This window comes from Curtobacterium sp. MCPF17_051 (assembly GCF_003234595.1).
Taxonomy (GTDB): domain Bacteria; phylum Actinomycetota; class Actinomycetes; order Actinomycetales; family Microbacteriaceae; genus Curtobacterium; species Curtobacterium flaccumfaciens.
This window is the reverse complement of record NZ_QKSE01000001.1, coordinates 1-55,095: the sequence shown is the minus strand read 5'-3', so window position 1 is coordinate 55,095 and position 55,095 is coordinate 1. Positions and strand designations below refer to the sequence as shown.

Genomic DNA, 55,095 nt, shown 5'->3' with positions numbered 1-55,095 from the left:
CCATGTTCTTCAGGTAGTCGGTCGGCAGCATCACCTGGTCGGCGTCGGTCTCGTCGTCGAGCTGCTCGCCGCTCGCCAGGTCGGCGTCGAGCTCGCCGGCGTTGGCCGTGAGCGAGACGACGTACTTGCCCTGGTCGCCGTACTCGGCGTACTTCGGCGCGAGGGCGACCGCGGGGCGGAGGCTCTCGATGCCGTCGGTCTTCTCGATGTCGTCGACGTCGGACTGTGACAGGTACGAGAACGACGCCGGGCCGCGGTCGACGCTCTGGCCGGACGCCTCGGGGTCGTACTTCGCCGGGCCACTGTCGGTCGAGGTGGAGTCCACGGCCTTCGTGACGACCAGGGTGCCGTCGTCTCCGATCGAGGAGACCTGGCTGTCGATGTAGTTGCTGACGCCCGTGCCGATGGCCGAGGTGAGGGTGATCGTGAAGGCGCCGATGAAGATCGCGATGACGGTCAGGGTCGTGCGCAGCTTCGAGCGGAAGGTGTTCGAGACCGCGGTGCGCAGGAGGTCGAGGAAGTTCATGCGGCGTGCCTTCCGTGCGTGCCGGACGCGTCGACCGCGTCGTCGGATCCGCCGACGATCAGGCCGTCGCGGACGTTGACACTGCGGTCGCAGCGTGCGGCGAGCTCTTCGTCGTGCGTGACCACGACGAGCGTGATCCCCCGCTCGCGCTGCAGCCCGAACAGCATGTCCTCGACCACCTGTCCGGTGTTCGTGTCGAGGTTGCCGGTCGGCTCGTCGGCGAAGATCACGCTCGGCTCGCCGACCAGCGCCCGGGCGATGACCACGCGTTGCTTCTGGCCGCCGGACAGGTCGTTGGCGTCGTTCTTCGCCTTGTCGGCCAGCCCGAGTGCATCGAGCGCCGCCATGCCCCGGCGCTTCCGCTCGGCTCCGGAGACACCGGCGATCTTGAGCGGGAGCACGACGTTGTCGAGCACCGAGGTCTTCGGTGTCAGGAAGAACTGCTGGAACACGAACCCGAAGGTGCTGTTCCGGGTGCGGTTGACCTGCCGCGCACCGAGCGTCGCCGCGTCGGTGCCGTCGAGCAGCACCTGACCGGCCGACGGCTTGTCGAGCAGCGCGAGCAGGTGCATCAGCGTCGACTTGCCGGAGCCGGACTTGCCGACGATCGCCAGGCTCTCGCCCTGGTGCACCGCCAACGACACCCCCTTGAGCGCGTCGAACCGCGTCGCGCCGCGGCCGTAGGTCCTGGCGAGGTCACGGGCCTCGAGCACGGGAGTGGTCATGGGTTCACCGTAGTGTCCGGTGCACGACTGCAAGTTTGCGTTTGCTGTAGATCATGTGACCTTCCGGTTACAGTCGGGCCATGCCCGACTCCCCGACGCCGTCAGAACTCGGTCTCCGTGACCGCAAGCGCATCGAGACCCGCAACCGCATCGCCGAGGCGGCTCGGTCCCTGGCCCTCGAGCAGGGCGTCGACGGCACCACGATCGAGCAGATCGCCGCGCGGGCCGACGTCTCCCCGCGGACGTTCTTCAACTACTTCGAGAGCAAGGAGGACGCGGTCCTCGGGCACACCGAGCTCGACCTCGAACCCGCCACCCTCGAGGCGCACCTGGCGGCCGTCGCGGGAGAGCCGGCGGCGCAGGCCGTCGTGGACCTGGCGTTCCTGGTGTTCGGGTCGTCGTTCGGCGACGAGCACGAACGGCTCGAACGCAAGGCCGTCATCGTGCGGTTCCCGCAGCTGATGCGTCGGCAGGTCACGCGGATGACCACGGTCGCCGAGGCGATGACCGGCGCGGTGCGCACGATCCTCGAACGCGACCCGGCCTGGGGGCCGGAGGCCGCGACCCCGCAGGCAGCCGAGATGCTGCTCGGCATGTGCATGACGGGCTTGCGGAGCTCGGCCCGGCACGAGGGGTCCGACCCGGAGCAGGTCCGGGCGGCGGTGGTCGCGTCGATCCGCGACACGGCGGCGCGCATCGCCGCGGCCTGAGACGCGACCACAGACGGACGGGAGGCCCGTGGCGGGGTCACCACGGGCCTCCCGTCCGTCAGATGGGTGCGTCCAGAACGGTCAGGGCTTCGTGATGAAGCCCTCCTTCACCATCCAGTCGAAGGCGACGTCGGCTGGCTCGCGCCCCTCGACGTCGACCTGACGGTTCAGCTCCTGCAGCACGGCGTCGGTGAGCTTCGGCGAGATCTGGTCGTAGATCCCCTCGAGCTGCGGGTACTCCTTCAGCGTCTCCGAGTCGATGACGGGGGCGACGTTGTACGCCGGGAAGAACCCCTCGTCGTCGTCGAGCACCGTCAGACCGAGCGACTTGATGCGGCCGTCGGTGGTGAAGACCTCACCGAAGTTGCACTTGCCGCGGTCGGTGGCGGTGTAGACCGTGCCGGTGTCGAGGATGCTCACGTTGCGGCTCGGCACGCCGTTCGATCCCGAACCACCGAGCTCCAGACCGTACTTCTTGAGCATCGGCTTGAAGCCGTCGGCACGGGAGTTGAACTCCGACTCCACGCAGAACGTGCGCTGGTCGACCGGCAGCTTGACGACGTCGGAGAGCGTCTTGACGTCCCCCAGTTCCTTGACTGCCTCGTTGCGGACGGCGAACGCGTAGGTGTTGTTCATCGGCGCCGGCTCGAGCCAGGTCAGCCCGTTGCCGGCGTCCTCCTTCTTCACCGCCGTCCACTGGTCGGTCTTGTCCGGGATCCCCTCCGCGTGGCCCATGAAGGTCAGCCAGGCGGTTCCGGTGTACTCGTACGTGAAGTCGGCCGCGTGCGAGGTCATCAGCTCACGGACCGCGACGCTGCCGGGCACGTTCGTCTCGTCGGTGACGTCGAACCCTGCGGCCTTGGCGGCGAGCACGGCGATCTTGCCGAGCACGAGTTGCTCGGTGAAGTTCTTCGACGTCACGGTGATGTGGGCGCCGGCCGGCAGGTCGTCGATGCGCTGGATGGAGCCGGCGCCGGCCTCGGGCACGAACGACGTGGCGGGCTGCAGGCCGCACCCGGTCAGGACGAGGGCGGTGGCACCGGCGACGAACGCGGCGGCTCCGACCCGGGTGCGGCGGGTGCTGCGGGTGCTGCGGGTCATCGGAGTCCCTTCGGTCGTGCGACCGTCTCGACCACGCGGCCGAGCCAGTCGATGGAGAGGGCGAGCAGGGCGACGAGCAGGGCCCCGGCGACGAGCACCTTGGGCAGGAACAGCGTCACACCCGTGGTGATGAGCAGACCGAGTCCGCCAGCACCGACGAAGGTGGCCAGGCTCGCCGTGCCGACGAGCAGCACGAGGGCGGTCCGGATGCCCGAGAGCATCACCGGCACCGCGAGCGGCAGTTCGACGCGCATCAGCACGCTGAAGGCGCTCATGCCCATGCCGCGACCGGCCTCGACCAGGCGGTCGTCGACGCTCTGCACGCCGATCATGGTGTTCCGGAGCACCGGCAGGATCGCGTAGAGCACGAGCGCGATGACGGCGGACGAACTGTTCAGGCCGAGCCAGGCGGCGAGCAGCACGATCAGGCCCACAGCCGGGGCCGCCTGCCCGAAGTTCGCGACGGCGAGCACGTACGGGCTCGCCCGGCGCAGAGGCCCGCGGGTGAGCACGACACCCAACGGGATGCCGATGACGAGCACCAGGACCGTCGACTGCAGGGTCAGCACGAGGTGCTGGCCGGTCAGGGCCAGGATGTCCGCCGGGTTGAGCGTCGTGCGCTCCGTCGGGGTCAGGTCCGCCGTCGCGAGCCACACCGCGAAGCCGGCCAGGACGACCAGGATCGCGATCGGCTGGAACAGCAGGCCCTTCCACGAGGTGCGTGCACCGGTGGCGGGGCCGGCGACGGCGACTGCGCTCACAGGTCTTCTCCGGTGGGCATGGCCGACACCGGTGACGACGGCATGGTCTCGATCGGGTTCGTGTTGGTGCCGACCGGCGTGTATGCCTGGTCTCCGGCGGCGGTCGCGCGGGAGCGGGTGATCGCCTCCATCACGGTCTCGACGGTGATGACCCCGCGGAACGCGTCACGACGACCGGTGACGAGCGCGGCGCCGGCACTCGAGACGAGCATGGTGTCGAGCGCGTCGTTGAGGGTCGCTGCCTCGCCCACGACGGGCAGGCCGGGCTCGACGCCGTCGGGGATGCGCGTCAGACGCTCGAGCTGGCGGCGCGACGGCCATCCGATCGGACGCTGGCGGTGGTCGACGACGACGGCGTGCTGGTGCCCGCCGGCCTCGTTCATCCGCTGCAGCACGGCCTTGACCTCTTCGCCGGGGGAGCACGTCACGGCTGACTCGACCTCGACGTCGCGCACGCGGTTCAGCGTGAGCTGCTTCAGGCCGGCACCGGAACCGATGAAGTTCTCGACGAACTCGTTCGCCGGCTCGGCCAGGATCCGCTCCGGGGTGTCGTACTGCACGATGTGCGCGCCCTCGGTGAAGATGACGATCCAGTCGCCGAGCTTCACGGCCTCGTCGAAGTCGTGCGTGACGATGACGATCGTCTTGTGCAGTTCCTCCTGGATGCGCAGGAGCTCGTCCTGCAGGCGCTGGCGGGTGATCGGGTCGACGGCGCCGAACGGCTCGTCCATGAGCAGGACGGGCGGGTCCGCCGCGAGCGCACGGGCCACGCCGACGCGCTGCTGCTGCCCACCGGAGAGTTCGCGGGGGAACCGGTCGCGGTAGGTGTCGGGGTCGAGCGAGACCAGGTCGAGCAGCTCGTCGACGCGCGCCGCGATCTTCTCCTTCGACCAGCCGAGCATCTTCGGCACGATCGCGATGTTCGCCGCGACGGTCATGTGCGGGAAGAGACCGCCGGCCTGGATCACGTAGCCCATGCGGCGGCGGAGCTCGTCGCCGTCGATGCCGGTGACGTCGTCGTCGCCGACGACGATCCGGCCCTGGGTGGGCTCGATCAGGCGGTTGATCATCTTGAGGGTCGTCGTCTTGCCGCAGCCGGACGGGCCGACGAGCATGACGATCTTGCCGGCCGGGATCTCGAGCGTGATGCCGTCGACGGCGGGCTTCGACTGCCCGGGGTACCGCTTGGTGACCTCGTCGAGCAGGATGCTGCGCCCGGTGACGTCCCCGTCGGGCGCGGTGGTGGTGGCGGAGTCAGTGCTGGACACGGATACCTCTCGAGATGGTCAGGCGGCCGAGGCCGATGAGGAGCAGGTCGAGGACCAGGGCGAGCAGGACGACCCCGACCACCCCGACCACGACGGAGAACAGGGCGTTGGCGCCGCCGAGGCGGGACAACCCGGAGAAGATGAAGCCGCCGAGCCCGGGGCCGAGCGCGTACGCGGCGATGGCGGCGATGCCCATCACCATCTGCGCGGACACCCGGACGCCGCTCAGGATGATCGGCCACGCCATCGGCAGCTCGACCTGCAGCAGGGTGCGGAACCGGCTCATGCCGATGCCGCGCGCCGACTCGACGACGGTGGGCGGGATCTCGGCGAGGCCGACGACCGCGTTGCGCAGGATCGGCAGCGCGGCGAAGAAGACGACCGTCACGACCGACGGCAGGACGCCGAAGCCGAGCGGGACGATGAGCAGGCCGATGACGGCGAACGAGGGCAGGGTGAGGCCGATGGCGGACACCCCGTTCGCGACGGAGGTCAAGCGCGGGCTGCGGTAGACGAGTGTGGCGAGCACCACGGCGATGACCGTGGCGAGGACGACGCACTGGACGACCAGTGAGAAGTGCTGCCACGATGCGAACCAGATCTGGCTCCATCGCTCCACGACGTACTGGAACACGGGTGGGCGCTCCCCTTCCGGTCGGCTGAACTGCCCACAGATCGGGGCACGAGCTCGGCCAAAGCTACGCAGCAGCTGCACCTGTTGTACAACGGACACTGCGGTGGACGACCATTTCCCTCACATTTGCTTGGGGAATAACCCCAGGTCAGAGCCGGGTCACCGGGTGAACCCTGGGAGAACGGTAACGATCGGTCTGCGTGCTCGGCTATGCGTCGAGGTCGCGCAACCCGGCTCGCTCCGCGATGTCGACGAGCTGCTCACGCCACCGGACCCATTCCTCCGGCGACTTGTCGGCCAGGTTGCCGTCGCCGTCGCCAGCCAGGCCGTCGAGCATCTCGCGCACGATGTCGGCGTGGCCCGCGTGCCGAGCGGTCTCGTACGCCATGTGCACCAGGATCCGGTGCAGCGTGACGTCCCGGTGCCCCTCCGGCCACCACGACACGGTGCCGGTCGCGGTGAGGTCGAGGGCATCGATCGTGGCGTCGGCGTGGGCGGCACTGCGGTGGTGGAAGGCCACGATGTCGGCCATGGTCTCGTCGAGCGTGGCGTACATGTCCTCGCCGTCCTCCGACTCGAGCCAGGCGGGCTGGTCCGGCAGCGGCCGCCCGAACACCTCGCCGAAGTAGCCGGCCTGCACCCCGGCGACGTGCTTCACGAGCCCGAGGACGTTCGTGCCCGTCGGCGTCACCGGCCAGCGGGCCTGCCGCTCCGCCAGCCCGTCCAGCTTGGCCAGCAGTGCCGCACGGTGCTTCTGCAGGTACCGGTGCAGCGTCTGCTTCACCGCGGCGTCGGCAGCCGCGCGGTCGGGGTTCCGCGCAGACCCCTCGTCCGACAGCAGGGCGTTGCCACTCGCGGCCAGCGTGCTGGTGCTCGCGGGGTGCACCTCGGGGACCGCTTCGACGTCGCTCATGCCCCCGATCGTGCCACCCGGAGCTCCTGCAGGCGCGTCGACTCCTGCACGGCGACCCGTTCGGCCGTCAGCAACAGGCCGGCGACCTCGGCACCGGTGCGTGCCGGGGCGTCGTTCCAGCTCGTCAGGTCACGCACGCGCCCCATCCGGATGTCCGGCGCGGGGCACCACAGCACGGGCTCGCCCTCGTCGCGGGCCAGGGCGTGCCACACGACGTCGAGCGCGTGCTGCACCCGGGGCGCGTGGACCGCGTGCGGCCCGCCGGCGGCGGACACGACCGCGCCGACCAGGCAGGCGCCGACGAGCGGCCGGCCCTGCACGTCCATCGCGGCGGCACTGGAGGCCTTGCGCTCGCGGCCGTGCTCGTCGAGGTAGGCGAACCAGGCGTGCTGGACCCACCCGCGTTCGACGACGGCGCGGGCGTCCGAGAGCAGGTGGACGAGTTCGCCGAGTTCGCGAACACGGTCGTCGACCCGCCGCGCGCGGGCGGCGGCGCGGCGGTCGGACAGACGGTCGAGCAGGCCGCGGAGACCGCGTCGCTCGGGTCGGACGGGGGCGGGGGAGGCGTCGGTGGCGACGTCGTGCTGGACGCGGAGCTCGAGGGTCATGGCGGCCCCTCCGATCGGCTGTGCACGGATGGTGCGGTCACGATAGCCCCGCGGGGACTCAGTCGTCCAGCACCGCGTCGATGCTCCGTCGCGCGACGCTCCGGAAGGCGCGCTCGTCAGCGGTCGCCAGGGCGGACGCGAGCGCGACCGCCCACCCGCGTGCGCGCTGCCAGGTGGCCTCCGGGGCCGTGACGCGCGCGCGGAACGCCAGACGCCCCGGCCGGTCGAGCGTCAGCCAGGCGGTCGCGAGGTCGACGGCGGGGTCCCCCGCGGTGACGTCCCCGAAGTCGATCACGGCCGACAGGCGGTCGGCACCGTCCGACGGGTCGACGAGCAGGTTGAAGGGGTGCAGGTCGCCGTGCACCCAGACAGGAGGCCCGGCGTGCGCGGGCACGGCCGCTGCGGTCCGCCACAACGCGGCGAGCTCTCCGGCCCGGTGCACGCCGTGACCGTCGAGTCGCGTCAGCACGGCGTCGCTCCGCGACGCGAGCGGCACCCCGCGGAACGGGTTCGCCGGGGCGTCGTCCGGGGCGGGGACGTGCAGGAGCCCGACGAACGCGGCGAGCGCCTCGGCGACGAGGACCCCGGCCGCCCGTTCACCGATCGCAGTACCGGGCAGCCACGGCACGACGCTCCACGACCACGGGTAGCCGAGGGCGGGGCGGCCCGTGCGCACCGGGACCGGCACCGGGACGACCGATCCGACCCGGGCGGCGATGGCCGGCAACCAGCGCTGTTCGTGTTCGACGAGGCGTGCGGCCAGCTCCCGACGGGGGACCCGGACGGCCAGGTCGTCGCCCAGACGCAGCACCACGTTGTCCCAGCCGTTCGCGACGACCTCGAGCGGCAGCACGGCCAGGTCGGGGTGCTGGTCGCGCAGCAGGGCCCGGACGAGCGGGACGTCGACGTCGACCTCGGCAGCGGGTGTGGGCACGGCGTCAGGCTAGTGGGCCGCCGGACACACGCCCGCGAACTGGGGCCGGTGGCGCGAGATCCTCCTCGGTAGTCTCAGGGACGAGGTGACGTGGGTGTTTCCCTGGGGGGACCCGCGTCACTCCGGAGCGATGAGCGCGACGAGCCGCGGGATCTCCGGACGCAGCCGTTCGGTGACGAACGCGTCCAGCAGGACCGTCCAGAGTTCCCGCAGGCCCGCGAACAGGTCGGCCCGGCGGGTCATCACGTCCGAAACGGTCTGCACGCCGGTGTAGGCACGGACGACGACCCGGCCGACCAGCTCCGGGTCCCACCGTGGGTCGATCTCGCCCGCGTCGACGGCCTGCCGTGCGAACCCGGCGACCACCGTCGTCCAGTCCGTGTACGGGTCCTGCCGGTCGACGTCGCTCGCGGCCACGTCGGTCGACAGCCGGACACCGGCGCTGACCACCACCTCGGTCGTCATCTGCACGGCCAGCCCCTGCGCCAACCACACGATCCACTCGAGCGGCGTCGTCCCCTTCGCCACCGCGGCCTCGCCGTACCGTCGGGAGATCGCGTGCTGCTCGGCGATCACGGCACCCGCCATGTCGGCCTTCGACCTGAAGTGGAAGTACAGCGCGCCCTTGGTCATCCCGATGCGTTCGGCGATGCCGTCCATCGAGGCGCCGACGTACCCGCGTTCGTCGAACTCCGCGGCCGCGCCCTCGATGATCGCCGTGCGGGTCGCGAGCGACCGCTGCTGCCGGGTCGGTCGGTCCTGCGCCATGGGGTCCGATCGTAGCCAGGGCGGACTGCCGCCGGGGTCCACTGGCCGCATTCGGCAGGCGTTCGGCCGGGTGCCCTACGGTCGGTCGCCATGGACGGATGGCGGAACCCTGCGCGCTGGGCACGGACGGGGCGGTGGCTGCTGCTGCCGATCGCGGTGCTGGACTGGGTCGCGCTCGCGCCGCAGACCATCGTGGTGCTCGCGTTCCTGCTCGCCGTCGTCGGCCTCGCCGGCATGGCAGCGGCCCTCGTGGTGCACATGCTCGGTCGGTCCCGCGGGGCGATGGCCGCCCTCGGGGTCGTGCTGCTGCTCGGCGGCCTCGTGGTGTTCGGCCTCGACCCGTTCCCGGGCTCGTTCCCGCTCATCGAGTCGTGGTGGCCGGAGTCGATCACGCAGCCGCAGCACGTCGGCAGCGCGTACTGGCAGCTCGCCGGCCTGGGCATCGAGCTCGCCGGGTTCGCCCTGCTCGCGACGCTGCTCGTGGTCGCGCTGACCGGCACCCCGCGCCCTCGGCAGGACCGCTTCCGCTCCTGACCCACCCGGGGCAGCACGCGACGCCCAGGCGGCCCATCCCGCTCAGTGCCGTGTGAGCACCACCAGCGTGACGTCGACCGCGGCGTCCGCGGGGACCGCCGCGCGCACCCGTTCGACCGCCGTGGCCCCGTCCGGAGCGGAGCGCACCAGCGCAGCGAGGTCGTCCAGGTGCCGGAGTCCGTCCAGGGTCAGGACGCCCTGGGTGCAGATCGCCAGCCGGTCGCCGGGTTCCAGGTCGAGCGCGCCGGGCGACCGGGGGATCGACTCCGGCTGCAGCCCGAGCGGCAGGTCGAGCGGGTGCAGGACGCGAGCCGGGCCGTCGGCGGGGACGAACACCGCGAGACCGTGGCCGGCGTCGCCGAAGTCGACGTGACCCGACGTCGGGTCGAGCCGCAGGTGGAAGAGCGAGCCGACGGCGTCCGCAGCCGACAGGTCGGCGGTGACCTGCGCCTCCAGGCCGACGATCGCGTCCGACATGGCCGAACCGGTCCGTGCCGCCACGGCACCGCGGACCGCCGCGGCGAGCAGGCCCGACGCCGGGCCGGCCGCGCTCACCCGGCCGACGGTGACGTGCAGGGCACCGTCCGGTGCGACGCGCCAGTCGGCGACGTCACCCCCGCCGTCGTCGTGCTGGGCCACCAGGACGTCGAGGTCGTACCCCGGCACCGCGACCGGGTCCGGCACCAGGCCGTCGAGCACCCGACGGACCCGTCCGCGGTCGATGGCGACGCCGAGTTCACGCTCCGCCCACCGGGCCAGGTCACCCAACAGGGCGACGTCGTCCGGCGAGAACGTGCGCGGAACAGCGTCCATCAGGCACAGCGTGCCCACCCGGGTGCCGTCGACCATGGTCAACGGTGCGCCCGCGTAGAACCGGATGCCGTGCTCCGCCACCGCCGCCGTGTGCGCGAACCGGGCGTCGAGCGACGCGTCCGGGATCACCATCGGTTCGCGGGTGAGCACCGTCGACGCGCAGAACTGCTCGCTGGCGGGGACGCTCGATCCCTGGTGCCAGCCGAAGGTCGACTGCGTGGTGACGAGGTCGTGGTGGACGAGGTTGAGGAAGGTCAACGGGACGTCGAACGCCTCGTGGGCCATGCGGGTGATGCGATCGAAGCGCTCCTCGGGTCCTGATCCCAAGATGGCGAGCGCCTCGATCACCGCGGTGCGCCTGTGCGCACCGTCAAGATGGTTGGTCACCCGACCTGTCTACCCCCATCGTCCGACAGGAACCAGTCCCGCGGGTGGGGGTCGGCCGTCAGCTCGCGGCGCTCGGACACCGGGGCGGCCCAGGCGGCGGCGTTCGACAGCACGCGCTGGATGTCCGGGTGGTGGTAGACGGGGTACTCCTGGTCGCCCGGCGAGAAGTAGAAGACCTTGCCGAGCCCCCGGCGGTACGCGACGCCGGAGCGGAAGACCTCGCCGCCCGCGAAGGTCGACAGGAACACCTCTTCGTCGGGGCGCGGGATGTCGAAGTACTCGCCGTACATCTCCTGCCGGTCAATGACGATCGGGTGCGGGACCCCCGCGGCGATCGGGTGCTCGGGCGCGACGGTCCAGACGAGTTCACGCTCGCCGTCGTTCCGCCACTTCAGCGAGCAGGTCGTGCCCATCAGGCGCTTGAACGGCTTGGAGTAGTGGCCGGAGTGCAGCACCACCAGGCCCATGCCGGCGTGGACGGCGTCGACGACCAGGTCGACGACGGCGTCGCTCACCTCGTCGTGGGCGGCGTGCCCCCACCAGAACAGCACGTCCGTGGTGGCCAGCCGTTCGGCGGTGATGCCGTGGTCGGGTTCCTGCAGGGTGGCGGTGGAGACGTCGGCCCCGGGCTGCAGCTGCCGGAGCGCCTCGGCGATCACGGTGTGCATGCCGTCGGGGTAGTGCCCGATGACCGTCGCGTCACCGCGGGTCTCGTGCACGTTCTCGTTCCAGACGACGATGTTCAGGGGACGGTTCTCGGTCGACGGCGACATGCAGGCAACGCTACCCGTGCTCGGTTCGCGCATCCACTGGCGTTTTCTGATCGTTCGGCCTACCTTCAGATCACAATCGCGCAGGACGGCAGCGCCAGGGGGCGCCGATCACCGTCCGCGCCGAGGACAGGGGCTCGTCCGATGCAGCACCGCACCATCACCACCGTCGCACTCGCGGCGGCACTCGCACTCGCCGTACCGACCACCGCGTGGGCGTCGTCGCCCACCGGCCACCACCCGACACGGACCGCGACCACCTCGACCGTGACCTACACGGCGAGCGACGCGGTCATCCCGAACCCCTCGCGCGGGTTCGACCACACCACCGAGACGCACTACCGTGCCGACGGCACCGGGTACACACCGCTCGACGCCGCGACGCTCCGCGGCTACCGCGCCGAGGGGGTCACCCAGATCGTCCGGGTGTTCTACATGGAGGCGTTCGTGCAGCAGCGGCAGCTCAGTCCGGCCTGGCTGCGGCTCGTGCAGCGCGACTACGACACCGCACGTGCGGCAGGGGTGGGCGTGATCACCCGCTTCGCGTACGTGCAGGGCGGTGCGTACCCGTACTCGGCGCCCTACGGCGACGCCGACCTGTCGACCGTGCTCGCGCACATCCAGCAGCTCACCCCGACGCTCCGCCGGAACGCCGACGTCATCCCGACCCTGCAGCAGGGGTTCATCGGGCTCTGGGGCGAGGGCTACTACACCGACCACTTCGCCAGCGACCCGTCGAACCCGGGCGTGCTGACCGAGGCCGACAAGGACGCCCGACGGCAGGTCCTGCAGGCCGAACTCGCGGCCCTGCCGTCCAGCCGCTCGGTCCAGGTCCGCACGATGCAGATGAAGCAGGACGCACTCCGCATGCCGTCCGGCACGGCCGGGGCGCTCACCCCGGAGCAGGCGCACGACGGGTCGGCAGCGTCGCGCACCGGGCACCACAACGACTGCTTCCTCGCCTCGCCCGACGACTTCGGCACGTTCCTGAGCGACCCGCTGTCACTCGACCAGGACTACCTGGCCGCCGAGTCGCGGTACGTCCCCGTCGGTGGCGAGACCTGCGCCGTGAACGCGCCGCGGTCCGAGTACCCGTCAGCCTCGGCCGAGATGGCGAAGTACCACTACAGCTACCTCAACCTCGACTACAACAAGGACGTCCTGGCGACCTGGGGCGCGGACGGCATGACCGACGCCGCGAAGAAGCTCGGCTACCGCTTCACGATGACCTCGAGCACCGTCACCACCGGTCGCACGCCGTCGGTCGCGGTGTCGGTGCGGAACGACGGCTGGGCGGCGCCGTACAACAGCCGCCCGGTGCAGCTCGTCCTGACCGACGGGCACCGCCGGGTCACCGTGCCGGTGCGCGCCGACGCGTCGTCGTGGCAGCCGGGCCGGACCGTGACCGTCCGGGCGTCGCTCGCACACCTGCCGAAGGGACGCTGGGACGTCGCCCTCGCCCTGCCGGCACCCGAACGCTCGGTGGCGTCGAACCCGGCCTTCGCGATCCAGACCGCGAACACCGGCACGTGGGACGCGCGCGCCGGCGTGAACCGCCTGGGCCAGACGGTGGTCGTGCGGCACTGACCCGACGTCGAGGACGCCCCGGGTCGATCGGCCCGGGGCGTCCTGCTGTCTGTCAACCGGGTCCGCCACCATGGAGGCCATGACTCCGCGCTCCCTGTTCCGCGCCGCCGCGGTCGCCGAACTCGTGACCTGGACCCTGCTCATCCTCGGGATGGTGCTCAAGTACGGCGTCGACGCCGGCGACTGGGGCGTGCGCATCGGCGGTGGGGTGCACGGCTTCGTGTTCCTGGCGTACCTGGTGGTCACGACGGTCGTCGCGGTGAACCAGCGGTGGTCGTTCGGGGCGCTCGTGCTCGGCTGGGCCAGTGCCGTCGTGCCGTACGCCACCGTGCCGTTCGAGGTCGCGGTCGCCCGCCGCAGCATGCTCGAGGGCTCCTGGCGCCGCTCGCCGGACGCCCACTCGGGCTTCTGGGACCGTCTGCTGTTCTTCGTGGTGCGCCGGCCCGCCGTGGCCGCGGGCATCGGGGTCGTGGCCGTCGCCCTGGTCTTCACCGGGCTGCTGGCCGCCGGCCCGCCCGTGCCGTCCCGCGGCTGACGCCCCGCGCGTCCCCCGTGTCACTTCGTGAGCACGAACCGTCGGGTTTCGTGGTGCGGACGCGACCACAGACGGACGGGAGGCCCGGCGCCAGCTGGCACCGGGCCTCCCGTCCGTGAGCAGGTCGCTGCTAGAGCGCTGCCAGCGCCGCGTTCAACGTGGCGGACGGGCGCATGACCGCGCTCGTCTTGGCGTCGTCCGGGCGGTAGTAGCCGCCGATGTCGGCCGGGTGGCCCTGCACCGAGACGAGCTCGTCGACGATCGTGTGCTCCTGATCACCGAGCTTCGCCGCGAGGTCCGCGAACGACGCCGCGAGCTCGGTGTCCTGGGTCTGCGCCGCGAGCTCTTCGGCCCAGTACTTCGCCAGGTAGAAGTGGCTGCCGCGGTTGTCGATGGAGCCGAGCTTCCGGCCCGGGGACTTGTCCTGCTCGAGGAACGTCCCGGTGGCACGATCGAGGGTCTCGCCCAGGATCTTCGCCCGCTCGTTGCCCGTCACACCGGCGAGGTGCTCGAGGCTGACCGCCAGTGCGAGGAACTCGCCCAGGCTGTCCCAGCGCAGGTAGTTCTGCTGCACGAGCTGCTGCACGTGCTTCGGCGCGGAACCACCGGCACCGGTCTCGAACAGGCCGCCACCGCCCAGCAGCGGGACGACGGAGAGCATCTTCGCCGAGGTGCCGAGCTCCATGATCGGGAACAGATCCGTCAGGTAGTCGCGCAGGACGTTGCCGGTGACCGAGATGGTGTCCTCGCCGCGGCGGATCCGCTCGAGCGAGAAGCGCATGGCGTCCTCGGGCGCGAGGATCTCGATCTGCAGGCCCTCGGTGTCGTGCTCGCCGAGGTACCGGCGGACGAGCCCGATGAGGTTCGCGTCGTGGGCACGGGTCTCGTCGAGCCAGAACACGGCGGGCGTCGCGGAGGCACGGGCGCGGGTGACGGCGAGCTTCACCCAGTCGCGGATGGCGACGTCCTTGGTCTGGCAGGCGCGCCAGATGTCTCCGGGCTCGACGTCGTGCTCGATGACGACGTCACCCGAGGCGGTCGTGACGCGGACCACACCGGCGCCGGGGAGCTCGAAGGTCTTGTCGTGCGAGCCGTACTCCTCGGCCTTCTGCGCCATCAGACCGACGTTGGGCACGGAGCCCATCGTCGACGGGTCGAAGGCGCCGTGGGCGCGGCAGTCGTCGATCACGGCCTGGTAGATGCCGGCGTAGCTCGAGTCGGGGATGACGGCGAGGGTGTCGTGCTCGTCGCCGTCCGGGCCCCACATGTGCCCCGAGGTGCGGATCATCGCGGGCATCGAGGCGTCGACGATGACGTCGCTCGGCACGTGCAGGTTCGTGATGCCCTTGTCCGAGTCGACCATGGCGAGCTCGGGGCCGTCGGCGATGCCCTGCTTGAAGGCACGCTCGATCTCGGCGCCGTTCGGCAGCGCACCGAGGCCGGCGAGGATCGAGCCGAGGCCGTCGTTCGGGGTCAGGCCCGCGGCGGCGAGGTCGGCGCCGTAGCGCTCGAACACCGACGGGAAGAACGCCTTGATGACGTGCCCGAAGATGATCGGGTCGGAGATCTTCATCATCGTGGCCTTGAGGTGCACGGAGAACAGGACGTCCTCGGCCGCGGCGCGCTCGATCTGCTCCCGCAGGAACGTCTCGAGTGCGGCCACGTGCAGCACGGTGCCGTCGACGACCTCGCCCTGCAGCACGGGGATCGACTGCTTGAGGACCTGCTCGCTGCCGTCCTCGGCCACGAAGGTGATCGTCAGGACGTCGTCGGCGGGGGCGATCCAGGACTTCTCGTTCGACCGGAAGTCGTCGACGCCCATGGTGCTGACGTTCGTCTTCGAGTCACGCGACCAGGCGCCCATGCGGTGCGGGTGCTTGCGGGCGTAGTTCTTGACGGACAGGGGTGCGCGGCGGTCGGAGTTGCCCTCGCGCAGCACCGGGTTCACGGCGCTGCCCTGGACGCGGCCGTACCGGGCGCGGACGTCGCGCTGCTCGTCGGTCGTGGCCTCGTCCGGGTAGTCGGGAAGGTCGTAGCCCTGCGCCTGCAGTTCCTTGATCGCGACCTTGAGCTGTGGGATCGACGCCGAGATGTTCGGCAGCTTGATGATGTTCGCCTCGGGGGTCTTCGCCAGGTCGCCGAGCTCGGCGAGGGCGTCGTCCAGGCGCTGCTCGTCGGTGAGCCGCTCCGGGAACTGGGCGATGATCCGGCCTGCGAGCGAGATGTCGCGGGTCTCGACGTCGACACCCGCGGTGCCGGCGAAGGCCTGGATGACCGGGAGGAAGGAGTGGGTGGCGAGGAACGGCGCCTCGTCCGTGAGGGTGTAGATGATCTTGGCCATGCTGGCGGGTACTCCCTTGTTCGACCGTCGGTACGTCCACGGTACTCGTGGCGCAGGATGTCTCGACATCAAGATACATGGCCCCTGCCTGCGCGCGGCAGATGCTCGGCCGACACCCTGGAGGCGCACTGTCGACACATAGGAACGGCGCGGGGCTGGTCTTCCGCAACACCAGAGCGAGGGAGAGCGCGCATGACCACCACACGGCAGCCCCCGGACGACTCCGGAACCGACGGAGCCTGAGCCTCAGTCGCCGATCGAGACGCGGAACACGCGGACGCCGGCGGCACGGAGCCCGGCGAGCCCGAGCCGCATGCGCAGGGGCCGGAAGGGCCGACGGAACCCGGACGACGCCGATGCGGCATCGATCTGGTGCAGGACCTCGGACGTCAGGGTGCGCTCGAGCTTCGGCGCGAGGCGGGTCACCCCGGACACCGTGACGACGATGCGGACGGCGTGCGGCGCGAGCATCGGCGCGATGAGCTCGGCAGCCGCCTGCGCCCGGTGGAACGCGGGGTCGTCACCGGGGCGGCGGATGGCGATGACGGCCAGCGCCGCGTCCCAGGTCTCGCCGGGGTCCGGCAGGTCGTCGACCCCGATGACCCGCATCCGCGCGGCGTCGATCCCGGCGCGCACGGCCGCGGCCCGGAGCACGGGAAGGAGTTCCTGGGTACCGGCCAGCACGACGTCGGCCGACGCCAGGTCGACCGTTCCGTACCGCTCACGCGGCGATCGGGCCATGGTGCGGGTCCTTCCGTCGCTTTCCCCTGACCGTACCGATGCTGAGGGCCCGGGGGACGCTTCGGCCCGTGGCGATCAGGCGCCTCCCAGCGCACTCGGTAACGAAAAGATCACGGAAGGGCCTGTACAAAGCGACAGAGTCGTGCAGAATGGTGGGCGGCCATGACGACTGCACCCGAACCCGACCAGCACCCGGAGACCCCGGTGGTGCACCTGTCCCGTCGCGCCGCCCTCGAGGCCGAGCGCGCAGCAGCACGCGGACCGCAGCGTCGCAGCAAGACGGCCCCGGTCGCGAAGGTCACCAAGCCCGAGAAGCCGGCCAAGGCAGCGAAGGTCGCCAAGCCGGCGAAGGCCGCGAAGCCGGCCAAGGCGCCGAAGGCCGCGAAGGTCGCCAAGCCGGTGAAGGCCGTCGTCCTCGCGTCCTCGGCCACCGAGCCGGCCGGCCGCCGCTCCGCAGCCGCGCGCGCCACCACCGAGCACGTCGACGACCGCATCCAGCGCGTCGTCCGTCGCCCCGCACCCAAGGCGACCCGTGTCGCCAGCGCACCCCGGGCCTCCCGGTCGGCCCGTGCCGGACGCATCACCCTGACCAGCGCCGCCGCCGCGATCGCGATGTTCGCCGCGTCGGCGATGCCCGCCCACGCGAGCGCCGGCACCTCGATGGCCACCTCGACCATCGCGCCCATCGTGCGCACCCAGGACTACGCCGTGACCCAGGCGGTCACGTCCGCCGGGTTCGACCGTGACGGGTTCACCGTCGGCGGTGGCTCGACCGTCACCACGACGACGGCTGGTTCCGCCGGCACCGCGGCGACCGCCGGAGGCGCCGTGTCGTTCGGCGGCGCCGTCCGCTCGCCGTTCCCCGGCCCCGTGCAGATGAGCTCCGGCTTCGGGTACCGCTCCGCACCGTGCGGCGCGTGCTCGTCGCTGCACCAGGGCCTCGACTTCACCCCGGGCATGGGCACGCCGATCGGCGCCGTCGCCGCGGGCAAGGTCCGGGTCTCGGGCACCTACTTCTCGTACGGCAACGCGGTCATCATCGACCACGTGGTCGACGGCCGTCAGGTCTCCACGCTGTACGGCCACATGATCCCCGGCTCCTCGCCGCTCAAGGTCGGCGACACCGTCGCTGCCGGGCAGTTCATCGGGCTCGTCGGGTCCTCCGGCGTCTCGACCGGTGCGCACCTGCACCTCGAGGTCCTCATGGACGGCGTCACGCCGATCGACCCGGAGGCGTGGCTCGAAGCCCGCATCGGTCGCTCGCTCACCCTGTAGCGATCGACTCCTGCAGGGCCCCGTCCCGGATCGACACAGAACCCACAGCCGCTGTCGAGCGACAGTACGGTGATGTCCCAGTCTGCCTGTGCAGACTCACAGGCATGGACGATCCCCACAGACCGCCCGCCCGTCGTCGATCCGAGGCGGCTGCCCGCTGATGGGCGCCGACACCTGGATCGCCTTCGGGCTCGTCATCCTCTTCGTGCTCGTCGGCGGGGTCTTCGCGGCCGCCGAGATCGCACTCGTCTCCCTCCGCGAATCCCAGCTGCAGCAGCTCGAACGCCGCGGCCCCCGCGGGATGCGCGTCGCCGAGCTCGGCCGTGACCCGAACCGGTTCCTGTCCGCCGTGCAGATCGGCGTGACCGTCGCCGGGTTCTTCTCCGCCGCGTACGGTGCGTCCTCGATCGCACCTGACGTCGCGCCGCTGTTCCAGGGGCTCGGCCTCGAGCAGGGCACGGCCGAAGCCGTCGCGCTGGTGCTGATGACCCTCGTCATCGCGTACCTGTCGCTCGTGTTCGGCGAGCTCGTGCCGAAGCGCCTCGCCCTGCAGCGTGCCGAGGGCTTCTCGATGGCCGTCGCCCCGACCCTGGAGCGCTTCGCGGTGCTGATGCGGCCGGTGATCTGGCTGCTCTCGAAGTCCACCGACACCGTCGTGCGACTGCTCGGCGGGGACCCCAACGCCCGCAGCGAGTCGATGAGCACCGAGGAGCTCCGCGGCCTGGTCGACGAGCACACCGGCGTCGACGAGCAGGGACGCCGGATCGCCCGCAGCGCGCTGGACGCCGGTGACCGCATCCTGCGCGAGTCGATGCGCCCCTGGTACGACGTGTCGACGCTGGACGCCGGCCTCTCCGTCGCCGAGGCCACCGACCAGGCCATCGCAGCCGGGCACACCCGGTACCTCGTGACCTCCGGCGGGCGCGACGAGGTCCAGGGCTTCGTGCACCTCCGTGACCTGCTGCGTCCGGTCGACCCCGCGGCCCCGGTCGCCACGCTCGTCCGGCCGGTGCTCGCCCTGCCCGAGACGAAGTCGCTGTCGAGTGCGATCGCGGACATGCGCACCGACGGCCACCAGATCGCCCTGGTCGTCGACGAGTACGGCGGCAGCGCCGGAATGGTCACGCTCGAGGCGCTGCTCGAGGACCTCGTCGGCCGCATCCGCGACGAGTGGGACTCCACCGAGTACGACGAGTCCGTGCTGGCGCACGACGGCGTCGACGGAGCAACCGTGCTCGAGGACCTGGCGGCGGACGGCGGCCCCGTCCTGCCGGACGGCGACTACGAGACCGTGGGTGGGCTCGTGCAGGTGCAGCTGGACCGCGTGCCCGAGGTCGGTGACGTCGTCACGGCCGGCGGCCACCGCCTCGAGGTGACCGCCATGGACGGCCACCGCGTCGCACGGGTGCGCATCGGAGCCGACGCCGCTCCCTGACCGACTGACGGGTACCGCCCGTGCCTGCCGGACGCACGGCCCGGGCACGTACGCTCGTCGCATGGGTATCGACGTGCGCAACGAGATCCGCGACTTCCTGTCCTCCAGGCGGGCGCGGCTCACCCCCGAGCAGGTCGGCATGCCGTCGTTCGGCGGCGGGGTCCGACGGGTCCCCGGGCTGCGTCGGCACGAGGTCGCCATGCTCGCCGGCGTCAGCGTCGACTACTACACGCGACTCGAGCGCGGTTCGCTCAAGGGCGTCTCGGACAGCGTGCTCGAGGGCCTGGCGAGCGCCCTGCAGCTCGACGAGGACGAGCGTGCGCACCTGTGGGACCTCACGCGCCTGGCGAACTCCGGCGCGAAGGTCATGCACCGGAACGTGCCGACCCGCGTGCGCCCCGGCGTGCAGCGGCTGCTCGACGCCATCACCGGCGCACCGGCCTGGGTGCGGAACGAGCGCGGGGACGTCGTCGCGACGAACGAGCTCGGCCGTGCGCTCTACGCACCGCTCTTCGCCGGCCCCGGACGCCCGGTGAACACCGCACGCTTCACGTTCCTCGACCCGGCCGCCCGCGACTTCTTCCCGGACTGGGCGCAGACCGCGAAGGACGCCGTGGCCGTGCTCCGGACCGCCGCGGTGTCGAACCCCTGCGAGCCGGGGCTCATCACGCTCGTCGGCGAGCTCTCCACCCGGAGCGAGGAGTTCCGCGGCTGGTGGGCCGCCCACGACGTCCGGATGCAGCGCACCGGCAAGAAGCGCATCGACCACCCGATCGTGGGGGAGCTGCGGCTGTCCTACGAGGCGCTCGACCTGGTCGCCGACCCCGGCCTGACGCTGTTCTCGTACTCGGCCGAACCGGGCAGCGAGTCCGAACGGTCGCTCGCGCTGCTCGGCAGCTGGGCCGCGACGGAGCGGGCCGAGCAGTACGCGGCCCTGCGCGAGTCGGAATCCGAGTCCGAGTCGGTCGACTGACCCGGCGCCCGCGGGTTCGTAGGGTGGGGACGTGACGAGGACGACGGACGGCTCAGCAGGGGACGCGGACCACCGGCAGCACCGCCGGCCCGAACCCGCGTTCGCCCGCGCGGTCGCGAAGGCCCTCGGAGACGCCCGGACCGTGCTCGACATCGGTGCCGGTGCCGGTGCCGGTTCGTACGCGCCGACCGACCGCGACGTGACCACCGCGGAGCCCGCCGCGGACCTGCCCTTCGCCGACGACACCTTCGACGCCGCGATGACGACCTTCTCGCTGCACGAGTGGGACGACCTCGAGCGCTGGCTCGCCGAGGTGCGTCGGGTGACCCGGGGCACGATCGTGGTCCTGACGTTCGACCCCGACCGCATCGAGCGCTCCTGGCTCGCCGAGTATGCGCCCGAGGTGCTGGTGGCCGAGGCCCGTCGCCATCCAGCACTGCCGCGGATGGCCGACGCACTGCGGGACGACACCGTGACGAGCACCGCGTTGCCGATCCCGTTCACGTGCGTCGACGGGTTCGCCGAGGCGTACTACGCCCGCCCCGAGCGACTGCTCGACCGCGGCGTGCGCCAGGCGGACCCGGCGTGGGGCCTGGTCGACGAGTTCACCGTCCGGCGGTCCGTGGCGGCGCTCCGGACCGCGCTGGAGTCGGGGGAGTGGGACCGGCGGCACGGGTCGTTGCGGATCCGCCCGACCTACGAGGGCTCGGTCGTCCTGGTCACGGCGACGCCGAACCGAACCGTCCCGGCCGAGCCGGGCCGGGCTTGACACCCGGTCGTAGGCTGTGGGGGTGAGCTTCCAGGAGGTGTCGGCGCCCGTTTCGCCGGCATCAGGGCGTGAGGCCCTCGGTCGTGCCCTCGGGTGCGGCCGCCCTCGTCGAACCCTGACCTCCTCCGCCCGGTGCGGTGTGCGTCCGCACGCCCCGGGCCCGCACGAAAGCGAACACCCATGCTCCCCATCGTGGAGAAGACCCTCCGCACGTCCTTCGTCAACGCCTCACGGAAAGAGGTGTCCGACCTCACGCTGCCCGGCGACTTCGAGACGCTCGACTGGGACGCGCTCGACTACCTCGGCTGGCGCGACCCGAAGATCGGGCGGCGTGCCTACGCCGTCGTGCCGACCCTGGACGGCGAACTGATCGGCATCCTGTTCCGGCAGGCCGAGGCCTCGCCCCGCTCCCGTGCCCAGTGCTCGTGGTGCCAGGACGTCAAGCTACCGAACGACGTCGCGTTCTACAGCGCGAAACGGTCCGGGCCGGCCGGACGGAACGGCAACACCGTCGGCACCCTGGTGTGTCAGGACTTCCAGTGCTCGCGGAACGTCCGGAAGCTGCCGCCGCCCGCCTACGAGGGCTACGACGTCGAGGCAGCGCGCCTCCGGCGCATCGAGGACCTGCAGGTCCGGGCCGCGTCCTTCGCCGCCGAGGTCTGAGACGCCGGCGTCCTCGGGAGACACCGCCGAGTCAGCGAGACGCCGCCGGATTCGGGGGCGTCTCGCGCTGACGCCGGCGTCTCGCGCCCGCAAACGCGACTGACGACGGACTGGAGGCCCGTGACGGATCCGCCACGGGCCTCCAGGTCGTCAGGTGGTCGCATTCACCGACCGATGGTCGACATGTCGGGGTAGCGGTCACCGGTCGGGACCGGCAGCGCCGACAGGCGCGACAGCTGGTCCGCCGTGAGGATCAGGTCGGCTGCGCCGACGTTCTCCTCGAGGCGGGAGACCCGCTTCGTGCCGGGGATCGGGACGATGTCGTCGCCCTGGGCCAGCAGCCAGGCGAGCGACACCTGCGCCGGGGTGGCCCCGGCCTCGGTCGCGATCTCCTTGACCGCGTCGACGATGCGCATGTTCTGCTCGAACGCCTCCTGCTGGAAGCGCGGGTTCGCCAGGCGGAAGTCGTCGGAGTCCAGGTCGGACGGCTTCGTGATGGCACCCGTCAGGAACCCGCGGCCGAGCGGCGAGTACGGCACCAGGCCGATGCCGAGCTCGCGCAGGGTGTCGAGCACGTCGCCCTCGGGGTCCCGCGTCCACAGCGAGTACTCGCTCTGCAGCGCGGTGATCGGGTGGACGGCGTGGGCCTTCCGGATCGTCGCGGCGCTCGCCTCGGAGAGGCCGATGTGCCGGATCTTGCCCTCCTGCACGAAGCCGGCGAGCTGGCCGATGACGTCCTCGATCGGGACGGCCGGGTCGACGCGGTGCTGGTAGTAGAGGTCGATGTGGTCGGTGCCGAGGCGACGGAGGGAGCCTTCGAGGGCCTCGCGCACGGACTCGGGCTTGCTGGAGATCCCGCGCTGCTGCGTCGGCGTCTCCTCACCGGCCTCGTGGTGGTACAGGCCGAACTTCGTCGCGATGACGACGTCGTCGCGACGGCCCTCAAGCGCACGGCGCAGGAGTTCCTCGTTCGTGTAGGGGCCGTACGCCTCGGCGGTGTCGAACAGGGTGACGCCGAGGTCGATCGCGCGGTGGATGGTGCGGATCGACTCGTCGTCGTCGGTGCCGGCGCCCGTGTAGAAGGCGCTCATGCCCATGGTTCCGAGGCCGATCGGTCCGACCTCGAGGTCTGCGAGCTTGCGTGTCTGCATGCTGCAGGTCTACTCCCGGTCCCCGGGGCGGCGGGAGGCACTGTCGGTACCCGCCTCCGCACCACTACGCTGCGAGGGACGGGGCAGGCGCCCCGGGCTCGGGGGAGTGTCGTGGTCGTCATCTGGATCGTCGTCGCCGTGGTCGTCGTGCTCGGCGCCCTGCTCGTCGTGCTCGAGGTGCAGAACCGCCGTCGGCGGCGGGCGCTCTCGGACCTCGAGGACTTCTCCGACCCCACGGCGGGATCACGTGCCGTGGCCGACGCCGACGCCGCGCGCTCGACGGCCGAAGGCGTGTCGAAGGCAGCGCACCCCGGCGGCAGCGGTGTGGGCGGCATGTTCCCGGGCTGACGAACCGTCTCGACTCGTTGTCGGGACCAGCCGTTCTGGTCCGACGAACGCCCTCGGGCTTCGTGAGGTTCCTCCAAGGTGCTCGCACGAGCGCTCCGCACACTGGTGTGATCGTCCCGTGAACCTGTACTTCCGACTGCTCCTGCTGCAGCTGCGCACCCGTCTGCGCGCTCGGGTCGGTGGACGCCGCCGGGCGTCGCTCTGGGACGAGGTGCGGACGCCGTTCCGGGTGGTCCCGACCGACCTGGACCCGCTGCGCCACGTCAACAACGGCAAGTACCTGTCGATGCTCGACCTCGGTCGGCTCGACCTGATGCTCCGTTCCGGCTACTGGGCCGCGCTGGCCGAGCACGGCTGGTACCCCGTCGTCTCGGCGCAGACGATCACGTACAAGCGTTCGCTGACGCTCGGGCAGCGGTTCGAGCTCCGGACCCACGTGCTCGGGGTCGACGACCGTGCCGTGTACCTGGAGCAGACGTTCGTGCGACAGGGTGCCGTGATGGCCCGCGCCGTGGTGCAGGCCCGGTTCCTGCGGCGTTCCGGCGGGACGGTGCCGACCGCGGACCTGCTCGAGGCGGCGGGTGGCGCGGACCGCGACCTGACCGTGCCCGGCTGGGTGCACGACTGGGCGAGTGCGACCCGGATCAGCAGCGGCGCGGCGTAGACAGGTCCGGTGACCGAACCAGCAGGCTCCCACCGGACGACCTCCACCTCACGCCGCGCGCTCATCGCCGGCGGAGTCGGTCTCGGTGTCGCCGGCATCCTCGCCGCCTGCAGCAGGCCGGGACCCGAGCCCAGCCGGTCACCGAGCGCCGCCGCGACGCGCTCGCAGACCCCTGACCCTGCACCGAGTGACTCCCCGGACCGCGGCCCGGACTCGTGGGATGCGCTGACCGCCGCGGTGTCCGGCACCGTGCTCCGGTCCGGTCCGGTGCGGCGGGGTGGGACGACGCCCGTGTGCTCGAGAACCCGCGCTTCGACGACGCCGACCCGCGAGGGATCCTGCGGGCGGCGGACACCGCGGACGTGCAGGCCGGCCTCGCCTTCGCCCGGACCACCTCGAAGCCGGTGGCGCTCCGGGCCGGCGGGCACTCGTACACGGGGTGGTCGGCCGGCGGGGCGCCCGGCACCGACGTGCCGCGATCGCTGGTCATCAGCACGCAGGACCTGGACGGCATCGACCTGCACGACGACGGGACCGTCACGATCGGCCCGGGTGCCCGGCTCGGCGACGTGTACGCCGAGCTCGCGAAGGCCGGACGGGCGATCGGCGCCGGTTCGTGCCCGACGGTCGGCATCGGCGGACTGACCCTGGGTGGTGGAGTCGGCGTCCTCGTCCGGTCCTTCGGTCTGACCTGCGACCAGCTCACGGCGGCCACCCTCGTCACCCCGGACGGGGCCGTGCACCGGGTGTCGACGTCCCGCGAACCCGACCTCTTCTGGGCCTGCCGCGGTGGGGGCGGTGGAACCGTCGGCGTCGTGACCGCACTGACGTTCCGGACGCACGCCGCGCCTCCCGTCCTGCTCTTCACGATCACGTTCGCGTGGTCGGCCGCCGCTGCCGTGGTGCGTGCCTGGCAGGACTGGGCGCCGACCGCCGACCGGGAGCTGTGGTCGTCCCTGAGGCTGCTGAACGGCAGTCGGCACACCGCGCCGACCGTCACCGTGACCGGTGTGTGGACGGGGTCGAAGACCGGGGCGGACGCCTCCGTCGACGGGTTCGTCCGGTCGACCGGTGCGAAGCCACTCGCCCACACGGCGGACGAGTTGGCGTACGGGGCAGCGATGTCGGCCCTGGCCGGCAGACCACAGCGGGTGTCCGAGGCGGCGACGTCGTCGATCGGCTCGGCGAAGCGCAGCGACGCTCAGATCGACGTGCTCGTCCGGCAGGCGGCCGCGGCGGGTGACGTGACGGGCAACCTCGAGGGTGGGGTGGCGCTCGACGCGCTCGGCGGCGCCGTGGCGGACGTCGGCGCGGGGGACTCGGCCTTCCCCTGGCGGTCGGCGCTGATGACCGTGCAGTACACGGCGGTGTTCGCGGACGGGGCGGATCCCGCGCCGTTCGATGCGTACGTGCGGGGGTTCCGGAAGGCGATGCGACCGGCGTGGGGCGACGCCGCGTACGCGAACTACTGCGATGCATCGATCACCGACCCGTCCGCGTACTTCGGCGACAACACCGCGCGTCTGCACCGCATCGCCGAGCAGGCCGACCCCGCAGGCGTGCTCGCACAGCCGCACTGGGTCTGACGACGGCCGGGGCCGGTGCGCGCGGTCCGGGTTTCGGCCCCAGCGACACTGCACGCGTCCTGCACCCCGTGAACTGTCGCTCAGCGCGGAACCCGACCGGGCCCACGGTCGGCAGCGCCCTACGATGACCGCATGGACATCGTCGACCTGGTGCTGCCGGACGTCGCCGCGTGGCGCGCCTGGCTCGACGACCACGAGCACGAACCCGACGGGGTGTGGCTCGTCCTCGCCAAGAAGGGCGTCACCGAGCCGACGACGCTGACCTACGACACGGCCCTCGACGAGGCGCTCTGCTCCGGTTGGATCGACGGGCAGCGGCGCGGGCGTGACGACACCACGTACCGCCAGCGGTTCACCCCGCGCCGGAAGGCCTCGCTGTGGTCGCAGCGGAACCTCGGCCTGGTCGCCGCACTCATCGCCGACGGGCGGATGCGCGAGCGCGGGCACGCCGAGATCGAGCGCGCGAAGGGTGACGGCCGGTGGGACCGCGCCTACGCCGGATCGGCCACGGCCACGGTGCCCGAGGACCTGCAGGCCGCCCTCGATGCCGCCCCCGCAGCCGCCGCGCTGTTCGCCGAGCTCGACGCCACGAACCGGTACGCCGTACTGCACCGCATCACCACCGCCCCGAACGCCACGGTGCGGACGAACCGGCTCACCAAGCTCGTCGGCGGACTCGAACGCGGCGAGACCCCGTACCCGCGGCCCACTCGTCCGTAGCCCTGCGAACGCGGAGAGCGGTCGGGGGACACCGACTCAGGGACCGGCAACGCACCGGGCGTAGACCGGGGACATGACCACAGGCACTGACACCACGAACCGTCCGGCTGCGTCCTCCGGCACCTTCCGCATCGGCGGCGACCTCGAGGTCAACCGGCTCGGCTACGGCACCATGCAGCTCACCGGCCCCGGCGTCTGGGGACCGCCGAAGGACCACGACGAGGCGATCCGCGTCCTCAAGCGTGCCGTCGAGCTCGGCGTGAACTTCTTCGACACCGCCGACTCGTACGGCCCCTACGTCGCCGAGGAGCTCCTCAAGGAGGCCCTGCACCCCTACGGCGACGACGTCGTCATCGCCACGAAGGCCGGTCTCACCCGCACCGGCCCGAACGTCTGGCCGCCCGTCGGCCGCCCGGAGTACCTGCGCCAGGAGGCCGAGATGAGCCTCCGCCGCCTGGGCCTCGAGCGCATCGACCTGTTCCAGCTGCACCGCATCGACCCGAAGGTCCCGCTCGAGGACCAGGTCGGCGAGCTGAAGAAGCTGCAGGACGAGGGCAAGATCCGCCACATCGGCCTGTCCGAGGTCTCCGTCGACGAGGTCAAGGCCGCGCAGGAGATCGCCACGATCGTCTCCGTGCAGAACCTCTACAACCTGCAGAAGCGTGACGCCGAGGAGCTGCTCGACTGGTCGGAGCAGCAGGGCATCGGCTTCATCCCGTGGTTCCCCCTGGCGACGGGTGGCCTGACCGGCGAGGACTCGCCGCTCACCGAGATCGCGGAGCGCAAGGGTGCGACCCCGGCGCAGCTCGCGCTCGCCTGGCTGCTCAAGCGCTCCCCGGTGATGCTGCCCATCCCCGGCACGTCGAGCGTCGCGCACCTGGAGGACAACCTCGCGGGTGCGACCGTCGAGCTGACCGACGACGAGTTCGAGGAGCTGGCGAAGCTGGGTCACTGACCCCGGGACGCGACCGCGGGTCGCGAACGCGGGTCGCGAACGCGACGACCGGGCGGACGGGAGGCGCGGTGCCAGCCGGCACCGCGCCTCCCGTCCGTTTCTCCGCCCGGTTCAGATCCGAGCTTGCGCAGGCATACCGCGTATGTGCATACTCAGTATGGCCACGGTGGCCCGAGACAGGGGAAGTGTCATGAGCGTTCGGATGGGCGTACTCGCGCTGCTGGTGGGGGGACCCGGTTACGGCTACCAGCTGCGGGGGGAGTTCGAGCACCGCACCGGCGGCAGCTGGCCCCTGAACATCGGCCAGGTCTACACGACCCTGGACCGCCTGGAGCGCGACGGCCTGGTCGCCCGCGGTGACGCCGACGGCGACGGACACGTCGTCTACACGGCGACCGACGCGGGTCGCGCAGAGGTGGCGCGCTGGTTCAGCGAGCCCGTGCCGGCCAAGCGCGGTCGCGACGAGCTGGCGATCAAGTTCGCCCTCGCGGTGACCGTGCCCGGGGTCGACGTCGCCCGCCTGGTGCAGGTGCAGCGCGGTGCCGCGATCCGGAACCTGCAGGACCTGACGCGGCTCAAGCGCACGACCGATCCGGCGGCGGAGCTGGCGTGGTCGCTCGTGCTCGAGTCGATGGTGTTCCAGGCCGAGGCCGAGGTGCGGTGGCTCGACCACGTGGAGTCGAGTGTCGCCCGGTACCGGCCGGACGAGCACCCGGCGACGCCTGCCAGTGCCGACGGTGCTGCTGACGCTGACGCCGCTGCTGCGCGGAGCGCACGGTGACCGCCGCACCGCTCCTGCAGCTCGACGCCGTGAGCGTGCACTACGGCTCCGGCGCGAAGGCCGTCACCGCCCTGGCCGGCATCGACCTGCGGGTCGAGCGCGGCGAGATGGTGGCCGTGATGGGCACCTCGGGGTCGGGCAAGTCGACGCTGCTCGCCTGCGCCGGCACCCTGCTGCCGCCGACGAGCGGTGAGGTCCTGATCGACGGCTCCTTCGTGTCCGACCGTCCCGCCAAGGAGCTCGCAGCGCTGCGCCGCCGACTCATCGGGTTCGTGTTCCAGGACTTCAACCTGATCCCCTCGCTGACCGCGGTCGAGAACGTGGCACTGCCGCTCGAGCTCGACGGGTGGAAGGCCTCGCAGGCCCGCCGCGCCGCGGAGCTCGCGCTGGACAACGTCGAGCTGTCGCACCGCGCCGATGCCTACCCGGACGACCTGTCCGGCGGCCAGCAGCAGCGCGTCGCGATCGCCCGCGGCGTGGTCGGGGAGCGTCGACTCGTGCTCGCCGACGAGCCGACCGGAGCCCTCGACTCGCAGACCGGCGAGGTCGTGCTCCGCATGCTCCGTCGGCACGTCGACGCCGGAGCCGGCGCCCTCCTGGTGACCCACGATGCCCGGCACGCGGCCTGGGCGGACCGGATCGTGTTCCTGCGCGACGGTCGGGTGGTCGACGAGACCGTGTACTCGGGCGTCGAGGCGGCGCTGTCGGACCGGACCGCCTCGTGAGCGGGGGTCGGCGTGCCGGGACCGGCCGGACGCCGTTCGCCCTCCGACCGGCGCTCCGTCTGGGGCGTCGGCTGGCGTTCGCGAAAGCGGGCCGCGCGGCACTGATCATCGCGCTCATCGGGATCCCCACCGCCGGGTTCGCCGCCGTCGCCGTCGTGGTGCAGTCGACGCAGGCCACTACCGCCGAGCGGCTCGACTACGACCTCGGCCACGCATCGGCGCAGATGCGGGTCTCCGGCCCGGACCTGCCCGGCATGGTGCAGGACCCGGTGCAGTGGGAGTTCACCGACTCGAAGCGGAACAGCCCCGTCACGGAGTCGGACGACGACTCACCGTTCACGAACGTCCTGGCCCACGTACCCGACGGCGCCCTGTCGATCCCGGTCGGCAGCACGCCCGTCGTGGTGCAGGGTGCGCACGGCCCCGTCGGACTGACCGCCGTGGAGGGCAGTGTCTGGGACCCGTCGCTCGAGGGCCACTGGCACGTGCTCGACGGTTCCGCGCCGACCACGCGCAGTGGCCTCATGGTGACGCCGGCCACGCTCGAGCGCCTCGGGGCGCGGATCGGCGACACGGTGGACCTGACCGACCCGGTCACCAAGCGCTTCACGATCACCGGGACCATGACCGACCTGGGGACGGACCCGGGGTCGCAGGGGGTGTTCCTGCCCTGGGGCACGACGCTCTCGACGACCGACACCACCGACGACGTCGGGCTCACCGACGTCACCGTGTACCTGCCGTCGGACGCCCCGACGTGGTCGGAGATCCGGCAGCTCAACGCGCACGGCATCATCGTGCAGTCGCGTCCGGTCGTGCTCGACCCGCCGGACGCCCGGCTCCCCGGTGGGCAGATGAGCTCGACACTCGGCTGGTACCTCGGGGCGATGGGGTTGCTCGGCGTCTTCGCGATGTTCGAGGTCGCCCTGCTCGCCGGGGCCGCGTTCCTGGTCGGCACCCGTGCGGACACCCGCTCGTACGCCATCGTCACGAGCGTCGGCGGCGACAAGCGGTTCGTCCGCACGATCGTCGCCGGGTCGGGCCTGGTGCTCGGGCTCGTCGGCGCGGTCCTCGGGGTCGCCGCCGGCACCGGGATCGGCGTGCTCGCGTTCCGGCTGATCGACAACGGGAACGTGGTGTCCTTCCCCGGGTTGCACGTGCCGCCGCTCCTGCTGCTGTCGATCGCCGCAGCCGGGGTGCTCGCGGGACTCGTCTCCGCGCTCGTCGCCGCACGGTCGGCCACCCGGATCAACGTGCTCGCGGCACTGCGGGGCTCGCTCCGTCCGGTGCCCGTCAGCCGTCCGGCCCGCCGTCGTCGGCGCATCTGGGGGCCGCTGCTCGTGGTCCTCGGCGCCGTGATGACGTTGGCATGCGGTGTCGGGGTGCTCATGCTCAACGACCGTCCGGTGCAGCAGGACCGGTGGGCCTACGTCGTCGGTGCCGGCGTCGCGATCGGGCCGTGCCTGATGCAGCTCGGCATCGCCATCTGCTCACCGTGGCTGCTCGCCCTGGTCACCCGGCTCACCGCCCGCGCGGGGCTGTCCGCACGGCTCGCCGCCCGCGACGCTCGTCGCAACCCGGTCCGCACGGTGCCGGTGCTGGCCAGCGTGATGAGCGTCGTGTTCGTGGCGTCGGTCGTGATCACGTGGAGTGCGTCGAGCCAGGCCCAGTACGTCCGTGGCTACGAGTACTCCACCGCGGTCGGGGTCGCGACGGCCGAGGTGCAGACCGAGACGAAGGACGGCGGGGGCACCGGTCGACACGACGCAGCGCTGACCGCGCACGCGGCGAAGGTCGTGTCCGGGGTCTTCGACCAGGACCGCATCCGGGTGCTCGGCGTCGCGCAGGAGCAGCCGGGCGACACCCCCTCGACCGTCACGATCCCGCACCGCTGGAGCGCGTACGACTGCCTCGCGAACGACACGACGAGCTGCTCGTACTACCTGGACACGGCGAGCGCGTCGACCCCGCACATCTGGACGGGGACCGTCGACGACTACGCCGTGCTGACCGGGCACCGGCCGTCCGCCGCCGTCCGGAGCGCGCTCGAGGGCGGTCGCGCGGTGTCGCTCTGGCCGGAGTACGCCCACGACGGTGCGGTCCGCATCGACACCTTCCACGACCGCACCTGGGACAGCGAGCCCGTCACCGAGCGGAGCCGACCGGCGGCCAGCGTCTCGATCCCCGCCGTGCTCGACGTGCAGACCCCGCGGATCCAGGTCGGCGTCTTCATGACGAAGGCCACCGCCGAACGGTACGGCGTGCCGGTGGTCGACGGCATGCTCGTCACGACGCTGCCCCACGACATCCAGCCGGCCCAGTGGGACGAGCTGAGCTCGGCGTGGCAGAGCTTCGGCGGCGACGACCGTGCACGGTGGAGCGGCCCGTCGTTCACCTACGAAGCCGGTCCGGTCGACAACGAGGCGATCATCCGGGCGATCGTGCTCGCACTGGCGGCGGCGGTCACCATCGGTGCGACGGCGGTGGCGATCGGACTCGCACGGTCCGACGGCCGGCGGGACGACGAGGTGCTCGACGCCATCGGTGCCGCACCACGCCTGCGCCGAGGGGTGTCGACCTGGCAGGCGGCGATCCTGGCCACGGTCGGCTCGGTGATCGGGACGCTCCTCGGACTCCTGCCGATCCGCGCCCTGACCCTGCGGTTCACCGAGAGTCCGGTCGGGGTGAACCACATGCCGTTCGTGCCGGACTGGCCGGTGCTGGCCCTGCTCGCGGTCGGCCTGCCCCTCGTGGTGACGGCCGGGGCCTGGCTGACCTCGCGGGGTCGGCGGCGGGTGACGGTGCGACGGGCGCACTGACGCGCGCGCTCCGCGAGCAACAGACGGACTGGAGGCCCGTGGCGGCGTCGCCACGGGCCTCCCGTCCGTCACGTGGTGAGCGCCACGCTCACGCGAGCTCGGGCAGTGCCTCCGCGTAGGTGCGGAAGTCGCCGCGCTCCGTGTGGATCGCCCACAGGCGGTCGGCGATGGACTCCCCGGAGTGCTCGGGCTGCCCGTCGTCGATGCCGAACGGGATGATGAGCTGGCCGACGTGGACGTCCTCGTCGCGGACGGCGTCGTGCAGCAGCTGCGCGTAGGCGCTCTCGGCGGCGAAGGCGACCGAGGTGCCCGTGACACGGGCTCCCGGGCGGACCGCGCTGCCGCCGTTGACGAACAGGATCGTGCCGTGGCCGATCGCGCGCATGCCGGGCAGCACCTGGCGGACGGCGTTGACCGAGCCGTAGACCGAGAACTCGATCGGGCCGACCAGGTCGTCCGCCGTGGTCTCGAGCACCGGGCGCATGTACTCCTTGGCGGGGAGCGGGCTGTACTGCAGCACCTCGATGGGGCCGAGCTGCTCGGTGGCGCGCTCGAGTGCGGTGCGCAGGGAGTCCCCGTCACGGACGTTCGCGGCGAACCCGGCGGCGGTGTGCCCGCGCTCGCGCAGTTCGGCGGCGAGGCCGTCCAGCCGGTCCTGGTTGCGGGAGATCAGGGCGACGGCGAAGCCCTCACGGGCGAAGCGCTCGGCGACGGCGAGGCCGAGGCCCTTGCCGGCCCCGACGATGGCGATGGTGGTCATGCGGTGTACTCCTCGTCGCTCACGTGCTCGAGCCAGGTGGTGGTGGTCGCCGGTCGTCGGCGCCCTCGAGCATCGCGAGGTGTTCCATGTAGTCGGTGGGGGTCGCGCCGTGCCAGTGTTCCTCGCCGGCCGGCGTGTAGACGGTCTGTCCAGCCTGCACCTCGATCACGGCCGTCCCGGGTACCCATCCGTGCGACGCCCTCGGTGACGTGCAGGGTCTGTCCCTTGGCGTGCGAGTGCCAGGCGGTACGGGCGCCGGGCAGGAACCGGACCTTGGCGACGGTCATGGTCTGACCGGGCTCCTTCGGCGAGGCGACGGCGTCGAGCCAGACGTCGCCGGTGAACTGCTCGGGCGGGTTCTTGACGGTCGGCTGCTTCGGTTCGATCTGCATGCCGACGACGGTAGGCCGGCGCGTCTGCGCGCGGGAGGTGCCGCCGGAACCCCTCAGGGGTTTCCCGAACGCAGCGTGTGTGATCGACCCACGACCCCGGGAGGATCATCGTGGACACACCCGCCGGAACGCCCCGTAGCCGCCGCCTCTGGTCGGCGGCCGGCATCGCCGCCGTCGCCGCACTGGCCCTGACCGCCTGCACGAGCGGCGACGGAGCGGACCAGGACGGATCCGACCGGGGCGGATCGCCGACGGCGCGCGCCACCGCACCCGCTGGCCTGTCCGCCGGTCAGGTGGCGCTCGACGGTGACACCACCGACGTGGTCACCGGCCTGGAGGCCCCCTGGTCGGTGGTCCTGACGGGTGACGACGGCGACGCGCTGGTCAGCGAGCGTGACTCGGCCCGGGTGCTCGAGCTGCGGTCCGACGGCACCACCCGCGAGGTCGGCACCGTCGACGGGGTCAGCCACGGCGGCGAGGGCGGCCTGCTCGGGCTCGCACTGCACGACGACGACCTGTTCGTGTACTCCACGACCGACGACGGCAACCGGATCCAGCGGTACGAGCTGACCGGCAGCGCGGGGTCGTGGGGGCTCGGGGACGCCACGACGATCATCGACGGCCTGCCGAAGAACACGTTCCACGACGGCGGGCGGATCGCGTTCGGCCCGGACGACATGCTGTACGCGAGCGTCGGGGACGCCGGTGCGAGCACGGACGCGCAGGACGAGGACTCGCTCGCGGGCAAGATCCTGCGGCTCACCCCGGACGGGGACGTCCCCGCCGACAACCCGATCGACGGGTCGCCGGTGTGGAGCCTCGGGCACCGCAACGTGCAGGGCATGGGCTGGTCGTCGGACGGCACGATGTTCGCGTCGGAGTTCGGCGAGAACACCCACGACGAGCTCAACGTCATCGAGCCCGGCGCGGACTACGGCTGGCCCGAGGTCGAGGGCACCGGCGGCGAGGACCGGGGCTTCGTCGATCCCGTGCAGCAGTGGTCGACGGACGAGGCGTCCCCGAGCGGCCTCGCCGTCGTCGACGACACCGTCTTCGTCGCCAACCTGCGGGGCGAGGTGCTGCGCGCGATCCCGGCCGACGACCCCGGAACCGCGACCGAGTACTTCGCGGGTGACTTCGGCCGGATCCGAACGGTGGTCGAGGGCCCGTCGGACACCCTCTGGTTCGTCACGAACAACACCGACGGCCGCGGGACACCGTCGAGCGGTGACGACCGGATCGTCTCCGTCCCGTTCACGCGCACGTGAAAGGGGTTCCCGCAGCCCCTCGCTCGCGCCGGACGAGGCGAAGTACCGTGACGGCATGAACCACCGCGACGAAGCGCGCGACTTCCTCTCCAGCCGTCGCGCCCGCATCACCCCCAAGCAAGCCGGCGTCGAGACCTTCGGCACCCGGCGCCGCGTGACCGGGCTGCGCCGAGAAGAGGTCGCCCGCCTCGCCGGCGTCAGCATCGACTACTACACGCGACTCGAGCGGGGGAACCTGCAGGGCGTCTCCGAGAGCGTGCTCGACGCCATCGGCCGCGCCCTGCAGCTCGACCCCGCCGAGCAGGAGCACCTGCGCGACCTCGCGCAGCACCAGAACGAGACCCCGCGTCGCGCCGGTCGTGTCGTGCCCGTCGCCGCCGTCCGACCCGAGCTGCAGTACCTGCTCGACGTCGTCACGGACGCCCCGGCGATGATCGTCAACAACCGCCAGGACATCGTCGCCGCCAACGCGCTCGGCTTCGCGATGCACTCGGACCTGGTCGCGGCACCGGCGCGGCCGATGAACTTCTCGCGCTTCATCTTCCTCGACCCGCAGGCGCGGAACTTCTACCAGGACTGGCAGCGGGCGGCGCACACGAACGTCGCGATCCTGCGGCGCGAAGCGGGCCGGACGCCGAACGACAAGGACCTCGCCGCGCTGATCGGCGAGCTGTCGATGCGGAGCGACGACTTCCGCGAACTCTGGGCAGCGCACGACGTCCGACGCCACTACGCCGGCGTGAAGTCGTTCCGGCACGGCGTCGTCGGACCGCTCGAGCTGCACTTCCAGACCCTCGAACTCGCCGAGGACCCGGGGCTCGCGTTGACGATCTACCCGGCGACGCCGGGCAGTCCGACGGCCGACGCCCTGCGGGTGCTGGCCTCGTGGGCGGCGACCGAGGGCATCGCGGAGCGGGCCCGTCAGCTCGCCTGATGCGGTGGCCGCGGCCACTGACAGCCGGGAGGCGCGGTGCCAGCCGGCACCGCGCCTCCCGGCCGTGACGTGGTCGCGTCGCACGACCGCACCAAGTGTCCACAGCCACGACGAGGAAGGGCGCATCCAGCATGAACGACACCGACTCCGTCCGGACGGTCCTCCCCGCGCCGTCGGCCGGGGGCCTCGGCCGACTGCGGTTCCGGCTGCGCGCCGAGCAGGAGATCCACGAGCTCACCCGCGATCGCGAGCTCGAGGAACGGGTCCGTGCCGAGGCGGCAGTGCGGCTCGCGCCCGGCCCCTGGCACCTGGGGGAGTTGTTCCGGCGTCGATGAGCGGAGAGGGGTGAGGACAGCACCTGTCACCGGACGAGGTGCAGGGCGCCGTCGCTGCCCACCCGTGAACTCCTGACCCTCGCGCTGCTCGCGGCACTCGGCGGGGCCGACGCACAGGTGCAGGGGCACGTGGCCGGCAACCTGAACGTCGGGAACACCCGCCAGCAGATGCTGGACGTCCTGACCGTGCTCGTCCCGCTCATCGGCTACCCGCGCACGTTGAACGCCCTGGCCGCCCTGAACGAAGGAGCACCCGCAGCATGACCACCGACCACTCGATGTCGACGGGCCGGACCCTGCTGTTCGCCGTCGCCGGGGGAGCGGCGGTGGGCAACCTGTACTGGTCGCAGCCACTGCTCGACGACATCGCATCGTCGCTCGGCACCTCGGCGTCGCTCGCCGGGCTGCTGGTCACGCTCACCCAGGTCGGCTACGCCCTCGGCATCCTGCTCGTCGTGCCGCTCGGGGACGTCCTCGACCGCCGACGCCTGATCCCCTGGGTGCTCGTCGCCTCGGCCGTCGCGCTGCTGCTCGCCGCGATCGCGCCGAGCTTCGCGACGCTCCTGGTCGCCCTCGCGCTGGTCGGGCTCACCACGGTCGCCGGGCAGCTCCTCATCCCGCTGGCCGGGGACCTCGCCGACCCCGCGCAGCGCGGACGCGTGGTCGGCACGATCGCGTCCGGTGTGCTCACCGGCATCCTGGTGTCGCGGACGATCAGCGGCCTGGTCGCGGACGCGTTCGGGTGGCGCGCGATCTACGTGTTCGCCGCCGTCGTCGCCCTCGTCCTCGCGGTGCTGCTGCGCCGAGCCATCCCGCAGCTCGAAGCCCGCGGCAAGGTGCCGTACCCGCAGCTCATCCTGTCGGTGTTCCGTGCCGTCCGGACCCACCGGACCGTGCAGGTCACGCTGGTGATCAGCTCGTCGGTGTTCGCCGTGTTCACGATGTTCTGGACCGCGCTGACGTTCCTGCTGAGCAGCGACCCCTACGACTTCTCCACCAGCAGCATCGGGTTGGTCGGGCTGGTGGGGCTCGCGGGTGCCGTGGCGGCGCAGCGGGTCGGGCGACTGCACGACCGGGGGCTGTCGGTACCCGTCACCGGGGGAGCGATCGTGCTCCTGCTCGTCTCCCTGGTCGTCGCCGGGGTCGGTGCGCACTCGATCGTCGTGGTGCTGCTCGCCGTGCTGCTGCTCGACGTCGCGGTGCAGGCGGCGAACGTGCTCAACCAGACCCGGCTCTTCTCGGTCGACCCGGCCGCGCGGAGCCGGCTCAACACGGCGTTCGTCACCTCGAACTTCATCGGCGGTGCGCTCGGTTCGGCGCTGGCGTCGGTGCTGTGGAACGCCGGGGGCTGGACGGCGGTCACGATCGGCGCCGCGGTGTCGGCGGGGTTCGCCGCGACGGTCTGGGTCGTGCACCGGAACCGCGGCCTCGTGGTCGAGCCGGACCGGACCTGACCGCGGGGCTCAGCGGACCAGGGGGTTCGTGACCTCGAGCTCGCCGTGGTCCACGAGCCAGCGCACGGCGTCCAGCACGGTCTCCTCGGCGGTGAACGCCGGTGCGTAGCCGAGCAGACGACTCGCCTTCTCGGTACTGAACACCTGGCTGCGGGACAGGTGCTCCCAGCTGGCGTCAGCGTGTTCCGGAGCCGTGGTCTCGCGGAACCGGTCCCAGGTGACGGAGTCGAGCCGGGCCTCCTGGCCGAACCACGACGCTGCCAGGTGGGCGTACCCGCGCACGGTGAGCGCCGTCGGAGCCGTGACGAAGAAGTCCTCGCCCGCCGCCGCATCGCGGTGCTCGACCGCGAGCTGGAACGCCTGCGCGACGTCGTCGGCGTGCACGTGGGCCATCGTCTCGGCGCCGAGACCGGGGACCTCGAGCGGTTCGCCGGCGGACAGCTTCGTCAGCACCGAGGTGTCGAGGTTGCCGAGCGGACCGATCGGGGTCCAGCCCGGACCGCTGATGTGACCGGGGTGCAGCGACGTCGTGACCAAACCGCCTGAGGCAGTTTCTTCCTTGAGCATCCGGGCGATAGCGTCCTTCTGGACGCCGTAGTCGCCGAACGGCGGGGTCGCGTTCTGCTCGGTGATCGGCAGCACGTGCGAGACACCGGCGCGCCAGATCGAGCCGCAGTGCACCAGGTGCGTGCCGGTGCCACGGAGCGCGTCGACCAGCGCTGCGGCCGAGGACTCGGTGAAGCAGACGAGGTCGACGACGGCGTCGGCACCGAGCGCGGCGATGCGGCTGCCGAAAGTGCCGTCGCGGTCCTCCTGCTCGCGGTCGGCGGTGATCCGCTCGACCTGCTGCCACTCCGGGGCGTCGGCGTACGGGGTGCTCGTGCCGCGCGTGACGGCGACGACGCGGTGACCCGAGCGGACGAGGCGGGGGACGAGGAACGACCCGATGTGGCCGGTGGCTCCGATGACGACGATGTGCATGAGGGCCACCGTAGGCCGAGGCGTGCGGATCGTGAGCAGGAACGGTCGGGTGCGGCGGTGCGACCCGACCGTTCCTGCTCACGAAGCGCGCACGCTGCGAGTGCGGCGAGCGCGACGCCCGCGGCGAGCAAGCGCGGCACGCCGGGCCACGCTCAGTCGGCGGTGATGACCTTCACGGAGCCGGCGATGGCCGCAGCGTCCTCGGCGAGCGCGACGACGGGGTCGGGCAGGCCCGCACCCCCGAGGGCCTTGCGCGCACCCCAGCCGACGAAGCTGCCGACCAGGGCACCGAGGCCACCGAGGATCGCGCCCTCGATGCGCAGGTCACGCTTGCCGGTGGTGCCGAGGGCGGCGCCGGCCAGGGCACCGGACGCGACACGTCCGAGCAGCGCGGAGGGGGCGATGCGGTTCGGGGTCTTCGGCAGCTTGTCGCCGATGAGCTCACCGACGGCGGAGGCGACGAGCAGGCCGCGGCCGACCGGGGTGCTGAAGACCTTCCACTGCTGCCACGAACCCTTCAGCGAGGACCGGTCGTGGTTCAGTGCGAGGACGGCGAGCGGGGTGGCGCTCCGGCCGCCGCTCATGATGCCGAGGACCAGGGTGCGGACCAGGGTGTGCTGCTCGTGCTGCTTGCTCATCGTGACTCCTGTCGTGTTGCCCCCGACGGTACGCACGGTGACCTCGGGTGTTCCGAGCATCGCGGGCGATCGCCGGGCGCACGTCCGGCGTTCCCCGGGCACGGAGCCGCCCCGAGTAGCGTCCGGCGCATGAGCAACGTCATCGTCCTCGGCGGCCACGGCAAGGTCGCACTCCTCGCCACCCGCATCCTGTCCGAGCGCGGACACACGGTCACCTCCGTCATCCGGAACGCCGACCAGTCCGACGAGATCCGGGCGCACGGCGGCGAACCGCACGTTGCGGACATCCAGCAGCAGTCCCTGAACGACTTCGCCGAACTGGTCCGCGGGCACGACGCCGTGGTGTGGTCGGCCGGTGCCGGTGGCGGTTCCGTCGACCGGACCTGGGCCATCGACCGCGACGCTGCGGTGCTGTCGATCCAGGGGGCGAAGCAGGCCGGCGTCGACCGCTACGTGATGGTGTCGTGGTCCGGCTCACAACTCGACCACGGGATCCCGCAGGACCAGGACTTCTTCGCGTACGCGCAGTCGAAGATGATCGCCGACGCCGTGCTCCGCGACTCGGGGCTGCAGTGGACGATCGTCGCCCCGAGCACCCTCACCGACGACGAGCCGACCGGCTCCGTCGACTGGGACGGCTCGCCGACCCAGGTGCCGCGGGGTGACGTGGCGCACGTGGTCGCCGACGTCGTCGAGAACCCCGGCACGGCAGGCAACACCTTCCGGTTCAACACGGGGTCGACCCCGGTGGCGGAGTTCCTGCGCGCCGACGCGGTCTGACCAGGACCGAAAGACCCACGGACGAACGGGGTCGCGGCGGTCCTCCCGCCGCGACCGGCGTCCCTCTGTCAGGAGTGAGCCGAGCTGCCCGTCGTGTCGCCGCGGCACTCAGGCCATCTGCGCGTAGAAGCGCTCCGGTGCATCGGCGAGTGACGCCTTCACCATCCGGCTCCAGTCGTCGACCAGCACCTCTGCCACGCCGCGCTCCACACCGTCGAGTGCCGCACGAGCCACGTCCGTCGGGTCCGTCTTCGGGCCGTCGTAGTCGCCCATCATGTCGGTGTCGGCCGCACCGAGGTGGAGTCCCTGCACGCTGATGCCCCGGTCGGCCAGCTCCAGGCGGACCGCGTTCGTCATGTTCCACTCGGCCGCCTTCGCCGCGGCGTAGCCACCGGCGCCGGGTGCCGCGAACCACGACAGTGCCGACAGCACGTTGACGATCGCGCCGCCGCCGTTGTGCTCGATCACCGGCGCGAAGGCGCGGATCATCGACAGGCTGCCCCAGAAGTGCGTGTCCATGGCCTTCCGGACGATGGCCAGGTCGTCGGTCACCAGGGATCCCTGCGTCGAGATGCCGGCGTTGTTCACGAGCAGCGTCACGTCGCCCGCGGCGGCGGCCACCGCGTCGACCGAGGCCTGGTCGGTGATGTCGAGGGGCAGCGCGACGACGCCCTCGACGTCGACGAGTTCGGGGCGGCGTGCGGTCGCGTAGACCTTCGACGCGCCGCGCTCCAGCAGCTCCAGGGCGAAGCGGCGTCCGATGCCGCGGTTCGAGCCGGTGACGAGTGCGACCGATCCAGCGATGTCCATGGTGTCTCCTCCTGCCGCGCGGGTGTCTCCTGCAGCGGCTCGGCTACGCTAAGACCTCACATCCATGTCAGGGGCAAGCCCGGATCGGAGCACACATGCGCATCGGAGACCTCGCCGCCGCGACCAGCGTCAGCGTCCGCTCACTGCGGTACTACGAGGAGCAGGGACTGCTCACCGCGTCGCGCACCGCGAGCGGGCAGCGGATCTACACGGACGCAGCCGTCGAGCGGGTCCAGCTCGTGCAGCAGCTGTTCGCCGCCGGGCTCGCGAGCCGCACGATCGTGCAGCTGCTGCCCTGCGTCGACCGTGGGGAGTCGACGCCGGAGTCGTTCGCGCTGCTCATCGGAGAGCGGGATCGGATCACCGCGCAGCTGGCCGAGCTCGAGGCCGTCCGGGGGCGGCTCGACCAGGTCATCGCGATCACCGAGCACCCCACCGCCGAACACTGCCCGGCGCTGCGTGACCGGCCTGCTGAGCCGGTCGCGGCCTGAGACGCGGCACCGGGACGGACTGGAGGCGCGGGACCGACCCGACCCGCGCCTCCAGTCACTCAGGTGGTCGCGGACAGGGCCGCTGCCACGGCCTGTTCCTGTCGCGAGTGCGCAGCGAACGCGTCGGCGACCGGGTTGCGGCGACGGTCGAGACCGCCGGCGCCGTCCTCGACGAGGTCGAAGAGGCCCATCGTGAGCAGGTGCTCCTGGCGTGGGGCGTCCGTGTGCCGCCAGGTCCACTCGTACATGTCGAACAGCGGCCACCAGGTGTAGCCGACGACCGGCACCCCCTCGTCGCGGAGCTCCCGCACGGCCGTGACCGAGGCGTCCAGCCAGCCGATGCGCTCCTCGACCGAACCGGTGACGCACGTCTCCGTGAGCATGACCGGGGCACCGTAGCGCTCGGCGTAGGTGGTGAGCACGTCGCGGAGCCCCTCGACGCCGGTGTCCTCGTAGGGCCGCGGGTCGGCGAACCCGCCGCCGTGGTGCACCCCCGCCTCGAACACCTCGGTGGAGTGCAGCGGGTAGTAGTTGACGCCCATCACGTCGGGCCGGACCGCGTGCTGCCGGAACCAGTCGAGGTCGGCGTCGGTGACGCCCCCCGAACGCAGCCGACCGACCAGGGGGTGCGCGTCGTCGACGCCCCCGGTGACCAGGTCCTCGACCAAGAACGTCTGGGCGCGCAGGCGGGCGACCGTGTCGCGGTGTTCCGGGGCGTCGACGTCGCCCACGTACCGGATGCCGGCGTCCACGTGCACGAAGGTGGCGGCGTCTCCGAGTTCGCGGGTGATCGCGTGCTGCGTCGAGACGAACCCCTTCGCCAGGGCGGACGCGATCCGGGCCGACCCCTCGGCGCCGGTCAGGTACGGGGGCCAGTACCCGTACTCACCCGAGAACAGGGCGTGGATGACCGGCTCGTTGACGGGCGTGTAGTCGGTGGCGACGTCGCCGTACCGCGCCGCGAACCGGGCGGCGTACTCGGTGACGTGCGCCGGGTAGTCGGGGTGGGCGAACTGCCCGTCGAGCCAGAGCGGTGTGCCGTAGTGCAGCAGGTCGACCACGGGCCGCAGGCCGGTCTCGCGGAACCGCGCCATGACGCCGTCCACCCACGACCAGTCCCAGACGCCGGGCTCGGGGGCGACCCGGTACCAGGGGACACCCCAGCGCAGGAGCTCGGCGCCGACGTCGACCGCCAGCCCGAGGTCGGCGGCGTACTGCCGGTAGTGGTCGGTCAGCTCGTACTCGTCGATGGGCCGTTCGCCCGGTCGGGCCTGCGGGACGAAGGTGTCCTCGATGCCCAGGGCGAAGTGCAGCCTGCCGTCGTCGGACCAGTGCATGGTGTCTCGTTTCGTGGTGGGCACGGCCGCTCCGGGCTCGTGCGGTGTCGTCGTCACTTGAGCCCGGTGCTGGCGACGCTCTCGATGAAGCGGCGTTGCACGAGCAGGAACATGACGGCGAGGGGCAGCACGGCGATCAGGGCGCCGGCCATCATCACGCCCTGCGGGATGATCCCGCCGGGCCCGGTCAGCAGGGTGAGGCCGGACGTGATGGTCCCCATGTCCTGGTCGGTGGTGAACACCAGCGGCCAGAGCAGGTCGTTCCAGTTGTTGACGAAGGTGAAGATGCCGAGGGTGAGCAGGGCGGGGACCGCGTTCGGCAGGACGACGCTCCGGAAGATCCGCCACTCCGAGGCCCCGTCGATCCGCGCCGCGTTGTCCAGGTCGCGGGGGAGCGACACGAAGAACTGACGCAGGAAGAAGATCCCGAAGGCGTCGGCCGCCCGCGGCGCGATCAGCCCCGCGAACGTGTTCACCCACCCGAGGTCGGACACCAGTTGGTAGATCGGGATGAGCGTCGCCTGGAAGGGGATCATCAGGCTGGCGACGATCACGATGAGCAGCACCCTGCTGCCCCGGAAGTCGAGCCGCGCCAGGGCGTAGGCGGCGAGCGCGTCGAACGCCAGCGCGAACACCGTCACACCGCCGGCGAAGGCGAAGCTGTTCAGGATGAGCCGCCCGAACGGCAGCTGCGTGAAGATCGCCCGGAAGTTGTCGAGCGTCCAGGTGTGCGGGAACAGCGTCGGCGGGTAGGCGTTGACCTCGCTCGCCGGTTTGAACGCGGTGAACACGATCACGAGGACGGGGAGCAGCACCGCCAGGGTCACGACGGCCACGGCGGCGAAGCCGAGCCACCGCATCGACGGCTGTCGACGGGCCACCGTGCTGCGTCGGACGACGGTCGCGGGACGGGGGAGCGCGGTCATGATGCGGTGTCCTCTCCGCGCTTCCCGAAGAACAGGAACTGCACGAGGCTGAGCAGCAGGGTCGCGATGAGGAGCACGTACGCCAGGGCGCTCGCGAACCCGAGGTCGAGGTCCTTGAAGCCGGACTGGTAGATCTGCATGACGATCGTCTCGGTCGACCGGTACGGGCCACCGCCGGTCAGGACGTAGATCTGGTCGAACGCCTGCAGCGCGGCGATGAGGGCGACGATCACGACGAACGCCATCGTGTTGCTCAGCATCGGGAAGGTGACGTTCGCGAACCGCTGGCGGCCGTTCGCCCCGTCCAGCTGCGCTGCCTCGTACAGGCTGGTGGGGATCTCCTGCAGCCCGGCCAGGAAGATCACCATGTAGAAGCCGAAGTTCTTCCACACGGCCACGAGCACCACGGTGGGCATCGCGAGCGTCGGGTCCTGCAGCACGTTGCCGAGCCGGATGCCGACGAGCTGCAGCCAGTGGTTCAGCAGGCCGATCTGCGGGTCGAGCAGGTACGACCACGCGAACGCGGCGACGGCCAGGGACACGATGAACGGCAGGAACAACGCCGACCGGAAGAACCCGCGGAACGGCAGGGCCGGGTGATTCAGCACGAGGGCGAGCACCAGGGCGACGACGATCGCGACGGGGGTGAAGAGCACCGAGTAGAGCGCGGTGTTGCCGATGGACCGCAGGACGTCGGGGTCGGTGAAGACCCGGACGTAGTTCGCGAACCCGATGAACGACGGGTCGCCGAACCCGCTGGCGTCGGTGAACGACAGCTGGAGCGCCGAGAGCATCGGCCAGAGCACGAACGCCCCGAGGATGACGATCGCGGGTGCGAGGAACCCGACGATGGTGGCGCGGCGGCGGAACGTGCCGTTCAGGGGCGATCGTCCGCCGAGTTGGCCCGGTGGTCGGTACCGACGGCGTCGGCCGAGTTGCTGCGTGGTCACGAGGGTCCTCCGAGGGCCGCTGCTGCTACTTCAGGGCCGACTGCACGTCGGCGTCGGCGGTGGCGAGGAGCGATTCGGGGTTCCCGCCGGCCATCGCCTTCTGGGTCGCGGTGTCCACGGCGGTGAGCACGTCAGCGCTGTCGACCACGCCGGGCAGGAGCGGGATCGTGGTGCCCGGCAGCCCGGTGAGCGTCGCGACCGTCGGGTTCTCGTCGACGTCGGCGGCGGTGACGTCGGTGCGGAGCGGCGGCCAGCCCGAGCCGAGGGCCCACTTCGTCGCGACGGACTGCTCGTTGAAGTAGCGCAGGAACCGCTCGGCTGCGGCCTGCTTCGCGTCGTCGGTCTGGGCCGTCACACCGAGCGAGATGCCGATGGCCGAGGCCACCTGTGCTTCGGGGCCCGCAGGGATCGCGGCGATGCCGTAGTCGATGTCCGAGGCCTCGGCGACGCCGGCCATCCAGGGACCGCCGATCTCCATGGCGGTCTTGCCGGCCGTGAAGAGCTTGTCCGCAGCGATGCCGTCGACACCGGTCGGCGAGATCTTGTCGTCGCGCACCGCCTTCGCCCAGTACTCGAGCGTCTCGGCGTTCGCGGCGGAGTCGATGGTGGACTTCGTACCCGCCTCGTTCGTGATCGATCCGCCGTTGCCGGCGAACAGGCTCGGCCAGATGCCGTTGCCGACGGTCTGGTGGTCCGGCAGCACGAGCCCGTACTGCTCGGGGGTGCCGTCGCCGTTCTCGTCCTTCGTGAGCTTCTTCGCGTCGGCGACCCACTCGTCCCAGGTGGTCGGGAAGGAGTCGATGCCGGCCGCTGCGAACAGCTTCTTGTTGTAGATCACGGAGAGCGGGACGAACCCGCTCGGCACCCCGTACTCCTTGCCGTTGACCCGCTCCATCGCGACGGCCTGTTCCTTCAGGTCCCCGGTGTTGTTGGCGTCGTCGGCGTAGAAGTCGCTGAGGTCGACCAGCGCCTTCTTCTGGGCGTAGACCGGCAGCCGGTCGGAGGTCATCGCGACGAGGTCCGGGCCCTTCTTCGCGGACAGGGCGGGGAGCATCGTGTCGTCGATCACGGCCCAGGTCTTCGTCTGGGTCGTGATGGTGACCTTGTCCTGCGAGGCGTTGAAGTCCTTGACGATGCCGTCCAGGACCTTGCCGTCGGCCTCGGTGTAGCCGTGCCAGAACGTCAGGTCGACGTGACCGCCGTCACCCGACGACCCGGGGGAGCCGGCGCACCCGGCGAGGGAGAGCGACGCCGCTGCTGCGAGCGCGACGACCGCGATGTGCTTCTTCATCGAAAACCTGCCATCCGTCCGGCACGTCGGTGTGCGGACCTCGTCCATCCCGGATTTACACCGGTGTAAATGTGGACAGTAGCCGGTGCTCGACCGCCCGGTCAAGGGGTCGGGGAGCACCCGTGGTCACCGGGTCAGGCAGAGACCGAGCGCAACGGTCCGGACGACGCCCGGACGACGAGCGCGTGCGGCGAGCGCAGCACCCCCGGTGTCGCCGGGGCGCCCTCCTCGAGCTGGGCGACGAGCACCCCGACCGCCGTCGCCGCGACGCGGTCCAGGTCGGCCGACACCGTGGTCAGCGCCGGGGTCGAGTACGCCGACTCCTCGATGTCGTCGAACCCGACGACCGCGACGTCGTCCGGCACGGTCCGGCCCGCGAGCTGCAGGGCACTCATCGCCCCGAGCGCCAGCGCGTCGTTGCAGCAGACGATCCCGTCGACCGGCACGCCGGCGTCGAGGAGTTGGCGTGCAGCCGCCGCCCCCTCGGCCCGGTGCCACAGCGCGGTCGGCACCACCCGCTCGGGCGCGAACGGCACGCCGTGGCCGTCGAGCGCCTCGCGGTATCCCCGCAGTCGCTCCTGCGCCGTGCGCACGGGGCCCGACGGATCGGACCCGATGAACGCGATCGACCGGCGACCGGCGTCGAGCAGGTGCGCGGTCGCGTCCCGCAGCGCGTCCGCGTTCGACATGGCGATGAACGGAACGGGGGCGTCCGGGATCGGCTCACCGAGCACGACCAGGGGGAACTTCACCTCGAGCGCGCCGGCGTCGCTCGGCCGGACGGTCAGCGGGCTGTAGATGATGCCGTCGATCGAGTGCTCGCGCATCCGGGTGATCGCGTCCGCCTCGCGCACGCCGCTCGCGGTCTGCTCGATGAGCACCGTGTAGCCCACGGCTCCGGCAGCGCGGATGACGGCGTCGGCGAGTTCGGCGAAGTACGCCTGCCGCAGTTCCGGCACCGCGAGCCCCAGCACCTTGGAGCGTCCGGCGCGGAAGTTCCGGGCCGAGACGTTGAGTTCGTAGCCGAGCTCGTCGACGGCGGCCATCACACGGTCGCGCGTGCGGACGGAGACGTGTTCGTAGCCGGACAGCACGTTCGAGACGGTCTTCTTCGAGACACCTGCCACGGCGGCGACGTCGCTCATCGTGGGCGGAGAGCGGTGCCCCTGCGCCATCGGGCGCCCCCTCTCACGTGCGGACTGTGTTCGGCAGGAACCTACCGCACCAGCGTGGTGCGGACCGGACGGGAGGCCCGTGGCGGGCCCGCCACGGGCCTCCCGCTCAGGCTCGGTCGGCCCGTCCAGGGCCCCGCTCAGTCCGCCAGGAACCGCAGGACCGCGAGCACCCGCCGGTTCTCGTTCGGCGTCGCCTCGAGCCCGAGCTTGGTGAAGACCGCGGTGACGTGCTTCTCGACGGTCCCGCCGGACAGGAACAGCGTGTCCGCGATCGCGGCGTTCGACCGGCCCTCGGCCATCAGGCGCAGCACGTCGGTCTCGCGGGCGGTCAGCGAGTCGAGCGGACCGCTCGTGGTACGCGGCGCCTGGACCAGTGCGGCCGCCACCTCGGGGTCGAGCACGACGTTGCCCGCGGCGACCTGGTGCAGTGAGTCGATGAAGGTACCGACCTCGGCGACCTGGTCCTTGAGCAGGTACCCGACGCCGACCGTTGCGACGTCGAGCAGCGCCCGCGCCCACTGCGCCTCGGCGTACTGCGAGAACAGGAGCACCCCGACGTCGGGCCGGACGTCCTTCACCCGCACGGCCGCACGGACGCCCTCGTCGGTGTGGGTCGGCGGCATCCGGATGTCCATCACCACGACGTCGACCGCACCGTGCGCGACGGCGGCCACCGCAGCGTCGCCGTCCGACACCGGCACGACCTCGTGCCCGCGACCGCGCAGCAGGGACGTCAGCCCCTCGCGCACGATCGTGTTGTCGTCGGCGACGACGATCCTCACCGTTCGGCTCCGCTCGGCATGCGCAGCCGGATACGGGTCGGGCCACCGGCGGGGCTGTCCACCTGCAGGTCACCGTCCACGGCGCGCAGCCGTTCCAGCACGCCGGCCAGGCCGGTGCCGTGACCGTCGGGGGTGCCGAGGGCGACGTGTGCCCCACCGTGGCCGTCGTCCTCGACCTCGACGAGCAGGTCGGTGCCGAGCATGCCGACCCGGACGGCGGTGGCCGAGGCGCCGGCGTGCTTCGACACGTTCGTCAGCAGCTCGAGCACCCCGAAGTACGCGATGCCCTCGACGACGCGGGACGGCCGGACGGGCAGGTCGACCGACAGCGCGACGGGGAACGGGGTGCGGGAGCACGCCGAGGTCAGCGCGGCCTCGAGCCCCTCGTCGAGGACGGGCGGGTGGATGCCGCGGGCCAGGGCGCGGAGCTCGACCAGGGCCTCCTTCGTCGACGCGTGCGCCCGGTCGACCAGCGCGGTGACCGCGTCCGGGTCGGCGCCGGTCTGCAGGCGGTCGCGGGCGTCGCCGAGGGTCATCGCCAGGCCGACGAGCCGGGCCTGGGTGCCGTCGTGCAGCTCCCGCTCGATGCGGCGCAGGGTGGTGTCGGCGTCGAGCACGGCGGCGTCGCGCGAGGCCGTGACCTGGCGGAGCCGCAGGTCACGTGCGGTGGCACCGAGCAAGGCGCGGATGACCACACGCTGCAGCGCCGCGAGCCCGTGGTTCACCGCGGGCCAGAGGAACAGCACGATGAGCAGGCCGAACACCGCGAACGCGGCCTGCATCGGCGGGGTGTCGACGTACACGCCGAGGAACTGCGCACCGCTGTGGAGCTCGCCGTCCGCGCCCCGCTGCGCCGGCAGGAAGTGCCCCCACGCCGCGTGGGTCATCGCGCCCAGGCCGCTGACGAGCACCGCGGTCGAGACGGCGAACGTGGTGGTGGTCAGCACGAACCCCGCGAGCAGGTACGCGAACGCCCGCCACGTGGGGCCGTCCGACAGCCGGGCGAACGCGGTGCCGAGCGGCGTCGAGCCCGCTCGGGGCGGTGCCGGGGCGACGACGGCCTGCCCGAGCAGCGCGGCGGACATCCGGCGGGTGACCGCGGCGAACCAGTGCGACCCACCGAGCAGGAACGCGGCGACGACCAGGCCGACCCAGGTCAGCGACACCGGGATGCCGACGGCCAGCACCACGACGAACCAGGCCAGGGCGGCGATCGCGATCGGCAGGTGCGCGGCGTGGAACGCGAAGGCCCGCCACGTACTGCCGTCGGCGACGGCGCGGAACGGTCGGAACCGGGGGACGGTGGTGGGTTCGCCCGGGGTGGCGACGGCGGTGTACATGCGGACCTCTTCGTGTCGGTGACGAGCTTATTGCCCGGCACCAGCCTCGCCGCGGGGGTCCGCCCGCACACCGGTGCTGCCCCCCGTGGTCGGTGGGGAAACCCCGCGATCGTCGTCAGCCGGGTCCGGTCAGGCGCCGGTCTGCTCCGTCGGTGCGGCCACGGCCTTCGACTGGCTCGACCCTCGTTGCCGCAGGGACACGGTGGCGATCACCATCACCGAGATGACCAGGAACTCCGACTGCCAGTTCTGCATCGACTCGAACCAGAACTGGCTCGTGCCCAGGTAACCCCACGCCGAGACGACACCGCCGCCGTGCTCGAGCTGCTCCTCGTTGTAGGCCGCCGCACCACCGATCAGGTGCCCCACCACACTGCCGAGGAACAGCACCGCGAACAGGATGAGCAGGGAGTTCTCGTACAGCACGAGCACGATCCCGCCCCGGCGCACCGGCCACGGAGCCTTCGGGTCGTCGGCGTGCTCCCGTGGGTCCTCGTCCTGCGGGCTCTCCTCGTCCAGCGGCTCGGACTCGCTCGACCCCTTCTGGAACAGGAACACCGTGAACACGATGTACGCGCCCATCTGCAGGAACTCGCTCTCCCAGTTCTCGAACGTGGCCTCGGCGAAGTCGCCGCTCGTCAGGAAGCCCCAGAGCGACTCGGCCACCTCGCCGTGCTGGAGGGCGTCCGCCACGGACACCCGCCACCCGGCGAACACCATGCCGATGAAGCACACGACGAAGACGGCGACGTTCGCGAGCAGCAGGCCGTGCCGTCGCACGCGCTGCCACCCGCCCGATCCGTTGAGCAGGCCGAGGGTCACCGGGTCCTCCGTTCGTCGTGTCGAGGCCATCCTGGTCCGGACACGACGAACGCCTTCGCAGGGCCGTCCTGGCCGGATCGCGCTGGTGCGCCACCCCGTTCCGGACACCTTCCGCAGCCCGCCTGTCCGACTTTCGCCGTCCGGCCCCGGTTCGTCCACGGTCACCGGGGAGCACGACCTACCGTCGATCCCACCCCGATCGACAGGACCGCCGGCGAGGACGCAGAGAGGAACGGACCCGAGCGATGACCACCACGACCACCTTCACCACCGACACCGCACTCGCCCCGAAGCACGCCCACACCGCCGTGGCCCGCCGTGCACGCTGCGTCTCCGAGCGCAGCCCCTTCACCGAGATCCGCGAACAGGCGCGGCTCCGGACGCTCATGGTCGCCGCGACCGCGACCGGGATCGTCTCGGTCACCGCCACGGCATCCGCGGCCGTCGTCGTGATCGGCCTCGGCGCATGATTCCCGTGGCCCACCCCTCCGACGACGACGCGATGGACGAACTCCGGGCACAGCCCTTCGAGTGGCGCCGCCGCGGCCTGATGCCCCCCATCGAACTCGAGGCGCTCATCGCCCGGCGGCTGTCCGGCGTGGTGCGGGGCGTCCCGGCTGATCCGACGTACGCGGACTTCTTCGTCGCAGCGTGAGCGCCGTCACCCTCGTGGCCGAACCGACCGTCTCGTCCGGAGCGCCGGTCGGGTTCGGAGCGCTCGACACCGTCCGCCACCGGCACGACGAGTGGATGCGCGGACTGCTGGCGCACGAGGCCGCCCTCGACGACCCCCGGGACCGGCTGCTCGCCGTGTTCACCCACCTGGAGCACCGTCTCGTGGCCGACGGGCACCGCGCGTGGTCCGGCGCGGCCCACGGCGGAGTTGAAGCCGCCGCCGACGGAACCGACCTCAGCGACCTGCTGCACGACCAGCTGCGGCAGGTCGAGGCACACGTCGCCGAACGCTGCGCTGCGGCCGCGTTGCCGGTGCACCTCGGCCAGGCGCTCACCCTGCTGCTCCACGGAGCGCACGTCGAGGCGACCGTCCACCGCTCGGTGCAACCGGTCCGCACGGCCCGGACCGCCGCGGCGATGTTGCTCGCGGTGCACGAGGGTGACGCCCTGTTCTGACCGCATCTGGACAATCGCGCGATGGGCCCGAACCGGGGTGTGAAACTACTGCTCGAGCGACATGAACGACGACACCGAGCAGCCCGCGCGTATCCGGGTCGACGAGCAGGGCACGGACCTCGCAGCTGCGAAGCAGACCCTCGCGACCGCGTACGACGGCATCGAGTGGCACGCCGACACCACGGGCGACGGGTTCGACTACCGGTACACGGCGGCCGGCGACGGCACGATGACACTCCGCGCCGTGCGCTTCGGTGGACGCCTGACGGGTGAGATGCCCGCCGGTGACGACTTCGTCGTCCAGTGGATCACCCGCGGGCTCGGCGTCCTGGGCGACGGCGGCTCCGCCATCCACCTCGTGCCGGGGCGCCCGCAGATGTGGCCGAACGAGGCGTTCCCGTTCCGCTTCGAGGACTACGACCAGCGGCTCGTCCAGGTGAACCGCAGCGCCGTCGAGGGAGTCGCAGCCGAGCGTGGCCTGTCGCTCCGCCGCTTCGACCACACCGCCCAGATCGACGACGCGGCGATCCGGCAGTGGCGGCAGACGGTCCAGCTCATCTCCGCGACGACCCTGGACCGACAGGCGTCCCCGCTGCTGCAGGCCGAGATGGGCCGGCTGGCCGCGGTGTCCCTGCTCGAGCTGTACCCCCGCGCCACCGCCGGCCTGCCGCACGAACTCCTGCTCCCGCAGCACCGTCGGATCCGGCAGGTCGTCGAGTACGTCCACGAGCACGCGCACCTGCCGATCACCAGCACCGACCTGGCCGAGATGGCGCACCTCAGCCTCCGCGCCCTGCAGGCCGCCTTCCAGCGGCTGCTCGGCATGTCGCCGAACGCCTACATCCGCTCGGTGCGGCTCGACCGCATCCGGACCGAACTGCTGGCGTCCGACCCGGCCACCACGAACGTCGCCGACGTCGCCCGCTACTGGGGCTTCGCCCACGCCGGCCGGTTCTCCGCCGCGTACGCCGACCGGCACGGCGAGTACCCGAGCGAGACGCTCCGACGCTCCTGACGGCGGTGCGCGCGACTCAGAGCGTGACGCCGGTGGCAGTCGCGAGCGCGTCGAGCAGTTCGGTGCGGAACCGCTGGTCGGCGACCGCCGGGTGCGGTTCCTGCTGCTCCCCGTGGAACCAGTAACCGCCCGTCACGGTTTGATCGGGGTCGGTCGCGAGCGTCTCCTGCGTGCGGTGTCCCAGCTCGAAGTCGTCCGGAGCGCCGGCCCCGCCCATCTTGGTCGCCACCCAGCCCGGGTCGACGGCGTTGCTCAGCACGCCCGGGCGTCGGAGCGGCACCTCGGCGGCGAGCGCCGTCACGAACAGCTTCGTGTCGGAGTACGAGTTCGTCTCCGAAGCGCCGGTCCAGTCGACGGTGTCCAGGCGCGGGCGGCCGCCCCGGTGCATCCCGCTGCTCAGGTACACGTGCCGCTTCGGGGCCTGCAGCAACGCGGTGAACAGGTAGGGCGCCACGACGTTGACGGGCACCAGGGAACGGCCCGAGATCACGCCGGCGTTGTGCACGACGGCGTCGAGCGGGGTGCCGGCGTCGAGTTCCCGAGCGGTGGCGATCACGGCGTCGCGGTCCGCCAGGTCGGCGACGACGAGTCCGGCGCCGCGCTCCACCAGGTCGGCGACCGCCTCGGCGCGGGCCCGGTTGCGAGCGTGGACGACGACGTCGTGTCCGCTGCGGAGCAGCGAGTCGGCGGTTCCCCGCCCGAGGCCGTCGGTGGATCCGGTGACGAGGATGCGTGCCATCCGCCCATCATGCGCCCGACGGCTGCGGCGAGTCCGGCAGGTGGACCGGCAACGGGCGGACGGGAGGCGCGGTGCGGGCCCGCCACGGGCCTCCCGGCTGTTCACGGCTCCCCGTCACACCTCTGCACATTGCGGCCCGCTGGTCCTGTACGTTCCTGCGTAGACATCCCCTGACCAGAGAGGACGCGGCGCCATGAGTGACGGCACGCCCCAGTACAACCAGCAGAACCCGAACCCCTACGCCGCCGGCGGGCAGCCCTACGGCGCTCCGATGCAGCCGTCGTCCGACCGCTTCAACGTCATGGCGATCGTCGGGTTCGTCCTGGCGTTCGTGGTGAACATCGCCGGCCTCGTGGTCTCGATCATCGCGCTCTCGCAGATCAAGAAGACCGGGGAGCGTGGCCGCGGCCTCGCCCTCGCCGGCGTCATCATCAGCGCCCTGTCGCTCGTGTTCGGCATCATCTGGATCATCTTCGTGGTCGCGGTCCTCGCGAACGCCCCCACCAGCACCACGGGCGGGTACTGACGCCCACCAGCACCACACCGGAGGCCCGTGGCAGCTCGCCACGGGCCTCCGGTGTGTTCGAGGCTGGTTCCTGAGTCCTGGCCTCAGCCGATGACGCCGGTGTGCTCCAGCACGATGTTCAGGCCGATCAGGATCAGGACGACGCCACCCGCGATCTCCGCCGGCTTGCCGAACCGGGCGCCGACCCGGCGACCGACGACCACCCCGACGAACGACAGCACCGCGGTCGTGATCCCGATGAGCAGCACCGCGCCGCCGATCGACACGGGCAGGAACGCCAGGGTGACCCCGACCGCCAGGGCATCGACGCTGGTCGCGACCGCCAGCACGAGCAACTGGCGGATGGGCAGCCGGTCGGTGTCCTGCTCGGTGTCCTCGTGCGTCGAGAACGCTTCCCACAGCATCTTCCCGCCGACCAGGGCGAGCAGCCCGAACGCGATCCAGTGGTCGAAGGCCGCGATGTCCTGCGCGAACGCGGACCCGAGCAGCCAGCCGAGCAACGGCATCACCGCCTGGAACACCCCGAACGTGAGCGCGATCACGATCGCGTGCCGCACGTCGAAGCGCTTCATGTGCAGGCCCTTGCCGAGGGCGACGGCGAAGGCGTCTGCGGAGACGCCGAGCGCGATGAGGAAGAGGGCCCAGAACGACATGGGGGCGGCGCCTTTCGAGACGGTCGGACGGAGACGTCGACGTCTCAGGACCTGACGATCCTGGCATGGTCCACGGGACGAAAAGGCCTGATCAGCGGGATTCGTCGCCCCGAATCCGCGGGTTGGTGGGCCCGGTCCGCCAACCCGGCCCACGTTGTCGACGCCACCAGAGACGGCCTGGAGGCCCGGGGCGGGCACGGCCACGGGCCTCCCGTCCGGCAGGCAGCCCTGTCAGGAACCGGCGGCCGCGTGCGCGGCCACCTGGCTGGCCGTCAGTTCGGTGCCGTAGACGGCGGCGTACCGCATCGACCCGGTGAAGTACGGGTTGCTCGTGGAACCCGGCCACCCGCTGACGACGTCGTAGCCGACGCGGAAGTACCCGGTGAAGTTCTCGGGGCTCTTGAAGGCCGCGTTCGACGCCACGAGCGTGCCGTCGACGTACAGGCGCATGCCGTTGGTGGGCGACATCGTCGCCACCGTGTGGTGCCAGACGCCGTCGGTGTAGGCCTTCGGCGAGGTGAGTACCTGCGTGGTGCCGCTGTACGTGCCGAACGCGAGCTGGCCGCTGGTGGTCAGGTAGAGCTTCCGATCGTGCTGGCCCGACGCACCGGTCTGGCTGCTGCCGAAGCCGATGAGCATGCCACCGGCGACCGTGGTGCGGAACCAGACCTCCTCGCTGAAGGTCGTGGGGTTGGCGTACGAGCGCGGGGTGGAGACGTAGCTCGTGGACCCGTTGAGCGCGTAGGCGCTGCCGCTGTCACGCGGGCAGGCGTTCGGGCTCGGCGTGGTCGCGGTCATGGTGCCCTGGTAGGTGCCGTTCGCAGCACGACCGGACCAGTCGGTGGCCGTCCGCGAACCCGAGGCCTCGGTCAGGCGGTACGCGAACAGGGCGTTCGCGGTGTCGGCGCCGACGGCGCCCGTGCACGTGAAGTAGGGCGCGGTCGCCGCGGTGTTCGCGCTGTTGGTCACGCGTGCGCTGTACGCCGAGCGGGTCGGGGCGAACTGGTTCAGCAGGACGACGACGGCCAGGGCGACCACGAGGAGGACGGCGACGACGCGGCCGTCGCGCAGGCGGCGGAGGATCACGAGGGACGCACCGTCTCGACGCGGCCGACCGCCAGGCACGCCACGAGCGGCACGAGGCACACGGCGATCAACGCGACCCAGCCCAGGGGATCGAGGTCGATGTTCGACATGAGCTGGTAGTGCCCGTTCTTCGTCAGCTCGTGGATGACGACCCGGCCCATCTCGCCGTCGACCAGGTGGACGCTGTTCCCGCCGTGGGCGTCGACGCGGACCGGGAAGATCCCCGACGAGATCACGGTGGCCTCGACCCCCGTCGGGCTCGAGGTGTTCGTGATCGTCGTCACGTTGACGAACGGCTTGAACACGAACGCCGCGTACGAGACGGTGAGGGCGCTGCCCGCGATCCGGAGGCAGGAACGGGTCACCCGGTCGGTGAACGCGCTGGTCAGGGTCAGGATGATCAGCGTGCCGATGAGCAGGATCGGCGCGGCGCGGAGCAGCCAGCCGATGCGGGGGACCAGGAGCGCGGGGGTGCCGATGACGTCGGCCTGGGTGAGCGTCCACGGGTCGGTCGCGCCGTTGACGTCGCCGCGGGTGTGGAGCCCGCCGTCCGCGTCGATCGAGACGATGCGGTGCGTGTAGACGACGTCCGGGTTGGCGGAGGTCTCGAACGAGACGATGTCGCCGACGCTGAGCGTGGCGACGTCCACCGGCAGGTCGAGGACGAGGGTGCCGACGGGGGCGGCTTCGCCCATCGACGGGGTCTCGACGACGAACCAGCGGCCGCCCGCGGAGAGGAACAGGACCGCGGCGGTGAGGAGCAGTGCGGCGATCGCGGCGACCGACCAGGCGAGGACCGTCTCCGAGCGGGTGACCTGACGGCCGCGGAGGACCGGGCGGTCGAGCATGCCGCTGAGCGGGATCGCTGCGGTCTGGCTCATGGGCTCTGCTCCGGGAGGTCGTGGTGGGGCGGTGGTGGGGCTGGTCGTGCTGGACTTGCTGGTCTTGCTGGGGTGGGT

At 71.7% G+C, this 55,095-nt stretch carries 60 protein-coding genes and 1 pseudogene (1 of these 61 only partly in view); 29 read left to right on the top strand and 32 right to left on the bottom strand.

Annotated features, from left to right (window positions below):
- On the bottom strand, nt 1-526 hold the beginning of the coding sequence (locus DEJ35_RS00305; protein WP_111091360.1) for an ABC transporter permease. It extends 752 nt beyond the left edge of the window; only the first 526 of its 1,278 coding nucleotides appear in the window; its start codon is at nt 524-526; its stop codon lies off the left edge, out of view.
- Nucleotides 523-1,251, bottom strand: a complete 729-nt coding sequence (locus DEJ35_RS00300; RefSeq protein WP_110859407.1) for an ABC transporter ATP-binding protein — start codon at nt 1,249-1,251, stop codon at nt 523-525. Before DEJ35_RS00300 ends, DEJ35_RS00305 begins: the two co-directional genes overlap by 4 nt.
- Nucleotides 1,252-1,331: 80 nt before the next feature.
- On the opposite strand from DEJ35_RS00300, the gene DEJ35_RS17425 reads away from it, so the two are divergent.
- Entirely contained in the window at nt 1,332-1,961 is a 630-nt protein-coding gene (locus tag DEJ35_RS17425) for a TetR/AcrR family transcriptional regulator (RefSeq protein ID WP_111091358.1), read from the top strand.
- A gap of 81 nt (nt 1,962-2,042) precedes the next feature.
- On the opposite strand, the gene DEJ35_RS00290 is transcribed toward DEJ35_RS17425, so the two are convergent.
- The 8 genes from DEJ35_RS00290 to DEJ35_RS00255 all read right to left on the bottom strand — a co-directional run bounded on the left by DEJ35_RS00290 (nt 2,043) and on the right by DEJ35_RS00255 (nt 8,948).
- Nucleotides 2,043-3,062 (bottom strand): glycine betaine ABC transporter substrate-binding protein, encoded by a 1,020-nt coding sequence (locus DEJ35_RS00290; RefSeq protein ID WP_111124074.1) that lies wholly within the window; start codon nt 3,060-3,062, stop codon nt 2,043-2,045.
- Nucleotides 3,059-3,823: an ABC transporter permease gene (locus DEJ35_RS00285; protein WP_111056509.1), complete on the bottom strand. Its 765-nt coding sequence runs from the start codon at nt 3,821-3,823 to the stop codon at nt 3,059-3,061. The genes DEJ35_RS00290 and DEJ35_RS00285 overlap by 4 nt, the downstream gene beginning before the upstream one ends.
- Complete coding sequence (locus DEJ35_RS00280) at nt 3,820-5,091, bottom strand: ABC transporter ATP-binding protein (RefSeq protein WP_111124073.1); 1,272 nt, start codon at nt 5,089-5,091, stop codon at nt 3,820-3,822. The genes DEJ35_RS00285 and DEJ35_RS00280 overlap by 4 nt, the downstream gene beginning before the upstream one ends.
- Nucleotides 5,078-5,725 carry an ABC transporter permease gene (locus DEJ35_RS00275; protein WP_110859402.1) on the bottom strand — a complete coding sequence of 216 codons (648 nt, stop codon included), beginning with the start codon at nt 5,723-5,725 and terminating at the stop codon, nt 5,078-5,080. The genes DEJ35_RS00280 and DEJ35_RS00275 overlap by 14 nt, the downstream gene beginning before the upstream one ends.
- Nucleotides 5,726-5,933: 208 nt before the next feature.
- Nucleotides 5,934-6,638 carry a DinB family protein gene (locus tag DEJ35_RS00270; RefSeq protein WP_111191866.1) on the bottom strand — a complete coding sequence of 235 codons (705 nt, stop codon included), beginning with the start codon at nt 6,636-6,638 and terminating at the stop codon, nt 5,934-5,936.
- On the bottom strand, nt 6,635-7,246 hold the full coding sequence (locus DEJ35_RS00265) for a hypothetical protein (RefSeq protein ID WP_027466837.1): 612 nt from the start codon (nt 7,244-7,246) through the stop codon (nt 6,635-6,637). The genes DEJ35_RS00270 and DEJ35_RS00265 overlap by 4 nt, the downstream gene beginning before the upstream one ends.
- A 58-nt stretch (nt 7,247-7,304) precedes the next feature.
- The gene (locus DEJ35_RS00260; protein ID WP_111191865.1) at nt 7,305-8,180 is read right to left on the bottom strand and encodes an aminoglycoside phosphotransferase family protein; all 876 of its coding nucleotides are present in this window, start codon (nt 8,178-8,180) and stop codon (nt 7,305-7,307) included.
- A gap of 117 nt (nt 8,181-8,297) precedes the next feature.
- The gene (locus tag DEJ35_RS00255; protein ID WP_181420015.1) at nt 8,298-8,948 is read right to left on the bottom strand and encodes a ScbR family autoregulator-binding transcription factor; all 651 of its coding nucleotides are present in this window, start codon (nt 8,946-8,948) and stop codon (nt 8,298-8,300) included.
- Nucleotides 8,949-9,038: 90 nt separating this feature from the next.
- Between DEJ35_RS00255 and DEJ35_RS00250 the strand changes: the two genes are divergently transcribed.
- Nucleotides 9,039-9,482, top strand: a complete 444-nt coding sequence (locus tag DEJ35_RS00250) for a hypothetical protein (RefSeq protein ID WP_110859397.1) — start codon at nt 9,039-9,041, stop codon at nt 9,480-9,482.
- 42 nt (nt 9,483-9,524) lie between these two features.
- On the opposite strand, the gene DEJ35_RS00245 is transcribed toward DEJ35_RS00250, so the two are convergent.
- On the bottom strand, nt 9,525-10,682 hold the full coding sequence (locus tag DEJ35_RS00245; RefSeq protein ID WP_146244721.1) for a GAF domain-containing protein: 1,158 nt from the start codon (nt 10,680-10,682) through the stop codon (nt 9,525-9,527).
- On the bottom strand, nt 10,679-11,455 hold the full coding sequence (locus DEJ35_RS00240; protein WP_258369834.1) for a ThuA domain-containing protein: 777 nt from the start codon (nt 11,453-11,455) through the stop codon (nt 10,679-10,681). The genes DEJ35_RS00245 and DEJ35_RS00240 overlap by 4 nt, the downstream gene beginning before the upstream one ends.
- Nucleotides 11,456-11,596: 141 nt before the next feature.
- On the opposite strand from DEJ35_RS00240, the gene DEJ35_RS00235 reads away from it, so the two are divergent.
- Together DEJ35_RS00235 and DEJ35_RS00230 are read left to right on the top strand one after the other, a co-directional pair.
- Entirely contained in the window at nt 11,597-13,039 is a 1,443-nt protein-coding gene (locus DEJ35_RS00235) for a DUF4832 domain-containing protein (RefSeq protein ID WP_111191863.1), read from the top strand.
- Nucleotides 13,040-13,118: 79 nt separating this feature from the next.
- Nucleotides 13,119-13,574: a DUF3817 domain-containing protein gene (locus DEJ35_RS00230; protein ID WP_111191862.1), complete on the top strand. Its 456-nt coding sequence runs from the start codon at nt 13,119-13,121 to the stop codon at nt 13,572-13,574.
- A 130-nt stretch (nt 13,575-13,704) separates the two neighbouring features.
- On the opposite strand, the gene DEJ35_RS00225 is transcribed toward DEJ35_RS00230, so the two are convergent.
- Both DEJ35_RS00225 and DEJ35_RS00220 read right to left on the bottom strand, forming a co-directional pair.
- A complete protein-coding gene (locus DEJ35_RS00225) occupies nt 13,705-15,915 on the bottom strand; it encodes an NADP-dependent isocitrate dehydrogenase (protein WP_110859393.1) in 2,211 nt (736 codons plus the stop codon).
- Between the two features lie 246 nt (nt 15,916-16,161).
- Complete coding sequence (locus DEJ35_RS00220) at nt 16,162-16,656, bottom strand: hypothetical protein (protein ID WP_110859392.1); 495 nt, start codon at nt 16,654-16,656, stop codon at nt 16,162-16,164.
- A 162-nt stretch (nt 16,657-16,818) separates the two neighbouring features.
- Between DEJ35_RS00220 and DEJ35_RS00215 the strand changes: the two genes are divergently transcribed.
- From DEJ35_RS00215 to DEJ35_RS00195, 5 genes are all read left to right on the top strand, one after another.
- Nucleotides 16,819-17,931, top strand: a complete 1,113-nt coding sequence (locus DEJ35_RS00215) for a M23 family metallopeptidase (RefSeq protein WP_111191861.1) — start codon at nt 16,819-16,821, stop codon at nt 17,929-17,931.
- Nucleotides 17,932-18,091: 160 nt separating this feature from the next.
- Nucleotides 18,092-19,366, top strand: a complete 1,275-nt coding sequence (locus DEJ35_RS00210; RefSeq protein WP_110859390.1) for a hemolysin family protein — start codon at nt 18,092-18,094, stop codon at nt 19,364-19,366.
- A gap of 61 nt (nt 19,367-19,427) precedes the next feature.
- A complete protein-coding gene (locus DEJ35_RS00205) occupies nt 19,428-20,339 on the top strand; it encodes a helix-turn-helix transcriptional regulator (RefSeq protein ID WP_071406260.1) in 912 nt (303 codons plus the stop codon).
- 31 nt (nt 20,340-20,370) lie between these two features.
- Nucleotides 20,371-21,108 carry a methyltransferase domain-containing protein gene (locus tag DEJ35_RS00200; protein WP_111191860.1) on the top strand — a complete coding sequence of 246 codons (738 nt, stop codon included), beginning with the start codon at nt 20,371-20,373 and terminating at the stop codon, nt 21,106-21,108.
- 180 nt (nt 21,109-21,288) lie between these two features.
- Entirely contained in the window at nt 21,289-21,771 is a 483-nt protein-coding gene (locus DEJ35_RS00195) for an FBP domain-containing protein (protein WP_111191859.1), read from the top strand.
- Between the two features lie 164 nt (nt 21,772-21,935).
- On the opposite strand, the gene DEJ35_RS00190 is transcribed toward DEJ35_RS00195, so the two are convergent.
- Nucleotides 21,936-22,922 carry an aldo/keto reductase gene (locus tag DEJ35_RS00190; protein WP_111191858.1) on the bottom strand — a complete coding sequence of 329 codons (987 nt, stop codon included), beginning with the start codon at nt 22,920-22,922 and terminating at the stop codon, nt 21,936-21,938.
- A 111-nt stretch (nt 22,923-23,033) separates the two neighbouring features.
- Between DEJ35_RS00190 and DEJ35_RS00185 the strand changes: the two genes are divergently transcribed.
- The 8 genes from DEJ35_RS00185 to DEJ35_RS00150 all read left to right on the top strand — a co-directional run bounded on the left by DEJ35_RS00185 (nt 23,034) and on the right by DEJ35_RS00150 (nt 31,520).
- Complete coding sequence (locus tag DEJ35_RS00185; protein ID WP_110859386.1) at nt 23,034-23,270, top strand: hypothetical protein; 237 nt, start codon at nt 23,034-23,036, stop codon at nt 23,268-23,270.
- A gap of 118 nt (nt 23,271-23,388) precedes the next feature.
- A complete protein-coding gene (locus DEJ35_RS00180) occupies nt 23,389-23,934 on the top strand; it encodes an acyl-CoA thioesterase (protein WP_110859385.1) in 546 nt (181 codons plus the stop codon).
- A 293-nt stretch (nt 23,935-24,227) separates the two neighbouring features.
- Nucleotides 24,228-25,520, top strand: coding sequence for an FAD-binding oxidoreductase (locus tag DEJ35_RS00175; RefSeq protein WP_181435458.1), 1,293 nt, complete (start codon nt 24,228-24,230; stop codon nt 25,518-25,520).
- A 132-nt stretch (nt 25,521-25,652) separates the two neighbouring features.
- Nucleotides 25,653-26,240, top strand: coding sequence for a YdeI family protein (locus DEJ35_RS00170; RefSeq protein ID WP_110859383.1), 588 nt, complete (start codon nt 25,653-25,655; stop codon nt 26,238-26,240).
- A 73-nt stretch (nt 26,241-26,313) separates the two neighbouring features.
- Nucleotides 26,314-27,195 (top strand): aldo/keto reductase, encoded by an 882-nt coding sequence (locus DEJ35_RS00165; RefSeq protein WP_110859382.1) that lies wholly within the window; start codon nt 26,314-26,316, stop codon nt 27,193-27,195.
- Between the two features lie 190 nt (nt 27,196-27,385).
- Entirely contained in the window at nt 27,386-27,976 is a 591-nt protein-coding gene (locus DEJ35_RS00160; RefSeq protein WP_258370040.1) for a PadR family transcriptional regulator, read from the top strand.
- Nucleotides 27,973-28,701 carry an ABC transporter ATP-binding protein gene (locus DEJ35_RS00155; protein ID WP_111124063.1) on the top strand — a complete coding sequence of 243 codons (729 nt, stop codon included), beginning with the start codon at nt 27,973-27,975 and terminating at the stop codon, nt 28,699-28,701. Before DEJ35_RS00160 ends, DEJ35_RS00155 begins: the two co-directional genes overlap by 4 nt.
- A complete protein-coding gene (locus tag DEJ35_RS00150) occupies nt 28,698-31,520 on the top strand; it encodes an ABC transporter permease (protein ID WP_111191856.1) in 2,823 nt (940 codons plus the stop codon). The genes DEJ35_RS00155 and DEJ35_RS00150 overlap by 4 nt, the downstream gene beginning before the upstream one ends.
- Nucleotides 31,521-31,608: 88 nt before the next feature.
- Here DEJ35_RS00150 and DEJ35_RS00145 read toward each other — a convergent pair whose 3' ends face one another.
- Both DEJ35_RS00145 and DEJ35_RS00140 read right to left on the bottom strand, forming a co-directional pair.
- Complete coding sequence (locus DEJ35_RS00145; protein ID WP_027466861.1) at nt 31,609-32,280, bottom strand: SDR family oxidoreductase; 672 nt, start codon at nt 32,278-32,280, stop codon at nt 31,609-31,611.
- Nucleotides 32,277-32,672 (bottom strand): annotated as a pseudogene (locus DEJ35_RS00140) (cupin domain-containing protein). Before DEJ35_RS00140 ends, DEJ35_RS00145 begins: the two are co-directional and overlap by 4 nt.
- Before the next feature lie 110 nt (nt 32,673-32,782).
- Between DEJ35_RS00140 and DEJ35_RS00135 the strand changes: the two are divergent.
- The 5 genes from DEJ35_RS00135 to DEJ35_RS00115 all read left to right on the top strand — a co-directional run bounded on the left by DEJ35_RS00135 (nt 32,783) and on the right by DEJ35_RS00115 (nt 36,663).
- Entirely contained in the window at nt 32,783-33,940 is a 1,158-nt protein-coding gene (locus tag DEJ35_RS00135) for a sorbosone dehydrogenase family protein (RefSeq protein ID WP_111124061.1), read from the top strand.
- A 55-nt stretch (nt 33,941-33,995) separates the two neighbouring features.
- Nucleotides 33,996-34,874 carry a helix-turn-helix transcriptional regulator gene (locus tag DEJ35_RS00130; protein WP_111191855.1) on the top strand — a complete coding sequence of 293 codons (879 nt, stop codon included), beginning with the start codon at nt 33,996-33,998 and terminating at the stop codon, nt 34,872-34,874.
- A 131-nt stretch (nt 34,875-35,005) separates the two neighbouring features.
- Entirely contained in the window at nt 35,006-35,209 is a 204-nt protein-coding gene (locus tag DEJ35_RS00125) for a hypothetical protein (RefSeq protein WP_110862935.1), read from the top strand.
- A 54-nt stretch (nt 35,210-35,263) separates the two neighbouring features.
- Complete coding sequence (locus DEJ35_RS00120) at nt 35,264-35,473, top strand: carboxymuconolactone decarboxylase family protein (RefSeq protein ID WP_111091335.1); 210 nt, start codon at nt 35,264-35,266, stop codon at nt 35,471-35,473.
- Complete coding sequence (locus tag DEJ35_RS00115) at nt 35,470-36,663, top strand: MFS transporter (protein ID WP_111091334.1); 1,194 nt, start codon at nt 35,470-35,472, stop codon at nt 36,661-36,663. The genes DEJ35_RS00120 and DEJ35_RS00115 overlap by 4 nt, the downstream gene beginning before the upstream one ends.
- A 9-nt stretch (nt 36,664-36,672) precedes the next feature.
- Here the strand turns inward: DEJ35_RS00115 and DEJ35_RS00110 are convergent, their stop codons facing one another.
- Both DEJ35_RS00110 and DEJ35_RS00105 read right to left on the bottom strand, forming a co-directional pair.
- Nucleotides 36,673-37,644 carry an NAD(P)-dependent oxidoreductase gene (locus DEJ35_RS00110; RefSeq protein ID WP_111191900.1) on the bottom strand — a complete coding sequence of 324 codons (972 nt, stop codon included), beginning with the start codon at nt 37,642-37,644 and terminating at the stop codon, nt 36,673-36,675.
- A 152-nt stretch (nt 37,645-37,796) separates the two neighbouring features.
- The gene (locus DEJ35_RS00105) at nt 37,797-38,282 is read right to left on the bottom strand and encodes a DUF4126 family protein (protein ID WP_181435457.1); all 486 of its coding nucleotides are present in this window, start codon (nt 38,280-38,282) and stop codon (nt 37,797-37,799) included.
- A gap of 129 nt (nt 38,283-38,411) precedes the next feature.
- On the opposite strand from DEJ35_RS00105, the gene DEJ35_RS00100 reads away from it, so the two are divergent.
- Nucleotides 38,412-39,062, top strand: coding sequence for an NAD(P)H-binding protein (locus DEJ35_RS00100; RefSeq protein WP_111091331.1), 651 nt, complete (start codon nt 38,412-38,414; stop codon nt 39,060-39,062).
- Between the two features lie 108 nt (nt 39,063-39,170).
- Here DEJ35_RS00100 and DEJ35_RS00095 read toward each other — a convergent pair whose 3' ends face one another.
- Nucleotides 39,171-39,872, bottom strand: coding sequence for an SDR family oxidoreductase (locus DEJ35_RS00095; protein WP_110862940.1), 702 nt, complete (start codon nt 39,870-39,872; stop codon nt 39,171-39,173).
- Nucleotides 39,873-39,967: 95 nt separating this feature from the next.
- Here DEJ35_RS00095 and DEJ35_RS00090 point away from each other — a divergent pair, with 95 nt between their 5' ends.
- Nucleotides 39,968-40,363 (top strand): MerR family transcriptional regulator, encoded by a 396-nt coding sequence (locus tag DEJ35_RS00090; protein WP_111191854.1) that lies wholly within the window; start codon nt 39,968-39,970, stop codon nt 40,361-40,363.
- Nucleotides 40,364-40,422: 59 nt separating this feature from the next.
- Here the strand turns inward: DEJ35_RS00090 and DEJ35_RS00085 are convergent, their stop codons facing one another.
- From DEJ35_RS00085 to DEJ35_RS00050, 8 genes are all read right to left on the bottom strand, one after another.
- Nucleotides 40,423-41,700, bottom strand: coding sequence for a family 1 glycosylhydrolase (locus DEJ35_RS00085; RefSeq protein WP_111091329.1), 1,278 nt, complete (start codon nt 41,698-41,700; stop codon nt 40,423-40,425).
- Nucleotides 41,701-41,753: 53 nt separating this feature from the next.
- On the bottom strand, nt 41,754-42,626 hold the full coding sequence (locus tag DEJ35_RS00080) for a carbohydrate ABC transporter permease (protein WP_111191853.1): 873 nt from the start codon (nt 42,624-42,626) through the stop codon (nt 41,754-41,756).
- Complete coding sequence (locus tag DEJ35_RS00075; RefSeq protein WP_111028862.1) at nt 42,623-43,576, bottom strand: carbohydrate ABC transporter permease; 954 nt, start codon at nt 43,574-43,576, stop codon at nt 42,623-42,625. The genes DEJ35_RS00080 and DEJ35_RS00075 overlap by 4 nt, the downstream gene beginning before the upstream one ends.
- Nucleotides 43,577-43,601: 25 nt before the next feature.
- Complete coding sequence (locus tag DEJ35_RS00070; RefSeq protein ID WP_111091327.1) at nt 43,602-44,867, bottom strand: ABC transporter substrate-binding protein; 1,266 nt, start codon at nt 44,865-44,867, stop codon at nt 43,602-43,604.
- A gap of 134 nt (nt 44,868-45,001) precedes the next feature.
- Nucleotides 45,002-46,012, bottom strand: a complete 1,011-nt coding sequence (locus DEJ35_RS00065; RefSeq protein ID WP_111091326.1) for a LacI family DNA-binding transcriptional regulator — start codon at nt 46,010-46,012, stop codon at nt 45,002-45,004.
- A gap of 167 nt (nt 46,013-46,179) precedes the next feature.
- Nucleotides 46,180-46,824 carry a response regulator transcription factor gene (locus DEJ35_RS00060; protein WP_110862923.1) on the bottom strand — a complete coding sequence of 215 codons (645 nt, stop codon included), beginning with the start codon at nt 46,822-46,824 and terminating at the stop codon, nt 46,180-46,182.
- A complete protein-coding gene (locus DEJ35_RS00055) occupies nt 46,821-48,164 on the bottom strand; it encodes a sensor histidine kinase (protein ID WP_111191852.1) in 1,344 nt (447 codons plus the stop codon). Before DEJ35_RS00055 ends, DEJ35_RS00060 begins: the two co-directional genes overlap by 4 nt.
- A gap of 129 nt (nt 48,165-48,293) precedes the next feature.
- Nucleotides 48,294-48,986, bottom strand: coding sequence for a DUF6766 family protein (locus tag DEJ35_RS00050; RefSeq protein WP_258370038.1), 693 nt, complete (start codon nt 48,984-48,986; stop codon nt 48,294-48,296).
- A gap of 245 nt (nt 48,987-49,231) precedes the next feature.
- Between DEJ35_RS00050 and DEJ35_RS00045 the strand changes: the two genes are divergently transcribed.
- The 4 genes from DEJ35_RS00045 (at nt 49,232) to DEJ35_RS00030 (ending at nt 51,132) form a co-directional block, all read left to right on the top strand.
- Nucleotides 49,232-49,456, top strand: a complete 225-nt coding sequence (locus tag DEJ35_RS00045) for a hypothetical protein (RefSeq protein ID WP_110862921.1) — start codon at nt 49,232-49,234, stop codon at nt 49,454-49,456.
- Between the two features lie 5 nt (nt 49,457-49,461).
- Complete coding sequence (locus DEJ35_RS00040) at nt 49,462-49,641, top strand: hypothetical protein (protein WP_111191851.1); 180 nt, start codon at nt 49,462-49,464, stop codon at nt 49,639-49,641.
- Nucleotides 49,638-50,117, top strand: coding sequence for a hypothetical protein (locus tag DEJ35_RS00035; RefSeq protein ID WP_111191850.1), 480 nt, complete (start codon nt 49,638-49,640; stop codon nt 50,115-50,117). The genes DEJ35_RS00040 and DEJ35_RS00035 overlap by 4 nt, the downstream gene beginning before the upstream one ends.
- Before the next feature lie 61 nt (nt 50,118-50,178).
- Nucleotides 50,179-51,132 carry an AraC family transcriptional regulator gene (locus DEJ35_RS00030; protein WP_110862918.1) on the top strand — a complete coding sequence of 318 codons (954 nt, stop codon included), beginning with the start codon at nt 50,179-50,181 and terminating at the stop codon, nt 51,130-51,132.
- Nucleotides 51,133-51,148: 16 nt separating this feature from the next.
- Here DEJ35_RS00030 and DEJ35_RS00025 read toward each other — a convergent pair whose 3' ends face one another.
- The gene (locus tag DEJ35_RS00025) at nt 51,149-51,871 is read right to left on the bottom strand and encodes an SDR family NAD(P)-dependent oxidoreductase (RefSeq protein WP_110862917.1); all 723 of its coding nucleotides are present in this window, start codon (nt 51,869-51,871) and stop codon (nt 51,149-51,151) included.
- A 193-nt stretch (nt 51,872-52,064) separates the two neighbouring features.
- Between DEJ35_RS00025 and DEJ35_RS00020 the strand changes: the two genes are divergently transcribed.
- Entirely contained in the window at nt 52,065-52,397 is a 333-nt protein-coding gene (locus DEJ35_RS00020) for a DUF4190 domain-containing protein (RefSeq protein WP_110862916.1), read from the top strand.
- Nucleotides 52,398-52,480: 83 nt separating this feature from the next.
- Here DEJ35_RS00020 and DEJ35_RS00015 read toward each other — a convergent pair whose 3' ends face one another.
- The 3 genes from DEJ35_RS00015 to DEJ35_RS00005 form a co-directional block, all read right to left on the bottom strand.
- Entirely contained in the window at nt 52,481-53,050 is a 570-nt protein-coding gene (locus DEJ35_RS00015) for a manganese efflux pump MntP family protein (RefSeq protein WP_110862915.1), read from the bottom strand.
- A 231-nt stretch (nt 53,051-53,281) separates the two neighbouring features.
- Nucleotides 53,282-54,136, bottom strand: coding sequence for a LamG domain-containing protein (locus tag DEJ35_RS00010; protein ID WP_110862914.1), 855 nt, complete (start codon nt 54,134-54,136; stop codon nt 53,282-53,284).
- The gene (locus tag DEJ35_RS00005) at nt 54,133-55,017 is read right to left on the bottom strand and encodes a S26 family signal peptidase (protein WP_110862913.1); all 885 of its coding nucleotides are present in this window, start codon (nt 55,015-55,017) and stop codon (nt 54,133-54,135) included. The genes DEJ35_RS00010 and DEJ35_RS00005 overlap by 4 nt, the downstream gene beginning before the upstream one ends.
- Nucleotides 55,018-55,095 lie beyond the last annotated feature (78 nt).

Coding starts and splice junctions, on each gene's coding strand:
- DEJ35_RS00065 (WP_111091326.1), bottom strand. CDS start 46,012: ATGAGCGACGTCGCCGCCGTGGCAGGTGTCTCGAAGAAGACCGTCTCG.
- DEJ35_RS00170 (WP_110859383.1), top strand. CDS start 25,653: ATGGACATCGTCGACCTGGTGCTGCCGGACGTCGCCGCGTGGCGCGCC.
- DEJ35_RS00270 (WP_111191866.1), bottom strand. CDS start 6,638: ATGAGCGACGTCGAAGCGGTCCCCGAGGTGCACCCCGCGAGCACCAGC.
- DEJ35_RS00100 (WP_111091331.1), top strand. CDS start 38,412: ATGAGCAACGTCATCGTCCTCGGCGGCCACGGCAAGGTCGCACTCCTC.
- DEJ35_RS00080 (WP_111191853.1), bottom strand. CDS start 42,626: ATGACCGCGCTCCCCCGTCCCGCGACCGTCGTCCGACGCAGCACGGTG.
- DEJ35_RS00190 (WP_111191858.1), bottom strand. CDS start 22,922: ATGCAGACACGCAAGCTCGCAGACCTCGAGGTCGGACCGATCGGCCTC.
- DEJ35_RS00090 (WP_111191854.1), top strand. CDS start 39,968: ATGCGCATCGGAGACCTCGCCGCCGCGACCAGCGTCAGCGTCCGCTCA.
- DEJ35_RS00020 (WP_110862916.1), top strand. CDS start 52,065: ATGAGTGACGGCACGCCCCAGTACAACCAGCAGAACCCGAACCCCTAC.
- DEJ35_RS00130 (WP_111191855.1), top strand. CDS start 33,996: ATGAACCACCGCGACGAAGCGCGCGACTTCCTCTCCAGCCGTCGCGCC.
- DEJ35_RS00095 (WP_110862940.1), bottom strand. CDS start 39,872: ATGGACATCGCTGGATCGGTCGCACTCGTCACCGGCTCGAACCGCGGC.
- DEJ35_RS00220 (WP_110859392.1), bottom strand. CDS start 16,656: ATGGCCCGATCGCCGCGTGAGCGGTACGGAACGGTCGACCTGGCGTCG.
- DEJ35_RS00125 (WP_110862935.1), top strand. CDS start 35,006: ATGAACGACACCGACTCCGTCCGGACGGTCCTCCCCGCGCCGTCGGCC.
- DEJ35_RS00250 (WP_110859397.1), top strand. CDS start 9,039: ATGGACGGATGGCGGAACCCTGCGCGCTGGGCACGGACGGGGCGGTGG.
- DEJ35_RS00265 (WP_027466837.1), bottom strand. CDS start 7,246: ATGACCCTCGAGCTCCGCGTCCAGCACGACGTCGCCACCGACGCCTCC.
- DEJ35_RS00235 (WP_111191863.1), top strand. CDS start 11,597: ATGCAGCACCGCACCATCACCACCGTCGCACTCGCGGCGGCACTCGCA.
- DEJ35_RS00105 (WP_181435457.1), bottom strand. CDS start 38,282: ATGAGCAAGCAGCACGAGCAGCACACCCTGGTCCGCACCCTGGTCCTC.
- DEJ35_RS00230 (WP_111191862.1), top strand. CDS start 13,119: ATGACTCCGCGCTCCCTGTTCCGCGCCGCCGCGGTCGCCGAACTCGTG.
- DEJ35_RS00005 (WP_110862913.1), bottom strand. CDS start 55,017: ATGAGCCAGACCGCAGCGATCCCGCTCAGCGGCATGCTCGACCGCCCG.
- DEJ35_RS00210 (WP_110859390.1), top strand. CDS start 18,092: ATGGGCGCCGACACCTGGATCGCCTTCGGGCTCGTCATCCTCTTCGTG.
- DEJ35_RS00145 (WP_027466861.1), bottom strand. CDS start 32,280: ATGACCACCATCGCCATCGTCGGGGCCGGCAAGGGCCTCGGCCTCGCC.
- DEJ35_RS00030 (WP_110862918.1), top strand. CDS start 50,179: ATGAACGACGACACCGAGCAGCCCGCGCGTATCCGGGTCGACGAGCAG.
- DEJ35_RS17425 (WP_111091358.1), top strand. CDS start 1,332: ATGCCCGACTCCCCGACGCCGTCAGAACTCGGTCTCCGTGACCGCAAG.
- DEJ35_RS00215 (WP_111191861.1), top strand. CDS start 16,819: ATGACGACTGCACCCGAACCCGACCAGCACCCGGAGACCCCGGTGGTG.
- DEJ35_RS00290 (WP_111124074.1), bottom strand. CDS start 3,062: ATGACCCGCAGCACCCGCAGCACCCGCCGCACCCGGGTCGGAGCCGCC.
- DEJ35_RS00045 (WP_110862921.1), top strand. CDS start 49,232: ATGACCACCACGACCACCTTCACCACCGACACCGCACTCGCCCCGAAG.
- DEJ35_RS00015 (WP_110862915.1), bottom strand. CDS start 53,050: ATGTCGTTCTGGGCCCTCTTCCTCATCGCGCTCGGCGTCTCCGCAGAC.
- DEJ35_RS00055 (WP_111191852.1), bottom strand. CDS start 48,164: ATGTACACCGCCGTCGCCACCCCGGGCGAACCCACCACCGTCCCCCGG.
- DEJ35_RS00195 (WP_111191859.1), top strand. CDS start 21,289: ATGCTCCCCATCGTGGAGAAGACCCTCCGCACGTCCTTCGTCAACGCC.
- DEJ35_RS00160 (WP_258370040.1), top strand. CDS start 27,386: ATGAGCGTTCGGATGGGCGTACTCGCGCTGCTGGTGGGGGGACCCGGT.
- DEJ35_RS00115 (WP_111091334.1), top strand. CDS start 35,470: ATGACCACCGACCACTCGATGTCGACGGGCCGGACCCTGCTGTTCGCC.
- DEJ35_RS00070 (WP_111091327.1), bottom strand. CDS start 44,867: ATGAAGAAGCACATCGCGGTCGTCGCGCTCGCAGCAGCGGCGTCGCTC.
- DEJ35_RS00300 (WP_110859407.1), bottom strand. CDS start 1,251: ATGACCACTCCCGTGCTCGAGGCCCGTGACCTCGCCAGGACCTACGGC.
- DEJ35_RS00205 (WP_071406260.1), top strand. CDS start 19,428: ATGGGTATCGACGTGCGCAACGAGATCCGCGACTTCCTGTCCTCCAGG.
- DEJ35_RS00255 (WP_181420015.1), bottom strand. CDS start 8,948: ATGGCGCAGGACCGACCGACCCGGCAGCAGCGGTCGCTCGCGACCCGC.
- DEJ35_RS00025 (WP_110862917.1), bottom strand. CDS start 51,871: ATGGCACGCATCCTCGTCACCGGATCCACCGACGGCCTCGGGCGGGGA.
- DEJ35_RS00085 (WP_111091329.1), bottom strand. CDS start 41,700: ATGCACTGGTCCGACGACGGCAGGCTGCACTTCGCCCTGGGCATCGAG.
- DEJ35_RS00110 (WP_111191900.1), bottom strand. CDS start 37,644: ATGCACATCGTCGTCATCGGAGCCACCGGCCACATCGGGTCGTTCCTC.
- DEJ35_RS00165 (WP_110859382.1), top strand. CDS start 26,314: ATGACCACAGGCACTGACACCACGAACCGTCCGGCTGCGTCCTCCGGC.
- DEJ35_RS00225 (WP_110859393.1), bottom strand. CDS start 15,915: ATGGCCAAGATCATCTACACCCTCACGGACGAGGCGCCGTTCCTCGCC.
- DEJ35_RS00240 (WP_258369834.1), bottom strand. CDS start 11,455: ATGTCGCCGTCGACCGAGAACCGTCCCCTGAACATCGTCGTCTGGAAC.